This window comes from Providencia sp. PROV210, assembly GCF_028479445.1.
Classification (GTDB): Bacteria; Pseudomonadota; Gammaproteobacteria; order Enterobacterales; family Enterobacteriaceae; genus Providencia; species Providencia rustigianii.
The window spans coordinates 1-57,671 of sequence record NZ_JAMPNQ010000007.1 but is presented as its reverse complement, the minus strand read 5'-3'; the positions used below and the strand labels follow the sequence as shown (position 1 = coordinate 57,671).

The 57,671-nt window shown below is 41.2% G+C and carries 51 protein-coding genes, 4 tRNA genes and 1 other annotated feature; of the genes, 42 read left to right on the top strand and 13 right to left on the bottom strand.

All coding sequences use genetic code 11. The features are described 5' to 3' along the window. Positions 1–55: 55 nt before the first annotated feature. Positions 56–928 (bottom strand): MBL fold metallo-hydrolase, encoded by an 873-nt coding sequence (locus tag PR761_RS07140; protein ID WP_115164031.1) that lies wholly within the window; start codon positions 926–928, stop codon positions 56–58. Positions 929–1,052: 124 nt separating this feature from the next. On the opposite strand from PR761_RS07140, the gene PR761_RS07135 reads away from it, so the two are divergent. After that, positions 1,053–1,967 (top strand): LysR family transcriptional regulator, encoded by a 915-nt coding sequence (locus PR761_RS07135; RefSeq protein ID WP_006815638.1) that lies wholly within the window; start codon positions 1,053–1,055, stop codon positions 1,965–1,967. Here PR761_RS07135 and PR761_RS07130 read toward each other — a convergent pair. Then, the gene (locus PR761_RS07130) at positions 1,947–2,882 is read right to left on the bottom strand and encodes a LysR family transcriptional regulator (RefSeq protein WP_039855555.1); all 936 of its coding nucleotides are present in this window, start codon (positions 2,880–2,882) and stop codon (positions 1,947–1,949) included. The two genes, PR761_RS07135 and PR761_RS07130, sit on opposite strands and share 21 nt — an antisense overlap. A 121-nt stretch (positions 2,883–3,003) precedes the next feature. Here PR761_RS07130 and lysA point away from each other — a divergent pair, with 121 nt between their 5' ends. Beyond that, positions 3,004–4,263, top strand: coding sequence for a diaminopimelate decarboxylase (gene lysA, locus PR761_RS07125; RefSeq protein ID WP_154611261.1), 1,260 nt, complete (start codon positions 3,004–3,006; stop codon positions 4,261–4,263). Positions 4,264–4,326: 63 nt separating this feature from the next. Here lysA and fadE read toward each other — a convergent pair whose 3' ends face one another. Continuing rightward, positions 4,327–6,792, bottom strand: coding sequence for an acyl-CoA dehydrogenase FadE (fadE, locus tag PR761_RS07120; RefSeq protein WP_154611262.1), 2,466 nt, complete (start codon positions 6,790–6,792; stop codon positions 4,327–4,329). A gap of 337 nt (positions 6,793–7,129) precedes the next feature. Here fadE and lpcA point away from each other — a divergent pair, with 337 nt between their 5' ends. Then, on the top strand, positions 7,130–7,708 hold the full coding sequence (gene lpcA, locus PR761_RS07115) for a D-sedoheptulose 7-phosphate isomerase (protein ID WP_006815634.1): 579 nt from the start codon (positions 7,130–7,132) through the stop codon (positions 7,706–7,708). Between the two features lie 27 nt (positions 7,709–7,735). Beyond that, complete coding sequence (locus PR761_RS07110) at positions 7,736–8,503, top strand: class II glutamine amidotransferase (RefSeq protein WP_006815633.1); 768 nt, start codon at positions 7,736–7,738, stop codon at positions 8,501–8,503. Here PR761_RS07110 and PR761_RS07105 read toward each other — a convergent pair. Continuing rightward, complete coding sequence (locus PR761_RS07105; protein ID WP_006815632.1) at positions 8,474–9,211, bottom strand: L,D-transpeptidase family protein; 738 nt, start codon at positions 9,209–9,211, stop codon at positions 8,474–8,476. The two genes, PR761_RS07110 and PR761_RS07105, sit on opposite strands and share 30 nt — an antisense overlap. 414 nt (positions 9,212–9,625) lie before the next feature. Between PR761_RS07105 and PR761_RS07100 the strand changes: the two genes are divergently transcribed. The 8 genes from PR761_RS07100 (at position 9,626) to nqrM (ending at position 16,962) form a co-directional block, all read left to right on the top strand. Continuing rightward, positions 9,626–10,969, top strand: coding sequence for a Na(+)-translocating NADH-quinone reductase subunit A (locus PR761_RS07100; protein ID WP_006815631.1), 1,344 nt, complete (start codon positions 9,626–9,628; stop codon positions 10,967–10,969). Between the two features lie 4 nt (positions 10,970–10,973). Then, positions 10,974–12,212, top strand: a complete 1,239-nt coding sequence (locus tag PR761_RS07095) for an NADH:ubiquinone reductase (Na(+)-transporting) subunit B (RefSeq protein WP_006815630.1) — start codon at positions 10,974–10,976, stop codon at positions 12,210–12,212. Beyond that, on the top strand, positions 12,205–12,999 hold the full coding sequence (locus tag PR761_RS07090; protein ID WP_112836317.1) for a Na(+)-translocating NADH-quinone reductase subunit C: 795 nt from the start codon (positions 12,205–12,207) through the stop codon (positions 12,997–12,999). Before PR761_RS07095 ends, PR761_RS07090 begins: the two co-directional genes overlap by 8 nt. Then, the gene (locus PR761_RS07085) at positions 12,992–13,621 is read left to right on the top strand and encodes an NADH:ubiquinone reductase (Na(+)-transporting) subunit D (protein WP_006657395.1); all 630 of its coding nucleotides are present in this window, start codon (positions 12,992–12,994) and stop codon (positions 13,619–13,621) included. The genes PR761_RS07090 and PR761_RS07085 overlap by 8 nt, the downstream gene beginning before the upstream one ends. 4 nt (positions 13,622–13,625) lie before the next feature. Further along, positions 13,626–14,222 carry an NADH:ubiquinone reductase (Na(+)-transporting) subunit E gene (nqrE, locus tag PR761_RS07080; RefSeq protein WP_006657396.1) on the top strand — a complete coding sequence of 199 codons (597 nt, stop codon included), beginning with the start codon at positions 13,626–13,628 and terminating at the stop codon, positions 14,220–14,222. 15 nt (positions 14,223–14,237) lie between these two features. Next, positions 14,238–15,464 carry an NADH:ubiquinone reductase (Na(+)-transporting) subunit F gene (gene nqrF, locus PR761_RS07075; protein ID WP_006815628.1) on the top strand — a complete coding sequence of 409 codons (1,227 nt, stop codon included), beginning with the start codon at positions 14,238–14,240 and terminating at the stop codon, positions 15,462–15,464. A gap of 222 nt (positions 15,465–15,686) precedes the next feature. After that, positions 15,687–16,718 carry an FAD:protein FMN transferase gene (locus PR761_RS07070; protein WP_006815627.1) on the top strand — a complete coding sequence of 344 codons (1,032 nt, stop codon included), beginning with the start codon at positions 15,687–15,689 and terminating at the stop codon, positions 16,716–16,718. A 16-nt stretch (positions 16,719–16,734) separates the two neighbouring features. After that, positions 16,735–16,962 carry a (Na+)-NQR maturation NqrM gene (gene nqrM, locus PR761_RS07065; protein ID WP_006815626.1) on the top strand — a complete coding sequence of 76 codons (228 nt, stop codon included), beginning with the start codon at positions 16,735–16,737 and terminating at the stop codon, positions 16,960–16,962. 137 nt (positions 16,963–17,099) lie between these two features. On the opposite strand, the gene PR761_RS07060 is transcribed toward nqrM, so the two are convergent. From PR761_RS07060 to PR761_RS07050, 3 genes are all read right to left on the bottom strand, one after another. Further along, complete coding sequence (locus PR761_RS07060; protein WP_006815625.1) at positions 17,100–17,468, bottom strand: hypothetical protein; 369 nt, start codon at positions 17,466–17,468, stop codon at positions 17,100–17,102. Positions 17,469–17,491: 23 nt separating this feature from the next. Then, positions 17,492–17,851: a hypothetical protein gene (locus tag PR761_RS07055; RefSeq protein ID WP_006815624.1), complete on the bottom strand. Its 360-nt coding sequence runs from the start codon at positions 17,849–17,851 to the stop codon at positions 17,492–17,494. Positions 17,852–18,026: 175 nt separating this feature from the next. Beyond that, positions 18,027–18,923, bottom strand: coding sequence for a glycerophosphodiester phosphodiesterase family protein (locus PR761_RS07050; RefSeq protein ID WP_112836325.1), 897 nt, complete (start codon positions 18,921–18,923; stop codon positions 18,027–18,029). Between the two features lie 305 nt (positions 18,924–19,228). On the opposite strand from PR761_RS07050, the gene dinB reads away from it, so the two are divergent. After that, positions 19,229–20,284 carry a DNA polymerase IV gene (gene dinB / locus PR761_RS07045; protein WP_154611264.1) on the top strand — a complete coding sequence of 352 codons (1,056 nt, stop codon included), beginning with the start codon at positions 19,229–19,231 and terminating at the stop codon, positions 20,282–20,284. A gap of 50 nt (positions 20,285–20,334) precedes the next feature. Here dinB and pepD read toward each other — a convergent pair whose 3' ends face one another. Beyond that, positions 20,335–21,795 carry a beta-Ala-His dipeptidase gene (pepD, locus tag PR761_RS07040; protein ID WP_126436448.1) on the bottom strand — a complete coding sequence of 487 codons (1,461 nt, stop codon included), beginning with the start codon at positions 21,793–21,795 and terminating at the stop codon, positions 20,335–20,337. Between the two features lie 309 nt (positions 21,796–22,104). Here pepD and gpt point away from each other — a divergent pair, with 309 nt between their 5' ends. The 18 genes from gpt to luxS all read left to right on the top strand — a co-directional run bounded on the left by gpt (position 22,105) and on the right by luxS (position 39,511). Further along, positions 22,105–22,569, top strand: a complete 465-nt coding sequence (gene gpt / locus PR761_RS07035; RefSeq protein WP_006815620.1) for a xanthine phosphoribosyltransferase — start codon at positions 22,105–22,107, stop codon at positions 22,567–22,569. 161 nt (positions 22,570–22,730) lie between these two features. Then, positions 22,731–23,981, top strand: a complete 1,251-nt coding sequence (gene frsA, locus PR761_RS07030) for an esterase FrsA (protein WP_039855547.1) — start codon at positions 22,731–22,733, stop codon at positions 23,979–23,981. Between the two features lie 71 nt (positions 23,982–24,052). Continuing rightward, positions 24,053–24,454 (top strand): sigma factor-binding protein Crl, encoded by a 402-nt coding sequence (gene crl / locus PR761_RS07025; RefSeq protein ID WP_039855545.1) that lies wholly within the window; start codon positions 24,053–24,055, stop codon positions 24,452–24,454. Positions 24,455–24,569: 115 nt separating this feature from the next. After that, the gene (gene proB / locus PR761_RS07020) at positions 24,570–25,673 is read left to right on the top strand and encodes a glutamate 5-kinase (RefSeq protein WP_039855654.1); all 1,104 of its coding nucleotides are present in this window, start codon (positions 24,570–24,572) and stop codon (positions 25,671–25,673) included. Positions 25,674–25,675: 2 nt separating this feature from the next. Then, entirely contained in the window at positions 25,676–26,929 is a 1,254-nt protein-coding gene (proA, locus tag PR761_RS07015) for a glutamate-5-semialdehyde dehydrogenase (RefSeq protein WP_006815616.1), read from the top strand. 132 nt (positions 26,930–27,061) lie between these two features. After that, positions 27,062–27,559: a shikimate kinase AroL gene (aroL, locus tag PR761_RS07010; protein WP_112837532.1), complete on the top strand. Its 498-nt coding sequence runs from the start codon at positions 27,062–27,064 to the stop codon at positions 27,557–27,559. A 126-nt stretch (positions 27,560–27,685) separates the two neighbouring features. Beyond that, complete coding sequence (gene aas, locus PR761_RS07005) at positions 27,686–29,833, top strand: bifunctional acyl-ACP--phospholipid O-acyltransferase/long-chain-fatty-acid--ACP ligase (RefSeq protein WP_115164038.1); 2,148 nt, start codon at positions 27,686–27,688, stop codon at positions 29,831–29,833. A 1-nt stretch (position 29,834) separates the two neighbouring features. Then, complete coding sequence (gene lplT, locus PR761_RS07000) at positions 29,835–31,037, top strand: lysophospholipid transporter LplT (protein ID WP_112836331.1); 1,203 nt, start codon at positions 29,835–29,837, stop codon at positions 31,035–31,037. 14 nt (positions 31,038–31,051) lie between these two features. After that, a complete protein-coding gene (gene pncC, locus PR761_RS06995; RefSeq protein WP_006815612.1) occupies positions 31,052–31,567 on the top strand; it encodes a nicotinamide-nucleotide amidase in 516 nt (171 codons plus the stop codon). Positions 31,568–31,659: 92 nt separating this feature from the next. After that, positions 31,660–32,727, top strand: coding sequence for a recombinase RecA (gene recA / locus PR761_RS06990; RefSeq protein ID WP_006815611.1), 1,068 nt, complete (start codon positions 31,660–31,662; stop codon positions 32,725–32,727). 325 nt (positions 32,728–33,052) lie between these two features. After that, entirely contained in the window at positions 33,053–35,680 is a 2,628-nt protein-coding gene (gene alaS, locus PR761_RS06985) for an alanine--tRNA ligase (protein ID WP_154611265.1), read from the top strand. 228 nt (positions 35,681–35,908) lie between these two features. After that, entirely contained in the window at positions 35,909–36,094 is a 186-nt protein-coding gene (csrA, locus tag PR761_RS06980) for a carbon storage regulator CsrA (RefSeq protein WP_004264815.1), read from the top strand. 431 nt (positions 36,095–36,525) lie between these two features. Continuing rightward, a tRNA-Ser gene (locus PR761_RS06975) sits at positions 36,526–36,618 on the top strand. A gap of 11 nt (positions 36,619–36,629) precedes the next feature. Then, positions 36,630–36,706: transfer RNA gene (locus PR761_RS06970), tRNA-Arg, on the top strand. A 134-nt stretch (positions 36,707–36,840) separates the two neighbouring features. Next, positions 36,841–36,917: transfer RNA gene (locus PR761_RS06965), tRNA-Arg, on the top strand. Positions 36,918–37,025: 108 nt separating this feature from the next. Continuing rightward, a tRNA-Arg gene (locus PR761_RS06960) sits at positions 37,026–37,102 on the top strand. Between the two features lie 188 nt (positions 37,103–37,290). Further along, positions 37,291–38,850: a glutamate--cysteine ligase gene (gshA, locus tag PR761_RS06955; protein ID WP_154611266.1), complete on the top strand. Its 1,560-nt coding sequence runs from the start codon at positions 37,291–37,293 to the stop codon at positions 38,848–38,850. A 145-nt stretch (positions 38,851–38,995) separates the two neighbouring features. Further along, positions 38,996–39,511: an S-ribosylhomocysteine lyase gene (gene luxS / locus PR761_RS06950; RefSeq protein ID WP_006815607.1), complete on the top strand. Its 516-nt coding sequence runs from the start codon at positions 38,996–38,998 to the stop codon at positions 39,509–39,511. Positions 39,512–39,588: 77 nt separating this feature from the next. Here luxS and PR761_RS06945 read toward each other — a convergent pair whose 3' ends face one another. Both PR761_RS06945 and PR761_RS06940 read right to left on the bottom strand, forming a co-directional pair. Continuing rightward, positions 39,589–40,875 carry a CNNM domain-containing protein gene (locus PR761_RS06945; RefSeq protein WP_039855532.1) on the bottom strand — a complete coding sequence of 429 codons (1,287 nt, stop codon included), beginning with the start codon at positions 40,873–40,875 and terminating at the stop codon, positions 39,589–39,591. A 42-nt stretch (positions 40,876–40,917) separates the two neighbouring features. Continuing rightward, entirely contained in the window at positions 40,918–41,709 is a 792-nt protein-coding gene (locus PR761_RS06940) for a cytochrome C assembly family protein (protein WP_006815605.1), read from the bottom strand. A gap of 283 nt (positions 41,710–41,992) precedes the next feature. Between PR761_RS06940 and ffh the strand changes: the two genes are divergently transcribed. The 8 genes from ffh to PR761_RS06900 all read left to right on the top strand — a co-directional run bounded on the left by ffh (position 41,993) and on the right by PR761_RS06900 (position 50,034). Continuing rightward, entirely contained in the window at positions 41,993–43,354 is a 1,362-nt protein-coding gene (gene ffh, locus PR761_RS06935) for a signal recognition particle protein (RefSeq protein WP_006815603.1), read from the top strand. A 137-nt stretch (positions 43,355–43,491) separates the two neighbouring features. After that, positions 43,492–43,740 carry a 30S ribosomal protein S16 gene (gene rpsP / locus PR761_RS06930; RefSeq protein ID WP_006815602.1) on the top strand — a complete coding sequence of 83 codons (249 nt, stop codon included), beginning with the start codon at positions 43,492–43,494 and terminating at the stop codon, positions 43,738–43,740. Between the two features lie 18 nt (positions 43,741–43,758). Continuing rightward, a complete protein-coding gene (gene rimM / locus PR761_RS06925) occupies positions 43,759–44,307 on the top strand; it encodes a ribosome maturation factor RimM (protein ID WP_006815601.1) in 549 nt (182 codons plus the stop codon). A 36-nt stretch (positions 44,308–44,343) separates the two neighbouring features. Then, positions 44,344–45,108, top strand: coding sequence for a tRNA (guanosine(37)-N1)-methyltransferase TrmD (gene trmD / locus PR761_RS06920; RefSeq protein ID WP_006815600.1), 765 nt, complete (start codon positions 44,344–44,346; stop codon positions 45,106–45,108). A 41-nt stretch (positions 45,109–45,149) separates the two neighbouring features. Continuing rightward, entirely contained in the window at positions 45,150–45,503 is a 354-nt protein-coding gene (gene rplS / locus PR761_RS06915) for a 50S ribosomal protein L19 (RefSeq protein WP_006815599.1), read from the top strand. A gap of 456 nt (positions 45,504–45,959) precedes the next feature. After that, positions 45,960–47,054: a 3-deoxy-7-phosphoheptulonate synthase gene (locus tag PR761_RS06910; RefSeq protein WP_006815598.1), complete on the top strand. Its 1,095-nt coding sequence runs from the start codon at positions 45,960–45,962 to the stop codon at positions 47,052–47,054. 13 nt (positions 47,055–47,067) lie between these two features. Then, entirely contained in the window at positions 47,068–48,189 is a 1,122-nt protein-coding gene (gene tyrA / locus PR761_RS06905; RefSeq protein ID WP_115164040.1) for a bifunctional chorismate mutase/prephenate dehydrogenase, read from the top strand. A 288-nt stretch (positions 48,190–48,477) separates the two neighbouring features. Continuing rightward, positions 48,478–50,034: a methyl-accepting chemotaxis protein gene (locus PR761_RS06900; protein WP_154611267.1), complete on the top strand. Its 1,557-nt coding sequence runs from the start codon at positions 48,478–48,480 to the stop codon at positions 50,032–50,034. 50 nt (positions 50,035–50,084) lie between these two features. Here the strand turns inward: PR761_RS06900 and pheA are convergent, their stop codons facing one another. From pheA to bamD, 3 genes are all read right to left on the bottom strand, one after another. Then, positions 50,085–51,257, bottom strand: a complete 1,173-nt coding sequence (gene pheA, locus PR761_RS06895; RefSeq protein ID WP_006815595.1) for a bifunctional chorismate mutase/prephenate dehydratase — start codon at positions 51,255–51,257, stop codon at positions 50,085–50,087. Positions 51,258–51,282: 25 nt separating this feature from the next. Continuing rightward, positions 51,283–51,402, bottom strand: a sequence feature (Phe leader region). 170 nt (positions 51,403–51,572) lie between these two features. Further along, positions 51,573–51,902, bottom strand: coding sequence for a ribosome-associated translation inhibitor RaiA (gene raiA / locus PR761_RS06890; RefSeq protein WP_039855530.1), 330 nt, complete (start codon positions 51,900–51,902; stop codon positions 51,573–51,575). A gap of 332 nt (positions 51,903–52,234) precedes the next feature. Next, positions 52,235–52,963: an outer membrane protein assembly factor BamD gene (bamD, locus tag PR761_RS06885; protein ID WP_006815593.1), complete on the bottom strand. Its 729-nt coding sequence runs from the start codon at positions 52,961–52,963 to the stop codon at positions 52,235–52,237. 136 nt (positions 52,964–53,099) lie between these two features. On the opposite strand from bamD, the gene rluD reads away from it, so the two are divergent. The 3 genes from rluD to clpB all read left to right on the top strand — a co-directional run bounded on the left by rluD (position 53,100) and on the right by clpB (position 57,509). Beyond that, on the top strand, positions 53,100–54,077 hold the full coding sequence (gene rluD, locus PR761_RS06880) for a 23S rRNA pseudouridine(1911/1915/1917) synthase RluD (protein ID WP_006815592.1): 978 nt from the start codon (positions 53,100–53,102) through the stop codon (positions 54,075–54,077). Then, a complete protein-coding gene (gene yfiH, locus PR761_RS06875) occupies positions 54,077–54,811 on the top strand; it encodes a purine nucleoside phosphorylase YfiH (protein ID WP_006815591.1) in 735 nt (244 codons plus the stop codon). Before rluD ends, yfiH begins: the two co-directional genes overlap by 1 nt. Positions 54,812–54,935: 124 nt before the next feature. Beyond that, positions 54,936–57,509: an ATP-dependent chaperone ClpB gene (clpB, locus tag PR761_RS06870; RefSeq protein WP_006815590.1), complete on the top strand. Its 2,574-nt coding sequence runs from the start codon at positions 54,936–54,938 to the stop codon at positions 57,507–57,509. Positions 57,510–57,671 lie beyond the last annotated feature (162 nt).

The following is a 57,671-nucleotide window of genomic DNA, read 5'->3' as shown; positions in this document are numbered from 1 at the left end:
CGGAAAATCGCTGATAAATCTGTGCGATTTCCGTGACAGCTTAAAAATTAATGGCTTATTGTGGCCACTGCATTTCACCTTTAATGACTTTAGCACTTAATTCTAAACTGGATTTATCATCCAATTTCGGGTGGCTGGTTTCCATTTTTTTGATCAGTTCAGCGGAGTTTTTGCTCTGGCTGTTCGCTTTCTCGAAGTCAGTTAAATACTGTTGGGTAAAGGTCACGGTAGATAAATCCATTTTTGATTTACCTGTAAAGTGCCCCGGAACAACGGTAATTGGCTTCAGCGCTTTAATGCTTTCTAACGTTTGCTGCCAGTTTTGGCGAGATTGTGGAGTTTGGGTATCGGCAATCCAAACATGAATATTGTCAGAAACCACCACACCACCAACAACCGCTTTTAATGAAGGAACCCAAACATAACTTCTATCTGGGGATGCGCCATCCAGCCCTTTTATTTCTAATTTTTCACCGTCGACGGTGAAACTATTGGCTTGGATCACTTCAGGCACGACGACTTTGCTTGGTGCTTCATTTTTCAAAACATCACCCCAGTACGCCAACTTGCCATCTTTAGTGGCATTGATTGCATCGACAGTGTGCTGTGTCGCAACGACTTTGGCATCAGGAAAAGCTTTAGTGAGTGTTTCTAAACCAAAATAGTAATCGGGATCAGAGTGGCTGATATAAATAGTAGTGAGTTTCTTATTCAGCTTTTTAATTTTATCCACTAATTGTTGCGCATCGTTATTTTGGAACTGAGCATCAATGAGCACCACTTCTTTATCGCCACTGATGATTTCAGAGGAAACAGGAAATACGCTGTTATTACCTGGGTTATAAACCTCTAAAGTTAAGTTTGTTGCATGTGCAAACTGGGTGGCAGAGGCAAGTGTGATAGCAGTAAATAAAGTCGATAATTTCATGTTATATCCTAATGTTGTGTAAGGTTGTGTGCCTGATTTGGCTTGGTGTGTATATTAAATTGCAATTGAACTAAGAAAAACGCCATAATCAGGTCATCTTTGTTGCATAAATCGGACAAATAGCATGGATAGACTGAAGGCAGTGCAGGTTTTTATTACTATCGTCGAGCAAGGGAGTTTGAGTGGGGCAGCAGATAAGCTGGATATGTCCCGGGCAATGGTGACTCGTTATTTAGCGGAAATGGAGCAGTGGGCTGGGGTTCGCTTACTCAACCGTACTACGCGGCGGCTGAGCTTAACGTCAGCGGGAGAAAGTGTGTATCAGCAATCTTTGCAATTGAATGCTATTTCGCTAACGCTTCCTGTGCAGCAAAAACACAATACTAAAGATTTGGCAGGATTAGTGCGAATTAGCTGCTCTCAGTCAATTGCGCAAAGTGCGTTATCTCTGGCGATTAGCGAATTCCTTCAACTTTATCCTAACATGATGATCGATATGCAAATCTCCAATAAATCAGTGAATCTGATTGAAGAGCGTATTGATTTGGCGATCCGCATTACGAATCAACTTGAACCTAGTCTGATAGCGAAACCGTTATCTACCTGCCATTCTGTAATTTGTGCGTCTCCCGCTTTTTTGAAAAATAAAACGTTACCCACTCAACCCGAAGATTTGGCGCTATTAGAATGCCTGACATACAGCTTTTTTGGTCGTAGTTTGTGGAGTTTTGAAAAAGAAGGAAAAACCTCGACAGTATTGGTGGATGGCCGGTTAAGTGCGAATGAATCCGTATTCTTGATGGAGGCAGCGTTAAATGGTGCAGGCATTGCCATGCAACCTTATTATTCTGTTGCCAAGTATCTGCAATCAGGGGAATTAATCCAACTATTACCTGATTATACCCCTATGCCATTGGGTATTTATGGAGTGTATACCAGCCGCCAACATATGCCGACACCACTCAGAGCGGTCATCGATTTTCTAGCGAATTGGTTTAATACTTCCTCCCATTGGCACTCATTGATGCAGCAGGGCTAAGGATAAATCCTGCTCAATTTGCGTAAATGATTGCTGCAAATGTTCCGTAAATATTTGGGTAAGTTGCGAAGAAGGTCGATGATTTGGCGTGATTAAACTCACTGTAAAGGGAATGGAGAAACTCAGTGGACGGATCACCAGTTTACCCGATGATTGCTGATGGAAATCCAACGCAGTTAATGGGTTAACAATCGAAACGCCAATGCCCTTTAATGTCATTGCACAAATTGACGAGGCGGAATGAGTTTCCATCACCATTTTTCGCGTCACATGATACTCAGAAAAAGTGGTGTCAATCAATTGGCGATAGCTATCTGTTAATGAAAGACTAATAAAGCGCTCGCCATGAAAATCATGGGGAGTGAGTACGGTTTTCTCTTCAAATGGATGCCCTACAGGTAATACACAGACTTCATTTAATGACCCTAATGTTAATTGTTCAGTACCCGGTGGAGTTTGTAAGTGCTCAGTTAATCCTACATCGTAGCGTTGGGCGGATAGCCATTCTTCAAGTACGGGGGATTCTTGGGGGATTACCGTTAAATTGACATCAGGGTAGCAACTCATAAAGGATTGGCAGACTTGAGGAAGCAAGGATTGTGCAAAAGCGGGTAAGCAAGCAATGGAAATTTGCGCATGTTCAAAACGACGAATGGTTTCTGCCGAGTTTCTGATGCGCTCTAAGCCATAGTAAGAGTGTTCAACTTCTTCATGAAAACGTAGCCCTTGGGCGGTGGGATGCAAGCGACCTTTCACGCGATCGAATAATTTAAATTGCAATAAATATTCAAGGCGAGCTAGCTCTCGGCTAATCGTTGGCTGAGAGGTATTCAGTAAAGCTGCGGCTTCCGTTAAGTTTGGGGTGGTCATTACTGCACGAAAAATTTCAATATGCCGCCAAGAAATTGCCTGCATCTCCATTCCTTTTAAATTCATATCAAATATGAATAGACTTTAGCAAAAAGGATATTTTTTTTCCCGATTTATTTATCGAATAATCGAACGCATTATAATAAAGCTTGCTAACGAGGATTCGATGACAACATTCGCCAGCACGACCAGCCAATATCTTACCCCTGAACACCTACGTGCATTACCTGCTCAATTTGGTACGCCGGTTTGGGTATATGACAGTGAAGTGATTGTTGAGCGTATTAAGCAATTACAATTATTCGATACAGTGCGTTTTGCACAAAAAGCCAGCTCGAATATTCATATTCTTCGTTTGATGCGAACCCAAGGCGTGAAAGTGGATTCGGTCTCGTTAGGGGAGATTGAGCGTGCGTTAGTTGCTGGTTTTCAACCGGGGAGAGCGAAATCAGAGATCGTCTTCACCGCGGATGTATTAGATCCAGCAACATTATATAAAGTCACCGAATTAGATATTCCAGTCAATGCTGGCTCTATCGATATGCTGAAACAAATTGGCGAATATAAAGCGGGGCATCCTGTTTGGCTGCGTATTAATCCGGGATTTGGGCATGGTCATAGCCAAAAAACCAATACGGGCGGTGAAAATAGCAAACATGGTATCTGGCATCATGATCTGCCTGAAGCGCTAGCTATTATTCGTCAATATAATCTGAAGCTCGTGGGTATTCATATGCACATTGGCTCTGGTGTTGACTACCAGCATCTTGCGAATGTGTGTGATGCGATGGTGGAGTTAGTCATTTCCGCTGGCGTGGATATTGACGCTATATCTGCGGGCGGTGGCTTATCGACGCCATACCGTGAGCAGGATGAGCTGATTGATGTCGCGCATTATTACAGCTTATGGAACAGTGCCCGTCAGCGTATTGAGCAACATTTAGGGCATAAAATTGAACTGGAAATTGAACCAGGTCGCTATCTGGTTGCCGAGTCTGGCGTTTTATTAGCACAAGTCCGTGCGGTAAAAAATATGGGCAGCCGTCATTATGTGCTGGTGGACAGTGGATTTAATGATCTGATGCGCCCAGCGATGTATGGCAGCTATCACCATATTTCTGTTTTACCTGCGAATGGGAACAGTGTGGAAAATCAGCCACTGAAAGAGACAATTATAGCGGGACCTCTGTGTGAATCAGGCGATGTATTTACTCAGTTAGAGGGTGGAATGGTAGAAACCCGTTTATTACCTGATGTGAAAGTCGGAGACTTTTTAGTTTTCCATGATACGGGGGCTTATGGTGCATCGATGTCTTCTAACTACAATAGTCGACCATTATTGCCTGAGGTTATGTTCGTTGACGGAAAACCCACATTAATTCGTCGTCGTCAGACCATCCAAGAGTTATTGGCTTTAGAGTTATAATATCATCATAAATTATTCAAGGGAGCCAATGGCTCCCTTGTTATTTTCCACGCTACAAATTAACTAAGCCGCTTTTTTCTTTTTCGGTTGAGATTCATCCTCTGACTCACTGTGTGGCTTTTTTGATGGAATAACCCCCAAGTCATCAAACTCAAACTCATCAACATTAATGGTGCGCAAGCGGCTATCCTCGGCTTTACGTAAAATATCCGCTTCTTCCTGAGTAATTGCATTCTCTTGCAACATTTGGTCAGCTAATTTATCTAAACGGGTAAAGCTAAAATGACGTTCTTTTAGGCGGCAAATACGTTCGAAAATTGGCTCTGCGGCAATAATGTCATACAGAGCTTGGTTAACGAGCCCATGTGGGTTGTGTTCAGTCGGTGTTAGATATTGACCGCGTCCGATTCTGTCTCGCGTTTCCGAAGGCTCCATAATTAATTGTGCCAGTTTATGATCCAGACGATCGGATGGCATTGACATCGCGCGACCTGTCGGGAATAACACAATTCTCAATACGCCAGCAATTAAGCGATTTGGGAAGTTTTTCAGTAAATCATCCATCGCTTTTTCAGATTGATATAGACAATCTTCTACTGCCCATTTCACTAAAGGTAAATCCGCTTTTTGGCGACCTTCATCTTCATAACGTTTCAAGGTTGCCGATGCGAGATACAGGTGGCTTAAAATATCCCCCAGACGAGCAGAGATACGTTCACGGCGTTTTAAACTACCACCCAGAACGCCCATTGAAACATCCGACAATAAAGCTAAGTTAGCACTGTGGCGATTTAACATTTGATAGTAACGGCGAGTTTCATCTTTGGTTGGTGCACTACTACCACGACCATTCGTAAGACCTAGCCAGAAACTACGGCATTTGTTGCTAATAACATGCCCAATATGTCCAAAGACGGCTTTATCGAATTTATTCAGGTTATTGTCTTGAGCGGCGGCCATTTCATCAAGAACATATGGATGGCAACGAATCGCTCCTTGTCCAAAGATGATCATGCTGCGAGTTAAGATGTTGGCACCTTCTACCGTAATTGCGATAGGAGCCCCTTGATAGGATCTGGCCACGAAGTTAGAAGCACCTAAACAGATACCTTTACCGCCAGTAATGTCCATTGCATCAATGATGGAATGTTGGCCACGATGAGTACAGTGGTATTTGACAATAGCCGATAGAACAGCGGGTTTTTCACCGAGCATTATGCCCGAAGTGATTAAGGTTGCTGCGGCATCCATCAGGTAAGCATTACCTGCGATACGTGCTAGAGGCTCTTCAATTCCTTCCATCTTGCCAATCGGCAGCTTGAATTGGCGACGAATATAAGCGTAAGCACCCGTTGCTATAGCCACACTTTTCAGGCTACCTGTCGAGTTAGATGGCAGTGTAATTCCTCGTCCAATAGAGAGGCATTCCACCAGCATTCTCCAACCTTGCCCTGCCATTTGTGGTCCACCGATGATGTAATCGATAGGCACGAAAATATCATTTCCGCGAGTTGGACCATTCATAAACGGCACGTTCAGAGGGAAGTGGCGATGGCCAATTTCAACTCCTGGGGTATTGGTTGGGATCAAGGCGCAGGTAATGCCGAGATTTTTTTCTCCACCCAGCAGCTTATCAGGGTCAGTTAATTTAAATGCCAGACCCAGTACAGTCGCTATTGGGGCAAGGGTAATATAGCGCTTATTCCATGTTAAACGCATGCCTAAGACTTGTTCACCCTGCCATTCTCCCATACAGACGACACCTGCATCTGGGATGGCACCAGCATCAGAACCCGCTTCAGGACTAGTCAGTGCAAAGCAGGGGATTTCTTCACCAGTAGCTAAGCCAGGCAAATAGCGTTTTTTCTGCTCATCAGTACCATAATGTTGCAGTAATTCACCCGGACCTAAGGAGTTTGGAACTCCAACGGTGATGGCTAGGATGCCAGAAACGCCCGCCAGCTTTTGTAATACTTGAGATTGGGCGTAAGCCGAAAACTCCAGCCCACCGTATTCTTTTTTGATGATCATGGCGAAAAAGCGATGATCTCGCAGGTATTGCCAGACTTCAGGGGTTAAATCTGCTAGTTCATGGGTGACTTCGAAATCATTCACCATGCCACAGACCGTTTCTACTGGACCATCGATAAAGGCTTGTTCTTCAGCAGTGAGTTGTGGTTTTGGATAATTGTGGAGTTTGTTCCAATTAGGAGCTCCACGGAACAGATCACCCTCCCACCACGTTGTTCCTGCGTCAATTGCTTCTTTTTCGGTTCTGGACATTGGCGGCATGACTTTTTGAAATAAGGTCATGGCTTTTGCTGAGAAAAGAGATTGGCGAACAGGGGTAAAGACAAATGGGAAAAGCACCAGAGCCACGGGTAATAATACCCAATAACTCCATATGTCGGCTGCGCCCATGACGGCTGTGTAGGCAAGTAATAATATTGTGCTGAGAATTAATGAGCTTTTGTGGTAGCTCAGCACGCCGATTAAGGCGATAAATAAAACGATACTGAGAAGGATCATAGTGAAACTCCTGTCTACTTGTAAGAGGTCTGACCTGTTGGTTTCTTTAATCTATATCCGTTAATAAACAATTATCAAGATGTTTACATCTTAATTACAACTTGGCTCACAAAATAATCAAGTCATACCGTGAATTATTGGGAATACCCGCAGTTTTGTATCGTCACAAATTGCCTAAATGTGTGGTTGATGGAGATTTCACCAAACTTGGCTGATACAACACAATCAGAAGTAGAAACAAAGTGTACCCTGTGCAACAATCGGGAAATCAAAGATTAATTACCTAGAAAGGCGTAATTATCTTCATCAAGTATTCGTTAAATTTAAGGGGAAACTCATGTACCAAGACTTGATCCGTGGTGAGCTGACGGAAGCTGCAGATACGCTATCCAATTTTTTAAGTGATGAAGCTAACCTGCAAGCTATCGAGAAAGCGGCAGTATTGCTGGCAGACTCTTTTAAAGCGGGCGGAAAAGTTCTCTCTTGCGGTAATGGTGGCTCCCATTGCGATGCGATGCATTTTGCAGAAGAGCTAACCGGTCGTTATCGTGAAAACCGTCCAGGTTATCCAGCAATAGCCATTTCTGATGTAAGCCATTTATCTTGCGTGAGTAATGACTTCGGTTATGAGTTTGTTTTTTCTCGTTTCATTGAAGCTGTTGGCCAAAAAGGGGATGTTTTATTAGGCATTTCAACGTCAGGAAATTCTGGCAATATCATCAAAGCAATCAGTGCAGCACGTGAAAAAGGTATGAAAGTCATTACGTTGACAGGTAAAGATGGTGGCAAGATGGCAGGTAGCGCTGATATTGAAATTCGCGTCCCTCATTTTGGTTATGCAGATCGTATTCAAGAGATTCATATCAAAGTGATCCATATCTTGATTCAATTAATTGAAAAAGAGATGGTTAAGTAACTTCTTTTGAGGCATCGGAGGCTTTAAATGTGCGAACTGCTTGGCATGAGTGCCAATGTACCCACAGATATTACTTTTAGTCTGAGTGGATTAATTTCCCGGGGTGGACAAACAGGTCCACATAAAGATGGCTGGGGAATTACGTTCTATGAAGGACTCGGGTGTCGTACATTTAAAGATCCTCAGCCAAGTTTTGTTTCTCCTGTGGCGCGGTTTGTGCAGGAATATCCAATCAAATCAGAATGCATAGTCGCACATATTCGTCAGGCAAATCGAGGCGATGTTTCTTTGGTCAATACGCACCCGTTTACTCGTGAGTTATGGGGGCGCAATTGGACATATGCCCATAATGGCCAGCTGAAAGGTTTTCGGTCATTGAAAACAGGTCATTATCGACCTATCGGTGAGACGGACAGTGAATGGGCGTTTTGTTGGATTTTGCATCAACTAAATCAAAAATATCCTCGAAAGCCGACAAATTGGCAATCAGTATTCCGGTTTATTGCGACTTTAGCTCAACAATTACGTGCAAAAGGCGTGTTTAATATGCTGCTATCCGATGGTGAGTATTTGATGGCATTCAGTTCAACGAAGCTTCACTGGATCACTCGAAAAGCCCCATTTGGTAAAGCAAAATTACTCGATCAAGATATCGAGATTGATTTCCAACAATGCACCACACCGAGTGACGTGGTGTCCGTGATCGCCACAACACCACTCACTGGAAATGAAACTTGGCAAAAAATAGAGCCTGGTGATTTTGTGCTATTTCACCGTGGTCAACGCATATTGTGACTTAGATCCCAATAACTGAGTCGGGCTTTCTGGCATGCTGTTAACATTATATTTACCTAATATCACAGAGACTTCGGCTGGTGTTTTTGTCCGCTCGAAGTAGTCATAAGCTGGCTGGAGTTGCTTCCAAAAAGCATAATGGCTGGAATTTCGGTAACGTAGCATATTCGTTTTAGTCATTCTAAAAGGATAGATGTTAACATCTATAATCGGCTGACCGTTTTGGAGTGCACGTTCGACGGTTTGGTAGATTTCTCCCATGGATTTATCTGTCATGGCATAGCATCCGGTCGATACACAGCTACCATGAATCATCAAATAATTACCGGTATACCCCTGCGCTTTATCAAAATCATTAGGAAAACCTAAGTTAATAGACCGGTAAAACTGGCTATTAGGGTTAAGTTGCTCGGCTGTAATCTGATAAAAACCTTCGGGGCTTTTTAGGTCGCCCTCTATTTTTTTTGGGCCCAGCCCACCAGAAAACTTACAGATTGGATAAGTTTTGACTAATTTAAACTTTCCGTCAGACGCTTTTTGGTAGAGCTCAAGCACACCTTCTTGTTTAAATATTTGAATAAATATCGATGATTTCTGTTCGATATTCGCCCTTTCATTAAGATTAATTAATGTTTCTTTATTTTGGGCGTTAACAGTCGAAGATAAAGCAAACAGTAAGCTAAGACTGAGAATTGTACGTATACGCATAATTAAGCCGAATTTTGAAAAATAAATTGTTTAAAAATAGTACATGTTAGGGATATTTTAGACGAAGGAAATAAAATTTAATATAGAAAGTTAATAATTCTGTCTGAATGTTTGTTGATTACAAAATAATCAACAATCGATAAAGATGAATGCATAGGTAGGTAATTACGAGTTGTTACAACATAATTTTAAATTATATTACGATTTGCTTGAGCTACGTCACTTCTATAACCGGACAGAGGGAGAGGGAACTGATAAAATTATCGACGGCAGAAGAAGATAAAGTGTAGCAATATTGTGAAATTTACTTACTCAAGTGGCGAAAGTAACTTGGGTTATTTTTATTATTGAGTCGCTATCATTCATTGCTGAATCGTTAGCTTAGGGTTTAACTGATAAACTTGTGCAGATCTTATGATTAAAATTAAAAAAGGCCTTAACCTTCCAATCGCAGGTGAGCCAGCCCAAGTGATAGAAGACGGCCCGAAAATTCAACACGTAGCGGTGCTAGGTGAAGAATATGTCGGGATGCGTCCTTCCATGCTGGTTAAAGAAGGTGAGCGTGTAAAAAAAGGACAGATTCTTTTTGAAGATAAAAAGAATCCTGGAGTGGTATTTACTAGCCCTGCCTGTGGCAAAATTGTTGCCATTCATCGTGGTGAGCGTCGTGTTCTTCAGTCTGTTGTCATCGAAATTGATGGCGATGAACAAGAGACTTTTGAATCTTATGCAGCAGACCAGCTTTCAACGTTGACTAAAGAGCAGGTTGAACAAAATCTTTTAAGATCAGGTTTATGGACAGCTTTAAGAACGCGCCCATTTAGTCGTTCTCCAGAGCCTGGTTCATCCCCAGCTGCGATTTTTGTGACTGCAATGGATACGAACCCGCTTTCCGCAGATCCAACAATAATCATTGGTGAAAATTCGCAAGCTTTTAACGACGGTTTGGTGGTTCTGAGTCGTTTAACCGAAGGCAAAGTTCATGTTTGCCATGGTGCTGGTGAAATCCCAAAACAAGCAGCCAACTCACAAATTGTTTATACGCAATTTGCGGGACCACATCCTGCTGGGTTAGCTGGTACTCACATTCATTTTCTTGAGCCAGTTAGTCTCAAAAAAAGAGTGTGGAGCCTAAATTATCAAGACGTGATTGCGATAGGTAAGTTATTTACCACCGGTCATTTATATACTGATCGAGTTATTGCAGTTGCGGGACCTCAAGTCGAAAAACCGCGTCTGTTACGAACCCGTCTAGGCGCAGATATTTATGAATTAACTAAAGGGCAGCTTAAAGCCGGAGAAAACCGTTTAATTTCGGGGTCTGTGCTTTGGGGTGTGACCTGTGATGAGGCTCATCACTATCTTGGTCGTTTTCATAACCAAGTTTCTGTCTTAGCAGAAGGCCGTGATAAAGAATTGTTTGGCTGGATTATGCCGGGGGTGAATAAATTTACCATCACTCGTACAACCATCGGTCATTTTCTGAAAAATAAACGATTTAACTTCACGACAACCATGAATGGTGGCGAACGTTCCATGGTTCCAATTGGTAACTATGAGCGTGTTATGCCACTCGATATCATGATTACGCACTTATTACGTGATCTACTCGCGGGCGATACAGATACTTCTCAAGAGTTGGGCTGTCTGGAACTTGATGAAGAAGATTTAGGTCTGTGTACATATGTGTGCCCAGCTAAGTATGAATATGGTCCAGTGCTGCGTGATGTTCTGACCAAGATTGAGCTAGAAGGGTAATTCCATGGGTCTGAAAAATTTATTTGAAAAATATGAGCACCATTTTGAACCCGGTGGAAAGTTAGTCAAACTCTATCCATTGTATGAAGCTGTTGTGACAGTTTTTTATACTCCGGGCACCGTCACAAAAGGTCGTTCACACGTTCGAGACACAATAGATCTCAAGCGCATGATGATTTTAGTCTGGCTTGCGGTTTTCCCAGCTATGTTCTGGGGAATGTATAATGTCGGAAACCAAGCTATTCCTGCGCTGTACCACTTGTATAGCGGTGCAGAATTGCAGCAAGTACTGGCGAGTGATTGGCACTACAGTCTGGCGCAATTATTAGGGGCTTCATTAACTCCTGATGCGGGCTGGGGCAGTAAAATGTTGCTGGGAGCCGTTTACTTCCTACCGATTTATTTAGTGGTATTCCTTGTCGGTGGATTCTGGGAAGTATTGTTCGCGATGATCCGTGGTCATGAGATCAACGAAGGTTTCTTTATCTCCTCTATCTTATTTGCCCTGATTGTCCCGCCAACCATTCCATTGTGGCAGGCAGCACTCGGTATCACCTTTGGTGTGGTTGTGGCAAAAGAGATTTTTGGTGGTACAGGGCGTAACTTCCTTAACCCTGCATTAGCGGGTCGTGCTTTCTTATTCTTTGCTTACCCAGCGCAGATTTCGGGTGACTTAGTTTGGACTGCGGCTGATGGTTTCTCTGGTGCAACTCCGTTATCCCAATGGGGTGCTGGTGGTCAAAGTGCACTGGTGAATACCATTACCGGTGAACCGATCACTTGGATGCAAGCTTTCCTAGGAAACATGCCGGGCTCAATTGGTGAAGTTTCCACACTGATGATTTTCATTGGTGGTGCATTCATCATCTTTTTCCGTATTGCCTCATGGCGTATTGTTGCCGGTGTGATGTTGGGCATGATTGCCATGTCTTACCTGTTCAACTTTATTGGTTCAGATACTAACCCACTATTTGCAATGCAATGGTGGTGGCACATGGTATTAGGTGGCTTTGCTTTCGGTATGATCTTTATGGCGACAGACCCAGTTTCAGCTTCCTTTACTGATAAAGGTAAGTGGGCATACGGGATTCTGATCGGTGTAATGTGCGTACTTGTTAGGGTTGTAAACCCTGCATATCCAGAAGGAATGATGCTAGCAATCCTATTCGCCAACCTGTTTGCTCCTCTGTTTGACTATATGGTCGTTCAAGCAAATATTAAACGGAGAAAAGCCCGTGGCTAATGATAAACCAGTAAATAAAGATGGCATTGGCAGAACCTTTATTGTTGTTTTTATTCTCTGCTTAGTGTGTTCCATCATCGTTGCCGGTGCTGCCGTCGGTCTCAAACCGAAGCAGCAAGAGCAAATTATGTTAGATGCTCAGCGTAATATTTTAAGTGTTGCGGGTTTACTCGAGCCTAAAATGAGCGCTGAAGCAATTCAGAAAACCTACAGTGAGCGTATCGAACCAAAACTGTTGAATTTCAAAACTAACGAATTATCCGATAGCATTGGTCGCTACGACTTAAACAGTGAATTACGCAGTGATGAAACCAGTATTGCTCTGTCTCCAGCAGAAGATATTGCCAAAATACGTCGCCGCGTAAATAGTGCTGAAATCTATCTGGTAAAAGATGAACAGGGAAAAGTTTCCCAAATTATCTTACCTGTTTATGGTTCCGGTTTATGGTCAGTGATGTACGCTTTTATCGCCGTTGATATTGATGGTGTGACCTCTCGTGGTATTACTTACTATTCACATGGTGAAACTCCAGGTCTAGGTGGCGAAGTCGATAATCCACAATGGAAAGCTCAGTGGCCAGGTAAAAAACTGTTTAATGAGCAGGGTGTTCCTGCAATTAAAATCGTGCGTAGCGGTGCTACCGATAGCCCTTATGGTATCGATGGCCTTTCAGGTGCAACACTGACATCAAACGGGATTCAACATATGTTTGATTTCTGGTTAGGTGATAACGGTTTTGGTCCGTTCCTGAAAAAAGTTCGTGAAGGAGCGCTGAATAATGGCTGATTCTAAAGAAGTAAAACGCGTCCTACTTGGACCATTGTTCGATAATAACCCAATTGCATTGCAGGTTTTGGGGGTATGCTCGGCATTAGCCGTCACCACCAAACTTGAAACGGCACTGGTTATGACTATCGCTGTAACCTTAGTCACAGCGTTCTCTAACTTTTTTATCTCATTAATTAGAAATTACATCCCAAGCAGTGTTCGTATTATTGTTCAAATGGCAATTATTGCATCGTTAGTAATTGTTGTTGACCAAATCTTACGTGCCTATGCCTATGAAATTTCAAAACAGCTTTCGGTATTCGTTGGCTTAATTATTACCAACTGTATCGTTATGGGACGTGCTGAAGCATATGCGATGAAAGCACCTCCAATTGAAAGTTTTATGGATGGTATCGGTAATGGTCTTGGGTATGGTGTGATCCTAGTACTGGTTGGCTTCCTTCGTGAGCTGTTCGGTTCTGGTAAACTGTTTGGTATCACGGTATTTGAATCACTGCAAAATGGTGGTTGGTACATGCCAAATGGCTTATTCCTGTTAGCGCCAAGTGCATTCTTTATCATTGGTATGCTGATTTGGGGTTTACGTACTCTGAAACCAGCTCAGATAGAGAAGGATTAAGAGTATGGAACATTATATTAGTTTATTTGTTAAAGCCATTTTCATTGAAAACATGGCATTAGCCTTCTTCTTAGGAATGTGTACATTCCTTGCAGTATCGAAGAATGTAAAAACTGCGTTTGGACTGGGTATTGCCGTTACTGTTGTTTTAGGTATTTCTGTTCCTGCCAATAACCTCGTATACAACCTAGTGTTGCGTGATGGGGCTTTGGTTGAAGGTGTGGATTTATCATTCCTAAACTTCATTACCTTTATCGGTGTGATTGCTGCATTAGTTCAAATTCTGGAAATGATTTTGGATCGTTACTTCCCATCACTGTATAACGCACTAGGGATCTTCTTACCGTTGATCACCGTTAACTGCGCAATCTTTGGTGGTGTATCTTTCATGGCTCAGCGCGACTATAACTTTACGGAATCCATCGTTTATGGTTTTGGTTCCGGTATAGGTTGGATGTTGGCTATCGTCTTAATGGCGGCTATCCGTGAAAAAATGAAGTATTCAGACATTCCAGCGGGTCTAAAAGGGTTAGGTATCACCTTTGTTACGACCGGTTTGATGGCATTGGGCTTTATGTCCTTCTCCGGTGTGCAGCTATAAAGGCGAGAAGAATTCATGGATATTATTATTCTAGGCGTAGTTATGTTCACCCTGATTGTCTTGGCTTTGACAGGTCTGATCCTGTTTGCAAAGTCCAAGTTGGTCAATACAGGGAACATTAAAGTTGAAGTCAACGGCGATCCTGATAAGAGCTTTGATGCTCCAGCAGGCGATAAGCTGTTAGGTATGTTAGCAAACCAAGGTATCTTTGTTTCTTCTGCCTGTGGTGGCGGTGGTTCATGTGGTCAGTGCCGTGTGAAAATCAAAGAGGGCGGTGGTGACATCCTGCCAACTGAGCTTTCTCACATCAATAAACGTGAAGCGAAAGAAGGTTGCCGTCTGGCGTGCCAGGTTAACGTAAAACAAGACCTTAAGATTGAATTACCTGAAGAAATTTTCGGCGTGAAAAAATGGGAATGCGAAGTTATCTCCAATGATAACAAAGCGACGTTCATTAAAGAGCTGAAGTTAAAAATTCCTGAGGGAGAAGTGGTTCCATTCCGTGCGGGTGGTTTTATTCAGATTGAATGTCCTCCTCATGTGGTGAAGTACTCAGACTTTGATGTACCTGAGGAATACCGTGAAGATTGGGATAAATTCAACCTGTTTCGCTATGTTTCTGATGTTAAAGAAGAAACAGTTCGTGCTTACTCGATGGCTAACTACCCTGATGAGCACGGTATTATCATGCTCAACGTGCGTATTGCAACGCCACCTCCGCGCAATCCTGATGTACCACCGGGAATTATGTCATCTTACATTTGGTCATTAAAGCCGGGTGATAAAGTGACAATTTCGGGTCCATTCGGTGAATTCTTCGCGAAAGATACGGATGCAGAAATGATCTTCATCGGTGGTGGTGCGGGTATGGCTCCAATGCGTTCTCACATTTTCGACCAGCTACGCCGTTTGAATTCTAAACGTAAGATTAGTTTCTGGTACGGTGCGCGTTCAAAACGTGAAATGTTCTATGTGGAAGATTTCGATCAGTTAGCTGCAGAGCATGATAACTTTACATGGAATGTTGCCCTTTCTGATGCTTTACCGGAAGATAATTGGGATGGATACACAGGGTTTATTCACAATGTCCTGTATGAAAACTATCTCAAAGATCACCCAGCACCAGAAGACTGTGAGTTCTACATGTGTGGGCCTCCAGTGATGAATGCCGCGGTCATCAAGATGCTGAAAGATCTGGGTGTTGAAGACGAAAATATTTTACTGGATGATTTCGGTGGTTAATAAATAGGCCGAAACTATTCACCAAGCGCCCAGGTTACTGGGCGCTAATTGACTGTAAAGAGGAAAAAAACGGTTTTTTCCTCTTTTTGGTTGTAAACTTAAATAACCAAACTGGTATTTCTATTTTTAAACGTGAGTATTCTCTAGGTTTGTGACATGTTGAGTTTTTTGGAAGTCTCAGCACCTCTCTAGTGGCGCTTACAATTAACGCTGAGAAAATTTATGCTAAACAGAAAAGTAATTGCCCCTGTGCTGTTATTCGCAGCCACTCTCTTTCTTGCAGCCTGTGGTGGACCTGAGCAACAAAATCTTCAGGGACAAACCATGGGTACCTATTATTCTGTTAAATATGTAACTGACTCTTCAGAGCCGACACCTGAAGTGATTCAAACTGAAATTGATAAACGTTTGGAAGAAGTTAATGACCAAATGTCTACTTATCGTCCGGGCTCGGAATTAAGTCGCTTTAATCAATCTACTGAAGTGAATGTTCCTTTCCCGGTCTCTGCGGCAACAGCAAAAGTTGTTAGCAAAGCGATTGAAATTAACAAATTAACGGATGGTTCATTAGATGTGACTGTTGGGCCTCTGGTTAATCTTTGGGGATTTGGTCCTGAAGGTCGAGTGACTAAAGCTCCGACAGACGAAGATTTGGCTAAACGTCGTGCATGGATAGGTATTGATAAGCTTGCAGTACAAGATAACAACCTGATTAAAACTATCCCTGAGCTTTATGTCGATCTCTCTTCCATCGCAAAAGGCTATGGTGTTGATGTCGTTGCTGAGTACTTGGAATCTCTTAATATTAATAATTATATGGTTGATATTGGTGGTGAGGTCCGAACTAAAGGTAAGAATGGTAAGGATGCTCCATGGCGTATCGCGATTGAAAAACCGGCAACGGATGGTGTGAGCCAAACTGCTCAAGAAATTATCGAACCGGGTGATTTATCTATCGCGACTTCGGGTGATTATCGTAATTATTTTGAGCAAGATGGTGTGCATTTTTCTCATACTATCGACCCTAAAACAGGTAAACCTATTTCTCATAAGCTAGTTTCTATTACTGTACTGGCTGACGATTGCATGACGGCTGATGGTTTATCGACAGGTTTGAATGTACTGGGTCCTGAAGCTGGTCTAGCACTAGCAGAAAAAATGAATGTTCCTGTTTTTATGATAGTGAAGACAGATAAAGGTTTCGAAGAGCGTTACACTAAGGCATTCGAACCATTTTTACAGAAGAAGCAGTAAATAGGAGAATAAAGGAATGCTGAATGTTTTTCTGGCAACCTTTGCCTTATTTTTGTTGGCATTTTTGGGTATGTCTCTTGGATACATTATTAAGCGTAAAAGTATTCAAGGAAGCTGCGGTGGTTTAAGCAGTATTGGTGTTGAAAAGGTTTGTGACTGCCCTGAGCCTTGTGATGCCCGTAAAAAACGTATGGCACGTGAAGAAGCCCGTAAAAAAATGTTAGAGAAAAATCGAATTATTTGATTTTTAAACTGACTATTTTATCTTCAGCCTTAGTCATGATGGATATCATCTGACTAAGGTTTTTTGTTATAAAAGAAAGTGCATTTTTGTGTGAAAAAGCTCGGTGACTAAAACAACATTTTTACTACTTAGATTCATCAGACTACAAATAATTCAGTTGAGCAGGAGCTTGATGCCGGGAATGCTGCATATAAACGTTTAGATTCACCATTAATACCCAATATGACTTGATGATTATCTTCAGGCTTTATTTGGCAGGTAAAGTTAACGGAAGATCTCCAGTGCTTACCAGACTGGGTAACAAATTCAACTATCCAGTGATGGGGATCTTCAACGCGATAAAAAAAGGATAATGCATCAGGGGTAGTAGACAGATTTTTTACATTATATAGGTACATACCTTGAACAGGAGAATGCAAATCTGAAATATCATGAATGATTCTAACCTTATTTAAGTCTTCTCCCCAAAAATTTTCAAATGTTATATGGCAACGTTCGATTGTCATTTTATTTCCTCTCGTTGCTATGGTTAAATTAATTGCATTTTTTTAGAGCATGAAATAGAGACAGGGTAATTAACAAATAAGCTCTTCACGTTACCATTAAAACTAATTTTGACTTTACCATTATCTCGTTCATTAATTTTACATGATAAAAAATCGCCACTATCCCAAGTTTCTCCACTCTTCGTTATGATTTTCCCTTTCCAATTGCTCATTTCTGTGACAGAAAATTGAAATTCAAATATATCAGTAAGTATTTGTTTATCTTTTAAATTATAAGAAATAAATGCACTTTCATACTCATTTGCATTATTTTGAAAAATAATTTCTACTTTTTTTATATCTTCATTCCACATGTTCTCAATTGATAAGATACCTTTTGACATAGCCAAATTTTTTCCTCTGTGAATATTTGGATTTTAAATATCATGGCATTTTAAATTGATAGTGTAATTAATATTGAATGTTATTGATTAATGAAAAGAGAGGGGCTAATAGAAATAAATTAAGCTACTTAAAATGGACATCATATGGTGCCAAATAAGTAGCTTAAAAATAAGATTACTTTTTAAAGGCTTTAGGGGAATCAACCATCACCGCATCAGCGCCAATATCTTTAGCAAGCTGGTAGTCACTTTCATTATTTACGCCAAAGACAATAATATAAGCGTTACCATTTTTTCTAAAGCAATCAATCGCTTCTTTATCCCACGATAAAGTCGCAGGAGAGCGGGCTTCACCTAACGTATATTTCTCGACAACTTCGACTTTGCGATGTAGTTCAAAGCCATACCAACGAGTTGCTGATTTATCATTTTCTACCGAGCATTGGTGGCTCATTACGCTATTGGCTAACATAGTGCGAGTTTCATCGCGACTTTCAAAGAGCTGAGTTTGGGATGAAAGCGGTTTCAGTGCTTTCAAAAATGAATCATTAGTGGAATAGAAACGTACCTGATTAAAAGCTTTAGTCTTGTTTAACAACGCTAGAATTGCTTGAGCTTGAGTTTCTGGGTTCGCATCGGGGGACTTTAAATCAATATAAAAAGTCGTGTCAGGATATTGGGATAATACGTTTTCTAATGTAGTAATCGTGGTTTGGCGAGCAGGTAATTTCGCGTTATTCTTTTGATTAAACTTATAGGCCGCATTAATTTGGCTCAGCTGTTTAGCGGTGTAATTTGAAACCATACCGTTCTTATCTGTTAGTGCATCTAAATCACTTGGGCGATAAAGCACCAGCTGATTATCTTGGCTTAATTGAACCGTTAACCAAATCGCATCGGCATTATTTTTCTTTGCTAACTCGATAGCATAGAGGGTGTTTTCTGGCGCATCTGCTGTTCCTGCACGATGGGCAACAATGTGTGGTGTTAAGGCAAAGGCTGATTGGCTAGCCAAAAGTAGTAATCCGATAACAGTAGATTTTTTGAATATTGATGTTGATATCATTGGCATGTGTATTATCCATAAAAATAGTGAATTCAAGAAACTAGAGAGAAATTAAATGAATACCTGTTTTAATGTTTTTAGTAGACTTTGTAAGTAGCGAGCCGGCAAATTAGGAGTAACTTTGAGTATTTAGGCTCATTAGCAGTGTCTCAGAAATTTATTTCAATCAGATGAATAAGTTGTGAGTGGAAGTTGTGTTATTACATTTATAATTATTGTCATCTTCAAAATGGTATTTTCAGAACTCATTGCATGGCTAATAAAATAACTGTATATTTAAACAGTTATTTTTGGTGGGTAGGGCATCTATCATGCGTAAAATTATTCATATTGATATGGACTGCTTTTTTGCTGCGATAGAAATGCGTGATAATCCTGAGCTGCGCCATGTTCCCCTTGCTGTAGGTGGGAGTGCAGATCGTCGAGGTGTGATTAGTACAGCAAACTATGAAGCGCGTCGTTATGGGGTGCATAGTGCTATGTCTACGGGAATGGCTCTAAAGCTTTGTCCTCATCTTAAAGTAGTGCCCGGTAGAATGGCGGTTTATAAAGAAACCTCGATTCATATTCGTCAAATATTTTCCCGTTATACAGATTTAATCGAACCGCTATCTTTGGATGAAGCCTATTTAGATGTGACGGATTGTTTACAGCTTCATGGCTCGGCCACATTAATTGCCGAGGCAATCCGTCAACAAATATTTGATGAGCTACAACTCACTGCATCAGCAGGAATAGCGCCAATTAAGTTTCTAGCTAAAATTGCATCGGATTTGAATAAGCCCAATGGACAATATGTTATTACTCCTCAAGAGCTACCTTCATTTGTTGCTTCTCTTCCCTTAAAGAAAATCCCAGGGGTGGGGAAAGTCACAGCTCAAAAACTCGCGGATATGGGGCTATTAACCTGCGCAGATGTGCAAAAGTATGACATGTTGTCGTTGATTAAAAGTATGGGGAAATTTGGTCAGGCTCTATGGGAGCGCAGCCATGGCGTTGATGATCGCCCTATTAATCCAGAAAGGATTCGTAAATCTGTGGGGGTTGAGCGTACATTAGCAAAAGATATTCATCATTGGGAAGAGTGTTTGCCACTATTAGATACCTTGTACGATGAGCTCTATTTTCGCTTAGAAAAAATTAAGCCAGACCTGCGAATTGCTCGGCAAGGCGTAAAGTTGAAATTTGAAGATTTTCAACAAACGACCCAGGAACATGTGTATCCCATCATTAATAAACAAGATCTCATTCAGTTAGCAAAACAGGCTTGGGACAATAGGCGATTAGGGCGAGGTGTCAGGCTGGTTGGCTTACATGTATCGCTTCAGAATCCTCAGTTAGAGAGACAGCTGTCTTTGATATTGTGAACAAAAAATGGGGTCATATGCCGATGACCCCAAATTTCGTTGAATACGGGTTAGTTTTTAACGGGGATCGCTTTGAGGATCGCGGTTAACAACGTCCAGTATTGACCTACGCTTTCGATATGTACACGTTCGTCTGGTGAGTGAGCACCGCGGATAGTTGGTCCAATAGAAACCATGTCCATTAGTGGGTAAGGTTTTTTGAACAAACCACACTCAAGACCCGCATGGATAACCATGATATTGGGTGTTTTACCGAACAATTTTTGGTAAGTATCACTCACAATATGCATGACTGGCGAGTCAGCATCTGGCTGCCATCCAGGGTATCCACCTTCTGCGCGGAACTGAGCTTTTGCTAACTTACTTAAAGAGGTCAGCATGTTCACAACGTAGTTTTTACCTGTATCGATCAGGGAACGAACTAAGAAGATCACTTCAGCTTTATCTTCCGTCATTTTCACGACGCCTTCATTCAGCGAAGTTTCTACAACCCCTTTGACAACATCACTCATACGGATTACGCCGCTTGGTGCTGAGTTTAGGAAGAAAACCAAACGTTGTTGGCAATCATCAGTTAGTGCTTTTAACGCACTGGAAGTTTCTTCTAAAACTAAAACTAAGTTAGGTTCTACAGCAGCCAATTCATTTTTCAGAATACCTTCGTAGCGAGTTCTTAATGCCGTTAATTCAGCAACTTTATCCGCTGGTACTGCAATGGTAGCATGACCTTCACGAGGGATAGCATTACGCAGAGTACCGCCAGTGAATTCCAACAGTTTTAAGTTTAATTCTTCAGCATGACCAGCTAAGAAACGAGCTAATAGCTTGTTAGCGTTTCCTAAACCTAAGTGAATATCTCCACCAGAGTGACCACCTTTGAGTCCTTTTAACGTCATGGTGAACGTTTTATAACCTTGAGGTAAAGCTTCACGGGTTAAATCAAATGTTGCAGTGAAGTCTACGCCACCCGCACAACCCATGTAGATCTCGCCTTCTTCTTCTGAGTCAGTATTGATTAGAATATCAGCTTGTAGCCAGTTAGGTTGTAAGCCAAAAGCACCGTCCATTCCGGTTTCTTCTGTCATGGTTAGTAAGACTTCCAGTGGACCATGTTCAACGCTTTCATCAGCTAATACGGCAATCGCTGATGCCATACCGATACCATTATCCGCACCTAAAGTTGTACCTTCCGCAGTCACCCACTCGCCGTTGATATAAGGACGGATAGGATCTTTAGTAAAGTCGTGTTCAGTGTCGTTATTTTTCTGTGGCACCATATCTAAGTGAGCTTGCAATACAACTGGCTTGCGGTTTTCATAGCCTGGAGTTGCTGGCTTACGAATTAGAATATTTCCAACTTGGTCACGCTCAACGTGAAGACCTTTACCTTGTGACCACTCAATAATATGAGCAGCTAAGGCTTCTTCGTGTTTAGAAGGGTGAGGGATGGAACAGATTTTAGCGAAAATATCCCACAGCGGTTGTGGTTTTAGTGTAGCGAGTTGTGACACTGTTTTCTCCTTAGATCTTTTTCCCCGCCATATTTCAAGCTGTAGAGTTTACGAACACCCAAACAATCAACTGGCGAAGTTCACGGTTGAATTTTGTATTGTACTTAAGTGTGAAAACTCAAGTTTTAAGCGGTTTTATGTATTGAATCAGCATACCACTTTCTATCGAATAATGGAGAGTGCTAATAAGAATAATTCATTCTGAGGGATGGTTTTGCTGGTTTTTCCTGCGTCGAATCACTATAATCTCGCGCAACCTTTTTTCCGCAAGACACATTTCTGTTTTACTCAAGTCGGGACCCGAATTTTATGAGCGAAAAATATGTCGTAACGTGGGATATGTTGCAAATACATGCCCGTAAACTCGCACAACGTTTATTACCAGCAAAACAATGGACTGGCATCATCGCAGTAAGCCGTGGTGGTTTAGTCCCAGGCGCATTATTGGCGCGTGAGCTGGGTATTCGTCATGTTGACACCGTTTGTATCTCTAGCTACGACCATAATAATCAGCGCGAAATGCAAGTGATTAAGCGTGCAGAAGGTGATGGTGAAGGCTTTATCGTTATCGATGATTTAGTTGATACTGGCGGTACGGCACAAGCGATTCGAGATATGTATCCGAAAGCTCATTTTGTCACCATCTTTGCTAAACCAGCAGGTCGTCCATTAGTTGATGACTATGTGGTTGATATTCCACAAAACACATGGATTGAACAGCCTTGGGATATGGGGGTTGTTTTCATTGAGCCTCTGTGTGAACAAGATAAATAATCTGGTTGTGTTGTTCAAAGATTAGTGAGTGTTTATTTATGATAAACAACACATTAATACCTAAATGATTTGAACAAAACACGATATGATATAGGGGAGTGCAAATGCACTCCCCTTTGTTTTTTATGTGGCAGATTGATTGGTAAGATTAGGGAAGCAAAATGACTCAACAAAATTTATCCGAAAAACTGTTTAAACCTAGAGTTAGACAAGTCGAAACCTCGACATTAGTTTCCTATTCCTCCCATACACTGTCGCAATTCAAAGACCATAGTGTATTAAGTGGCTCCCAGCACACCCATTGGTATCGCATGATTAACCGTCTTCTATGGATTTGGCGTGGAATTGATGCCATTGAAATTGAAGAGGTTCTCAGCCGGATAGCGGTGGCTGATGCAAAACGTAGCAGTGATGAGTGGTTAGATACCATCATTGGTAATCGCCGAGGTAATTGGTGTTTTGAATGGTCAACGCAAGCAATGCATTGGCAGCAAAAAGCATTGAAATATGAAAAAGGTGATAAAGCGAGTGAAGCTTGGTTACACGCTGCTAATTTATATAGTATTGCCGCCTATCCATTTATTAAAGGGGATGAGCTAGCAGACCAAGCCATATTACTCGCTTGCAAAGCATACGATAGCGCTGCGAAATTCTCTGACTATCAGCTCAAGAAAATTGCATTCAAGGTTGATGGGGGAAAAGAAGTTTGTGGTTTCCTACATATTCCATCTGGAGTGCAAGGGCCATACCCTACCGTCATGGTTTGTGGGATGCTTGATAGCTTACAGATTGACTATAGCCGCTATTTTCGTGACTATTTAGAACCTCTGGGTATCGCAATGTTAACATTGGATATGCCATCTATTGGTTATTCTATTAAGTACAATCTATCCCAAGAAACCAGTACTCTGCATGAGCAGATCGTTCGCCAGCTCGACACTATCCCATGGATTGACCATACACGGTTTGGGATAACGGGAATTCGGTTTGGAGCGAATATTGCTATCAGGTTGGCATATATGTGCCCTGATAAAATTAAAGCAGTGGCAACCATTGGCCCTATTGTTCATAGTTTATTACACGAAGAAAAATACCAAAAAAATATCCCTCGTATGGTTTTGGATGTTTTTGCGAGTCGATTAGGCATTTTTCAAGTTGATGGGCAATCATTACGCCATGAGCTAAGTTGCTATTCGTTAAAAACTCAAGGTCTATTAGGGCGTCGTAATCGAGTACCTATGATGTCCGTTTGTTTCAAAGATGATCCTTATAGCCCGAAAGCTGATTCTGATTTAATTATTCGATCATCTATGGATAGTCATTTATTAGTATTGCCTAATAGCCCTGTTTTCGAGGCTTTCGAGCGTTCTATGTCTGAAACGACAAAATGGTTAGAAAGTAAAATATTATAATTCTATTGAATAACTTGCTTATTTTTTAACATTTGTTAAAAAGGGATCTTCCCAAGAAGGAGATCCTTAATATGGCTTTACCGACTGATTACTCGAATGGAAAATATTTAAAGAAATTTGCTGCAATAGGTCCTTATTTACGAGAGAAACAATCTCTTAAAGATTGCTATTTTTTCGATAGTCTCGTGGTTTGTGTGAATGCGAATATCGCACCAGAGAAACGTGAGTTTTGGGGGTGGTGGTTAGAGTTGGTATCTACCCATGAAGGATTTGAATTCGCCTATCATCTTGGGATGTATGATAATCAGGGAAATTGGCAGGCAAAAACGCTAAAGAATTCAGAGACAACGAAAGCCGTAGAAAAAAATCTCGTTTCGTTTCATAAAAGTCTTTCTCAAAGATTATCAGAGCTTGAATTAACCTTATACCCATCCCCTTTAATGACAGAATTAAAACTGGAATTAAGCGCATAAAATTGTTTTAAGCCAACTTTTGTTTAATTTTGCGTTATGCCTGTTGGCATAACGCGCTTCTCCTGATAAAACTGATAGCTACGTTGTATTTATTAATCCTAATGGCAGAAAAATGATGAAAAATAGCCAAACGCTAGTGGTTAAACTTGGCACTAGTGTATTAACAGGGGGCTCACGTCGTTTAAATCAAGCTCATATTGTTGAGCTGGTAAGACAGTGTGCGCAGCAGTATGAAAAAGGTCACCGTATTATTATTGTCACCTCTGGCGCCATTGCTGCTGGTCGTGAACATCTTAATTACCCCGAATTGCCGGCTACCATTGCATCTAAGCAGTTGCTAGCGGCGGTCGGTCAAAGTCGTTTGATCCAACTATGGGAACGGCTATTTTCCATTTATGGAATTCATATCGGCCAAATGTTATTAACTCGCGCTGATTTAGAAGACCGTGAACGTTTTTTGAATGCTAGAGACACACTTCAAGCTTTGTTAGATAACGGGATTATTCCTGTTATTAACGAAAATGATGCGGTTGCAACAGCAGAAATCAAAGTTGGAGATAATGACAACTTATCTGCTTTAGCCGCTATCCTTGGGGATGCAGATAAATTGTTATTACTGACAGATATCGAAGGCCTGTATGATGCAGATCCTCGCAGTAATCCGGATGCGAAACTCATTCCAGAAGTACATGGTATCAATGATGATTTACGCCGGATGGCTGGGGATAGCGTCACTGGATTAGGAACGGGGGGGATGGCAACTAAACTACAAGCTGCAGATGTGGCGGGTAGAGCCGGGATTGATGTCATTATTGCTGCGGGCAATAAACCCGATGTGATCAACTCAGTGATCGAAAATATTCCTGTAGGCACACGTTTTTATGGGCAGAAAAACCCAATGGAAAATCGTAAGCGTTGGATTTTTGGTGCACCAGCTGCAGGAGATATCTATATTGATGATGGGGCGCAACTGGCTATCGTAGAAAAAGGTAGTTCGTTATTGCCAAAAGGCATAAAAAAAATCGAGGGTGATTTTTCTCGTGGTGCAGTAATCCGTATTCGCAATATGGCAGGTAAAGATCTAGCCCACGGAGTGAGTCACTATAATAGTGATGCATTAAGGATGATTGCTGGTCATCACTCTCAAGAAATTAGTAAAATCCTTGGCTATGAACACGGTTCTGTCGCGGTTCATCGCGACGATATGATAGTGAGTTAATTATGTTAGAGAAAATGGGTAAAGCGGCGCGTACTGCGTCATGGCAACTGGCTCAACTAAATACAAAACAAAAAAATACAGCACTTGAGCAAATTGCGGATCTGTTAGAACAAGAAAGTGCGGTGATCCTAGCGGCTAACCAACAAGATATGGCTCAAGCTAAACAAAGTGGCATGAGTGAGGCTTTACAAGACCGTTTACTGCTAACTGAAGCTCGTCTAAAAAACATTGCTGATGATGTCAGAAAAGTGTGCCAATTAGCCGATCCGGTTGGTCAGGTATTGGATGGTAGCGAGCTTGACAGTGGCTTGAGTTTACAACGTCGTCGTGTACCTCTTGGGGTTATTGGCGTGATTTATGAGGCACGTCCTAATGTCACTGTCGATGTGGCATCCCTATGCTTAAAAACGGGAAATGCCGTGATCCTCAGAGGCGGTAAAGAAACACATAATACCAATCTTGCCGTGGTAAATGTTATTCAGCAAGCATTAAAAAACAGTGGGTTACCTGCTGATGCAGTTCAGGCAATCAATAATCCAGATCGTGAGTTAGTCACACAGTTGCTCAAACTGGATCGTTATGTTGATATGCTTATTCCGCGTGGGGGCGCTGGTTTACATAAACTGTGCCGTGAACAATCGACTATTCCTGTAATCACAGGAGGAATCGGTGTTTGTCATACCTTTGTGGATGAATCTATTGATTTTGATAAAGCACTCAGTGTGATTACCAATGCAAAAGTTCAGCGCCCAAGCGCATGTAACTCGCTTGAAACGCTTTTAGTGCATGAAAACATTGCTGCAGATTTCTTACCTCGCTTGAGTGAAAAAATGGCACAACAGAAAGTGACGTTACATGCGAGCGAGAAAGCCATGCCATTTCTTGAAAAAGGTGCAGCAAAAGTTGTGCCTGTAAAAGCTGAAGAATTGGTTGATGAATGGCTGTCACTGGATCTGAATGTAGAAATTGTTTCAGGTATCGATGAAGCAATTGATCATATTCGCCAATATGGTACTGCGCATTCAGATGCAATTTTGACAGAGTCTATTTCTCTAGCAGACGATTTTGTTAAACGTGTGGATTCAGCGGCAGTGTATGTCAATGCGAGCACTCGCTTTACTGATGGTGGTCAATTTGGATTGGGCGCGGAAGTAGCCGTAAGTACTCAAAAATTACATTCTCGCGGGCCTATGGGTCTGGATGCACTGACTACCTATAAATGGATTGGTTATGGCGATTTTTTAAGTCGACCTTAATTGAGACATGATAATTGTAAGCCACACAGTGTTGTGGCTTTATTTTTTATATTGTTTGCCATTTTGGCTTACCTTCAAGAAGCATGAGTGCAGCTAATTTATAATAGTAATCATGATAATGGGATGATATCGATGTTTTACATTATTGGTCCAAGAGGCTCGGGAAAAACAACAATTGGTAAAAGACTCGCAGAAAAAACGGGATACCAATTTATTGATACAGACAAATGTATTGTTGAACAAGCGGGAATGAGTATTGCTGAAATTGTTGAACAGCACGGATGGGATTATTTTCGCCATCTTGAAAGCGATGTTTTGAAATCAATTCAATCTCAAGATGCGATTGTTTCTACAGGTGGCGGAATTATTTTGGCTCCTGAAAACCAGCAAGTGATGCGTGATAATGGTGTCGTTATTTATTTGCATTCGACGCCAGAGATTCTCGCTAGGCGACTCGCAGCTGAACCGCAAGCTGAGCAGCGACCAAGCTTAACGGGGAAATCATTGCTTGAAGAAATTGCAGAAGTCATGGAGCAGAGGGATCCCATTTATCTGTCAACAGCCCATCACGTTATTGATGCCAATCAGTCTATTGATGCTATTATTAGCCAGATCGCAAATTTGACATAATTATTGGCTATATCGAGCGCTTTAGGAATAAACCGCTTAATGCTACGGAATGACCGCGACATAATTATTGCAGTATCTAATTGTTAGTTAATAAATAAAACAATCACCATAATAAAGAGAATCATTATGTTGGCAAAAATAATTAAAAAAGTACTTCGATTTTTATTTCGCGTCGAAGTTATTGGCGATGCGAAAGAATTCAATCAAGACAAATGCATAATTACGCCTAACCATGTTTCTTTCCTTGATGGTGTATTAATTGCACTATTTTTGCCGGTGAAGCCCGTCTTTGCTATGTACAGCACGGTGGCAACACCAAAGATGATCAAGCGGCTCAAGCCGTATGCGGATGTTGTGGCTCTCGATCCTAAAAACCCTTTAGGTTTAAGGCACCTTGTCAGAGAAGTTGATAAAGGGCGCCCGATCGTCATTTTCCCTGAAGGGAGAATATCTGTTCATGGCTCATTAATGAAAATTTATGAAGGGGCTGCCTTTATTGCGGCTAAGTCTGGCGCAAAAGTTGTCCCTATCCGAATCGATGGTCCAGAACGTAGCCACTTAGGTCGCCTGAAAGGTATCATACCATTAAAGTGGTTTCCCAAAATCACACTGCATATTCTACCTGCTGAATCTATTCCTATGCCAGAAGCGCCTCGTGCGGTAGAGCGCCGTGCTTTAGCGGGTGAGCATCTGTATCAAATCATGAAATCAGCGCGTATGGCATCTCGCCAACCAATGACATTGGTGGAAGCGTTCCTTGACAGTATCGAACGTTACGGTCGTCGTTCCCCTTGCATTGAAGATATCTCATTTAAAGAAGATACCTACCAAGGGCTACTAAAAAAATCCCTAGGCGTCGGGCGGATTATCGAGCGTTATACTCATGAAAATGAGCGAATTGGCATTTTATTACCGAACACAACAGTAACCGCTGCGGCTATTTTCGGTGCGTTAATGCGAGGCCGTGTTCCTGCAATGCTGAACTATACAGCGGGTAGCCATGGAATTAGCAATGCACTTAAAGCATCAACAGCAAAAGTAGTCTTTACCTCCAGACAATTTCTCGAAAAAGGTAAATTAACCCATATTCCTGAACAAGTTCCTGAAGCAACGTGGATTTATCTTGAGGATTTAAAAGATACCGTTACTTTCCAAGATAAATTATGGATTGTGAAACACTTATTCTCCCCGCGTAAGGCGATTGTTCCTCGTAATATCGATGATGAGGCTATTGTATTATTTACTTCTGGCTCTGAAGGAACGCCTAAAGGTGTGGTGCATAGTCATGGCAGCTTAATGGCAAACGTCGAGCAAATTAAAACTATTGCTGATTTTACTCCGCGCGACCGCTTTATGTCCTCATTGCCCCTATTTCATGCATTTGGTCTAACGGTAGGGCTGTTTATTCCTCTATTTTCGGGGAGTCGTGTATTCCTATATCCAAGCCCTCTGCATTATCGAATTATTCCTGAATTGGTTTATGACCGAAATTGTACCGTGTTATTTGGAACATCAACATTCTTAGGTAATTATGCGCGATTTGCGCATCCATATGATTTTGCTCGAGTTCGTTATGTAGTTGCTGGAGCGGAAAAGCTATCAGATAAAACCAAGAAGATTTGGTATGAAAAATTTGGTATTCGAATTCTTGAAGGTTATGGCGTTACTGAATGTGCGCCAATTGTGTCTATCAATGTACCAATGGCTGCAAAAGAGGGTTCTGTAGGGCAAATTTTACCGTGTATGGAAGCGCGTCTGATTTCGCTTCCGGGGATTGAGCACGGAGGGAAATTACAGCTGAAAGGCCCGAATATTATGAAAGGGTATTTGCGTGTAGAAGCCCCTGGTATCCTTGAGGTACCTAAAGCAGAAAATGCTCAAGGAGAAATCGAAGACGGTTGGTATGACACTGGGGATATCGTCGAACTTGATAATAAAAACTTCTGTACGATTAAAGGGCGCGTGAAACGTTTTGCTAAATTAGCGGGTGAAATGGTTTCTCTGGAAAGTATTGAACAAATGGTGACTGAAGTTTCCCCGCAAAGTGACCATGGCGTGGTCACCAAACCAGACAGTAGCAAAGGTGAAGCGCTGGTGCTATTCACTACGGATAAAGAACTGGATCGTAGTGCGCTTTCTGCGGCAGCAAAAGCAAAAGGTTTAACGGAACTGGCTGTTCCTCGAGATATTCGTTGGGTGAAAGAATTGCCCGTGCTAGGAAGCGGTAAAACAGACTTTGTTACTCTGAAACAAATGGCATTGAAAGGGGATTAGTATGCAGGATAGCGCACCGAATACGCCATTAATGAGTACTGGAATGAAAGCTGTCTTGGCATCCCAATTCCTGTCTGCATTTGCTGATAATGCTTTACTTTTTGCAATATTAGCCCAGCTAAAAGCGGAGTTTTATCCAGAATGGAGCCACCCAATTCTGCAAATGGTATTTGTATTTACCTATATTATTTTGGCTCCTTTTGTGGGGCAAATTGCTGATCGATTCTCCAAAGGTCGCGTAATGCTATTTTCCAATATATTTAAATTTATTGGCGCACTCGGGATCTGCTTAGGGCTTAATCCATTCTTATGTTATGGGTTAGTCGGCATTGGTGCTGCATCTTATTCACCTGCAAAATACGGAATTTTAGGTGAGCTTACGGGGGGAGAAAACCTTGTTAAAGCGAACGGATTAATGGAGGCCTCGACGATTGCTGCGATTTTAGTAGGATCCGTAGTTGGGGGGATGCTGTCGGATATCAACTTATTATTAGCACTTGGTACTTGTACTGTGTTGTATGCGTTGGCGGTTGGCGTAAACTTCTTTATTCCGCATCTTGTGGCGGCAAGGCCTGCAAAAGGTTGGAATTTTAAATTATTACTTAGTGATTTTTTCACCGCTTGCCGAGTTTTATGGGCAAATCAAGAAAGCCGATTTTCTTTAGTGGGAACGAGTATGTTTTGGGGCGCGGGGGTTACTTTGCGCTTTTTATTAGTGGCATGGGTACCCGTAGCGCTCGGTTTACAAGATAATACAACGCCAACCATTTTGAATGCGATGGTGGCTGTAGGGATTGTTGTTGGTGCTGGTTTAGCCGCCAAATTTATCACTTTAAAAACGGTATATCGTTGTATTCCTGCGGGTATTGTTATTGGGGTGATGGTGGTATTACTCTCATTACAAACTAATATTATTCCATCCTATTTTATCCTGATGGTGTTAGGGATTTTTGGGGGCTTATTTGTTGTGCCACTGAATGCTCTTTTACAGGAAAAAGGTAAAGAAACCGTTGGCGCAGGGAACGCGATAGCTGTGCAAAACCTTGGCGAAAATAGTGCAATGTTATTAATGCTAGGGTTATATTCACTCGCTATTAAGGTCGGATTCTCTGTAGTAGGCGTAGGCATTGGTTTTGGTGTGGTATTCGCAATAGGTATTGCGGGATTATGGATTTGGGATCGCGCTCGTAAGAAAACAGCATAATAGTGAATAACCAAATGATAGATGAGAAACAGCTCGAAATATTAAGTATTCAGCTAGGCGAATATTTACTAAAACAAGGTAAAACAGTGACAGCGGCGGAATCCTGCACAGGTGGTTGGATTGCGAAAGTTCTGACTGATATTTCTGGTAGCTCAGCTTATTTTTACCGTGGTTTTGTGACTTACAGTAATGAAGCTAAACATCAAATGATTGGTGTTAAAGAATCTTCATTAAACACGTTTGGTGCTGTGAGTCAGCAAGTCGTTCAGGAAATGGCATTAGGGGCCCTCAGTGAGGCTAATGCAGATTTTTCTATGTCAGTCAGTGGCATTGCAGGTCCTGGCGGCGGAAGTGATGAAAAACCTGTGGGTACAGTATGGTTTGGTTTTGCCTTAAAACGGGCTGATAATTCTGTTGATGTGGTCACAAGCCACCAAATATTTGGCGGTGATAGAAATCAAGTTCGTTTACAATCAACGGGTTATGCACTTCAAATGCTTTTGCAGCTAATAACTGAAAAATTTTCTTGATACTGTATGATTATACAGTATACTTGATTTCAACAAATCGAATTCAATCGTTTTATTCGCAATGGTCAAGACCATTGCCTGAAGGAGTCAACATGGCTATTGATGAAAACAAACAAAAAGCGCTTGCAGCGGCACTCGGTCAAATTGAAAAGCAGTTTGGTAAAGGCTCCATTATGCGTCTTGGTGAAGACCGTACTATGGACGTTGAAACTATCTCAACGGGATCTTTATCTCTTGACGTCGCTTTGGGTGCTGGTGGCTTGCCATTAGGACGTATTGTTGAAATCTACGGTCCTGAATCCTCAGGTAAAACTACACTGACTTTACAAGTGATCGCTTCTGCACAACGCAGCGGTAAAACATGTGCGTTTATTGATGCAGAACATGCCCTTGATCCTGTTTATGCTAAAAAGCTTGGTGTAGATATTGATAACCTGCTGTGTTCTCAGCCAGATACGGGTGAACAAGCATTAGAAATCTGTGACGCACTGACTCGCTCTGGTGCTGTTGATGTTATCATTGTTGACTCAGTTGCAGCTTTAACACCTAAAGCTGAAATTGAAGGTGAAATCGGTGATTCTCATATGGGTCTAGCGGCTCGTATGATGAGCCAAGCAATGCGTAAGCTTGCTGGTAACCTGAAAAACTCAAATACCTTACTGATCTTTATCAACCAAATTCGTATGAAAATTGGTGTGATGTTTGGTAACCCAGAGACCACCACTGGTGGTAACGCACTGAAGTTTTACGCTTCTGTTCGCTTAGATATTCGTCGTATTGGTGCAGTTAAAAACGGTGAAGAAATTGTTGGTAGCGAAACTCGCGTTAAAGTCGTGAAAAACAAAGTTGCTGCGCCATTTAAACAAGCTGAATTCCAAATTCTTTATGGTGAAGGTATCAATACCTTTGGTGAGTTAATCGATCTTGGTGTTAAACATAAGCTTATTGAGAAAGCCGGTGCTTGGTATAGCTACAATGGCGACAAGATTGGTCAAGGTAAAGCTAATTCAACGACCTATTTGAAAGAGCATCCAGATGTTGCCAAAGAAATTGATACAAAACTGCGTGAAATGTTATTGAGCCATACTGGTGAACTTAGCAATACAACAACAGACTTTGTCAGTGATTCTGATGTAGAGGAAACACCTGAAGAGTTTTAATCTTTAGTTAGTTTCTTGAAAATAAAGAAAAATATAAACGTCATTCTGTATAGGATGGCGTTTTTTTATTTTTAGCTATCATAATAATAGTTTCTTGAACAGTTTTTTTGTGGAAAAATACCCTAGAGAGAAGTATAAACATACTTTCAGAAAATATTCAGACGCTTTACAATGAAAGCCACGAATGGATGTATCTATATTTTACTTCTACACAAAGAGACTTTATCTTATCAGTCACTTTTTAATCGGAGAGTTGATTAGAGGTGATGTTACATTCCATCTCAACAATTCGTAATTCTGTTTCCAGCTTGATATCGGGATAAATATGAGTAAAAGCACCGCTGAGATCCGTCAAGCGTTTCTCGACTTTTTCCATACGAAAGGTCATCAGGTGGTAGCCAGCAGTTCGCTAGTACCAAACAATGACCCAACACTATTGTTCACTAACGCAGGGATGAACCAGTTCAAAGATGTATTTCTTGGTCTGGATAAAAGAGCATATTCCCGAGCGACAACCGCACAACGTTGTGTGCGTGCAGGTGGTAAACATAACGACTTAGAAAATGTGGGTTATACAGCTCGTCACCACACATTCTTTGAAATGTTAGGAAACTTTAGCTTCGGTGATTATTTTAAACACGATGCTATTCGATTTGCTTGGGAATTATTAACTAGCGAACAATGGTTTAACCTACCAAAAGAAAGACTGTGGGTAACTGTATACGCCACTGATGATGAAGCTTATGACATTTGGAACAAAGAGATCGGCGTTCCAGCAGAGCGTATCATCCGTATTGGTGACAACAAAGGGGCTCCTTACGCATCTGATAACTTCTGGCAGATGGGGGATACTGGTCCTTGTGGTCCGTGCACCGAAATTTTTTATGATCATGGGGATCATATCTGGGGGGGACCTCCAGGAACACCAGAAGAAGATGGCGACCGCTATATTGAAATCTGGAACCTTGTTTTCATGCAATTCAACCGTCAATCCGACGGGACTATGGAACCGTTACCAAAACCATCTGTAGATACAGGAATGGGTCTGGAGCGTATTTCTGCGGTTCTACAACATGTCAATTCTAACTATGACATCGACATTTTCCGTGAACTGATTGCAGCAGCAGCAGAAGCAACTGGCGCGACCGACTTATCTAACAAGTCTCTACGTGTTATCGCTGACCATATTCGCTCATGTGCTTTTTTAATTAGTGATGGTGTAATTCCATCAAATGAAGGCCGTGGTTATGTATTACGCCGCATTATCCGTCGTGCTGTACGGCACGGTTATATGCTGGGTGCTAAAGATACATTCTTCTACAAATTAGTTCCTACTTTAATCAAAGTGATGGGTACCGCGGCAGATGAGTTGCAGCGCCAGCAAGCGATGGTTGAGAAAGTTCTAAAAACTGAAGAAGAGCAATTTGCGCGTACTTTAGAGCGCGGCTTACAATTATTAGATGACGAGCTGGCATCACTGAAAGGTGACACTCTAGAAGGCGAAACTGCTTTCCGCTTATATGATACCTACGGATTCCCACTGGATTTAACTGCTGACGTTTGTCGTGAGCGTAATATCAAAGTGGATGAAGAAGGCTTTGAGCGTGCAATGGAAGACCAACGTCGCCGTGCGAGAGAATCCAGTGGTTTTAGCGCTGACTATAATGCCCTGATCAAAGTTGATAAGCGTAGCGAGTTCTCTGGTTATCAACATGATGAACAGCAAGCGACTATCACTGCACTGTATAAAGATGGCCAACCTGTTGACGCACTAAACGCGGGTGAAGAAGGGCTAGTTATCCTTGATAAAACTGCATTCTATGCAGAGTCAGGCGGTCAAGTTGGTGATACAGGTGTGCTAACGAATGAAAGTGGCAACTTTGTCGTTTTGGATACTCAAAAGTATGGTCAAGCAATTGGTCATGTTGGAAAAGTGGAATCAGGTTCTTTGGTTGTTAACCACCGTATCTCAGCGAGAGTTAATAGCGAAAGACGTAATGCTATTCGTCTGAATCACTCAGCCACTCACTTATTACATGCGGCGCTACGCCAAATACTTGGTGAGCATGTTTCTCAGAAAGGCTCATTGGTTAATGACAAATATCTACGTTTTGACTTCTCTCATTTTGAAGCCCTGACACAGCAGCAGCTACGCCAAGTCGAAGATATTGTGAACGCACAAATTCGCCAAAACTCAGAAATTGAAACTGAATTGATGGATTTAGAGGGCGCGAAAGCGAAAGGTGCTATGGCATTATTCGGTGAAAAATATGAAGAGCGCGTACGTGTTCTGAGTATGGGGGATTTCTCCATCGAATTATGTGGTGGTACTCACGCTAGCCGTACTGGAGATATCGGTTTATTCAGTATTCTCAGTGAGTCAGGCACTGCTGCCGGTGTTCGCCGAATTGAAGCGACAACAGGCGCAACAGCTATTGAGCATCTTCATGCTCAATCTGAGCAACTTTCTGCAATTGCCCATTTATTAAAGGGTGATGCGAATAGCCTTGTTGAGAAAGTAAAAGCAGCATTGGATAAATTGCGTAATCTTGAAAAAGAGATTCTGCAATTGAAAGATCAGCAAGCTTCTCAAGAGAGTGCATCATTGGGTAGCAAAGCAAAAGATGTCAAAGGTATCAAGCTATTAGTTAGCCAATTAAATGATACAGATCCTAAATTATTGAGAACAATGGTTGATGATTTAAAAAATCAGCTGAAGTCTGCGATTATCGTGCTTTCAACCACGAGTGGTGATAAAGTCAGTATAATTGTTGGTGTGACTAATGATTTGACTGCTAAAATTAAAGCAGGTGATTTAGTATCTTATGTTGCTCAGCAAGTTGGCGGTAAAGGCGGCGGGCGACCTGATATGGCAATGGCTGGCGGTAGTGATGTAAAAGCATTACCTACAGCGATGGCAAGTGTTGAACAATGGGTTGATTCGAAACTGTAAGCGCTTATTGAGGTTGCCTTGCTTGATGTGAGGCAACTTTAATCTGTTGCAACATTGTTAATATGTTGCCGGTAGTGTTATATTTTGCTTGTAAATAACTAGAATTATTGCCTTGATGGCATCAATGCTTTAGGTGAATATCATTGCTTTACGTTTTCACGGTGTGTGATGGACAATAGCGGGGGATACCTAGAGACCCGACTCTTTTAATATTTCAAGGAGCAAAGAATGCTTATTCTGACTCGTCGAGTTGGTGAAACACTCATGATAGGCGATGAGGTAACAGTGACTGTATTGGGAGTAAAAGGCAACCAAGTTCGTATTGGTGTTAATGCCCCAAAAGAGGTTTCTGTTCACCGTGAAGAAATTTATCAACGGATCCAGGCCGAAAAGACTCAACCAGACAATCAATAATAATGAATAAGCGTCCAGTGAGTGATCACACAGCAATAATGGGCGCTTGTCTTCTATTCCCCTTTAAAAACCTCGAAAATTTCTTATTCCTATCTGTTTAATTAAGAATAATGGTACTAAAGGTACATTCCTTTTCTCATTTGTTATTTTTATTCTGTATTATTTTTCTACAGTTAACCAATATGTTATGGTTTTGAAGTCAATATTACCCATTTTTTTGATGTAACTTTGGTTGATAAAATTCTTTAGGAAAGCACAGAAATATGGCTTTTTCGGTGTTAAACTAATCATCTTGCTTGTGAAATGTGCAAACGAACGCCAGAATGCAAAAAGTTTGGAAAAATTGTTTGACTTCTAAGGCTAGGAAAGTAATATGTGCGCCACACAGAGACGAGATGTTTGAAAAAACAAATCATGTGTAACTAAAATATGGTGAGGTGGCCGAGAGGCTGAAGGCGCTCCCCTGCTAAGGGAGTATGCGGTCAAAAGCTGCATCGAGGGTTCGAATCCCTCCCTCACCGCCATTTTAGGCTCTGCATCCGTAGCTCAGCTGGATAGAGTACTCGGCTACGAACCGAGCGGTCGGAGGTTCGAATCCTCCCGGATGCACCATTTTAAGCCCTATGAGTTAGACTGATGGGGTGATGTTTTAGCTTAGCAGGCTAAGACGAAGCAGTAGTTTTAGATTGATGTTGAAGTAGATTTTGATAAGTAGTATTGAGAGAGAAGTACGATTGCACGAAAATGCATCCGTAGCTCAGCTGGATAGAGTACTCGGCTACGAACCGAGCGGTCGGAGGTTCGAATCCTCCCGGATGCACCATCTCTTAAACTTTTCTGTAAAGTATCAATAATCCCTTTTAATAATATTCAAACTGATAAATTACTGATTGCTGTAAATGCAATTGTCGATTGATAATCGAAGAATTTTGCATCCGTAGCTCAGCTGGATAGAGTACTCGGCTACGAACCGAGCGGTCGGAGGTTCGAATCCTCCCGGATGCACCATCATTAAGAAACTCCTCAATTTGAGGAGTTTTTTTTTACCTAAAATTAGTCTTCTCTATTCAATTCTAAGTAGAATCATTCATTTCATAACTCTCTAAACCACACATCTAGACAGCGACAATTTCTGTGATTTAAGCTAAAGTAACCTCCTTAATAAAATAAATCTAAATCACAGGCGGGAGGTCAATTTGATCCCGGACGTATCAAAAGCGCTCTCTTGGTTAGAGGCGCACCCGGAAATTCTCAATGGTATTCAACGTGGTATTGAGCGTGAAACATTGCGTGTCACACCTCAAGGCGCAATTGCTGAGACTTTACATTCAGATGAGTTAGGTAAGGCACTGACGCATAAATGGATCACCACCGATTTTGCTGAGTCTTTACTCGAATTTATTACACCTGTAGATAAAAGTATCAGCCATAATTTGGCTTTTCTCAGGGACTTGCACCGATATACCGCTCGTCATTTACATGATGAAAGAATGTGGCCGTTGAGTATGCCTTGCTTTATTGAGGGTGAAGATAAAATCACTCTGGCGCAGTACGGCACTTCTAATGTTGGCCAATTTAAAACTTTGTACCGCGAGGGTTTAAAAAACCGCTACGGTGCTTTAATGCAAACCATCGCAGGGGTGCATTATAACTTTTCATTCCCGATTGAATTTTGGCAAGCTTGGGCTGGAGTGGAAGATGAACAAAGTGGTAAAGAAAAGATTTCTGAAGGCTACTTACGTCTGATCCGAAATTATTACCGTTTTGGCTGGGTGATCCCATATCTATTTGGAGCTTCCCCTGCAATCTGTGGTTCATTCCTGAAAGATAGGGAAACGTCACTCGATTTTAATAAAACTGAGTGTGGTACTTACTATTTACCTTACGCTACATCTTTAAGAATGAGTGACTTGGGATATACCAATAAATCACAGAGTGATTTAAATATTACGTTTAATCACCTGGATGAATATGTTGAAAACCTCAAGAAAGCTATCCATAAACCTTCAGCTGAGTTTGAAAAGCTAGGTGTTAAAAAAGATGGCAAATACATTCAGTTAAACACTAATGTGCTGCAAATCGAAAATGAACTGTATGCACCAATTCGTCCTAAACGTGTCCCGAAAGGTAATGAATCACCTTCTGATGCGTTGCTGCGTGGTGGTATTGAGTATATTGAGGTTCGCTCTCTTGATATCAATCCATTTAGTCCTATTGGTGTTAATGAAACCCAAGCTCGTTTTGTGGACTTATTCTTAATCTGGTGTGTATTGGCAGATGCGCCTGAGATGAATAGTCAAGAGTTAGATTGTTGCCGTAAAAACTGGAATCGCGTGATCTTGAAAGGACGTAAGCCCGGACAAGTGATCGGTTTTGGTTGTGGTAGTGAGCAAAAGCCTCTTGTTGAAGTTGGGCAAACATTATTTAACGATCTGATCCGTGTTGCTGAAGTACTTGATACTTGTTGTGATGCCAAATACAAAGAAGTTTGTCATCAATTTGTGGCTATGTTTGAAGATCCGACCTTAACTTACTCTGCTCTTGTCATGGATGAGATGTTAGAGAAAGGTATTGGAGGTTATGGTCTTGAACTGGCTGAAAAATATTATCAGCAATTGATCAATGAGCCTTATGAAGTGATCACTGAAGAGCAATTTGAGCAAGCTCGTTTGGCTTCAATAGAGAAACAGAAATTGATGGAACAGGATAAAAGCGAGAGCTTTGAAGAGTATTTACGGATTCACGCAGGACGCTAAAAGAAGTGGCCACATTAAGTGGCCAAATAAAAAATCTCTTAGAGAATTAGGGATGATAACAATTTGCGCGTCTTTCATATATTCAGACTCTGCGTTTTTAGATTAGTTTCATTTTCTTCATAAATATTTTTTAGGAGGTCATGAAATGCCATTATTAGACAGTTTTACTGTAGATCACACGCGTATGGCAGCTCCTGCTGTTCGTATAGCAAAAACAATGAAAACACCAAGTGGTGATACAATCACTGTTTTTGATTTACGCTTCACAGTTCCAAATAAAGAAGCAATGACAGAAAAAGGCACGCATACCCTTGAGCACCTCTTTGCTGGATTTATGCGAGATCATCTGAATGGAGATGGTGTAGAAATCATTGATATTTCCCCTATGGGGTGTCGAACCGGTTTTTATATGAGTTTGATTGGTCAGCCAGATGAGGCACGTGTGGCAACAGCATGGAAGGCTTCGATGGAGGATGTGTTAAATGTCCAAGATCAAAATAAGATCCCTGAGCTCAATGTTTATCAGTGTGGAACTTATATGATGCACTCTTTAGAAGAAGCGCAGCAAATTGCTAGTCAGGTTCTTGCTAAAGAGATCGGTATCAACAAAAATGATGAGCTGGCTCTACCTGAAGAAAAATTAGCTCAATTACATATTTAGTGGGTTATGCCTTAATTTAAAAAGCCTTAAAATCATGCATACAGGCTGATTTTAAGGCTTTTTTGTTTTATAACTGACTAGAATTCAGGTTCTTGAGAATCAAAAGCTAAAGGGATAATTTTTACCTGTTTAATGGTATTGTCGTTCATCACTAAAACTTCGATGAGATAGCTCCCTATGGCTATTTGTTCTTTTGGTTGAGGGATATCCCCTAAAACCTCTAAAACCATCCCATTGACCGTTCTAGGACCATCTACAGGTAAGTTCCAATCGAAGGCTTTATTCAAATCTCGAATATTTGTTGTTCCATCAACCAATACGCTACCATCACTTTGTGGAATAACTTCTTCTGCTAGGGAAGGTGACATTGATGTGGTGAAATCGCCAACAATTTCTTCCAAAATATCTTCTACTGTGATTAAGCCTTGGATTTCGCCATATTCATCAACGATTATCCCCAATTTTTCTTTTTTATGTTGGAAGTTCACGAGTTGAATATTTAGGGGGGTGCTATCAGGAATGAAGTAGATATTATCGGCAGCTTTTATCAGATTTTGTTTGTTAAACTCCCGTTTTTCCATCATCAAACGATAGGCTTCACGCACTCGTAAAATACCAATAGAATCATCCAAAGAATCTCGATACAGGACTATTCGACCATGAGGTGAGTGGGTTAGTTGCCTCACAATCGACTTCCAATCATCATTAACATCGATGCCGACAATTTCATTGCGTGGCAACATAATGTCGCCAACCGTGACTTTGTCTAAATCGAGGATAGAAATCAACATATCCTGATTACGTCGGCTAAGTTTATTTTTAGATTCATTGACGATGGTGCGTAGCTCTTCTTTATTCACTGCATCGCTGCGTATAGCGGAAGGGCGGATCCCGCAGCAACGTAAAAACGAAGCTGAAATCGCATTGAATCCCAAAACAATAGGCATCATGATTTTTTGTAATGGATTTAATATTAGACTGCTCGGAAACGCAATTCGCTCAGGATAAAGTGCTGCAAGCGTTTTAGGCATGACTTCTGCGAATAATAGAATTACAAACGTTAGGATTCCCGTTGCTATTGCTACACCGGTATTGCCGTATAAGCGCATACCAATGATAGTCGCAAGGGCTGAGGCAATAATATTAATTAAGTTATTACCAATAAGTACTAAACTTAACAGTTTATCTGGATGCCTCAGTAATTTCTCAACACGCATAGCGGAACGATTACCTTGCTTCGCTAAATGTTTTAATCGATAACGGTTCAATGTCATCATACTGGTTTCTGATGCTGAAAAATAAGCAGACAAAAAGATTAAAACAATCAATATGATGATTAGAGTACCGGTGGATACATCATCCAAAACAAGGTTCCTTATAACAGGAGTTCAACGTTAACTTTCTGACTAAGAGACGGTCAGTTGTTGGACTAAACGATTACCGAAAAAAGCTAACGTGAGGATCAATGAGCCCCCTACGTGGAAAAATAATACGCGTTTTCCACGCCATCCACCATGGAAGTGTCCCCATAGCAAAATAACGTAAACAAACCAAGCCACAACCGACAATATCGATTTATGGATATTTTCTTTATCAAAAATATTATCGATATAAATAAAACCAGTACATAAAGTCAGCGTGAGTAAAATAACCCCCACCTGAGTAACGTGAAACATTTTGCGCTCAATGACCATCATTGGTGGCATATCAGGGCTAAACTTCAGAATTTTATTCTTTAGCTGATAATCGATAATCGCCACTTGAAACGCATATAATGCCGCAATTAAGAGTGTTGCATAGCTTAAAAGTGCTAAACCAATATGAACAAATAACGGAGTACTGGCTTCCAAGTGAGTTATAAATTCACCTGGCATTGTCGTTGATAAAATGAGGTTAATAATCGCGAAGCTATAGACAATGGGCGTTAAATACCATGCTCGCCCTAAATACCCCACAACGGTCATGATTAAACACATCAATAAACTGACGGAAGAGCCGAGATTCAATAAAGTTAAGTTTTGCCCGCTCACTTCACTGAAAATTTGTAATTTCAGTGTAATTGCGTGAGTAATCATCGCGATGATGGCTAATAAAATAGCTAATCTGCGATAGATTGCTTGCTTACGCACTTGACTGGGAACGATCAGCAGCAGACTGACCATGTATGTACAAACTGCTATGACTGCAAATACGGGCATAGTATAGTGTCGTTATTCATTTTTAGTGGATAGATACTTTATAGTATAACTCGTGCGCGTGTAGGCTCCAACCATTGGTATGGCGAATCCCTTGATATTCTTTATCGATAGCTCATTAGAGTTAGGTAAACAAGGCAGCGAAAAAGCATCAGATATGATACACTCCTCAGCCAATATCAGCGTTGGATTGTGTCGTGGCTATTTTTATTTGCCCTTGAAATACATAGCGCGAGTAACCAAATAAGGCTACATATAGGCCCATAACAGAATTGAGCTAAGACATATGTTTGATAATTTAACTGACAGACTATCGCGCACTTTGCGCAATATCAGCGGACGTGGACGTCTGACTGATGACAATATTAAAGATACATTACGCGAAGTTCGCATGGCGTTACTGGAAGCTGACGTTGCATTGCCAGTTGTCCGTGAGTTTATTCAAAAAGTCAAAGAAAGCGCTGTTGGTCAAGATGTTAATAAAAGCCTAACACCGGGACAAGAGTTCATAAAGATTGTTCAAAATGAACTGACCCGTGCCATGGGTGAAGAAAACCATCAACTGAATTTATCTGCTCAGCCACCAGCCGTGGTATTGATGGCTGGCTTGCAAGGCGCAGGTAAAACAACCAGCGTTGCTAAGCTGGGTAAACTGTTAAAAGAAAAGCAAAAGAAAAAAGTGCTTGTGGTCTCTGCCGACGTATACCGTCCTGCGGCGATTAAACAGTTAGAAACATTAGCCGAAGCGGTTAGCATTGATTTCTTCCCTTCTGATGCACAAGAAAAACCTGCATCTATTGTCCAGAAAGCGCTAAAACACGCTCAACTTCAATTTTATGATGTTCTACTGGTGGATACTGCCGGGCGATTGCACGTTGATGAAGTGATGATGGAAGAAATCCAAGAAATTCATCGCATTATTAACCCAGTAGAAACGCTGTTTGTCGTCGATGCAATGACGGGGCAAGATGCTGCAAATACAGCTAAAGCCTTTAACGAAGCCTTGCCATTAACGGGTATCGTATTAACGAAAGTTGATGGTGATGCACGTGGTGGTGCTGCGTTATCGATTCGCGCCATTACAGGTAAACCAATTAAATTCCTCGGGGTCGGTGAAAAAACGGATGCCCTTGAACCATTCCACCCTGAGCGTGTTGCATCACGTATCTTGGGAATGGGGGATGTATTATCCCTGATTGAGGAACTTGAGCACAAAGTTGATCGCGATGAAGCAGAAAAGCTAGCTAAGAAACTCAAAACAGGCGATACGTTCGACCTAAATGACTTCTTAAACCAGTTAAAGCAGATGCGTAATATGGGCGGAATGACCAGCATGTTAAGTAAAATGCCAGGCATGTCCCAGATACCAGATGCAGTTAAATCCCAGATGGATGATAAAATAACTATCCGTATGGAAGCCATGATCCAATCAATGACGCGTAAAGAACGTGAAAAGCCAGAAATTATTAAAGGCTCACGCAAACGCCGTATTGCTGCGGGTTCTGGGACTACAGTTCAAGAAGTTAATAAACTCTTGAAACAGTTTGATGATATGCAACGCATGATGAAAAAGATGAAAAAAGGCGGCTTAGCCAAAATGATGCGCGGCATGAAAGGTATGATGCCTCCGGGATTTCCGGGGCGTTAAGCAGTAAAGCTTGAAACTAAAATGCACTTTTGATTGATTTTTGCGTCAAAGTGAGTAAACTTTTCGGGCTTTTTATATAACAACCGGACTCTATCCCTCGATGGAGTCTGGTTGTTTTGTTAACTAATGAGGATGTTATGGTAACAATTCGTTTATCTCGTGGCGGCGCTAAAAAACGTCCGTTCTATCAAATCGTTGTAACCGATAGCCGCAATGCGCGTGACGGTCGTTTCATCGAGCGTATCGGCTTCTTTAACCCGATCGCTACTGGTCAAGCAGAAGAACTGCGTTTAGACCTAGACCGTATCGAACATTGGGTTGGCTTAGGTGCAACTGTTTCTGACCGTGTTGCACAACTGGTCAAACAAGCTAAGAAAGTAGCTTAATCTGTCACGGTGGTAACAATGAGCACGCAAACTAAACTTCAGCCCCCAGCAAACCCAATTGTTTTGGGCAAATTAGGAGCTGCATACGGTATTCGTGGTTGGCTCAAAGTTTTTTCGTCCACCGAACATGCTGAAAGTATTTTTGATTATCAGCCTTGGTTTATCCAACGTTCTGGTCAATGGCAACATATTGAAATAGAAGATTGGAAACATCACAACAAAGATATCATCGTCAAGCTGAAAGGGGTCGAAGACCGTGATGCAGCGACATTATTGACCAACTTTGAAATTGCGGTTGATTCAACCCAACTTCCTGAGTTGGAGAATAACGAATACTATTGGAAAGACCTTATGGGTTGCCACGTAGTAACGTTAGATGGTTATGACCTTGGTACCGTTGTTGACATGATGGAAACCGGATCGAATGACGTTCTGGTGATTAAGGCAAATCTGAAAGATGCATTTGGCATCAAGGAGCGGCTGGTTCCGTTTCTTGATGGGCAGGTTATCAAGAAAGTCGATCTCTCCGCCCAAGTTATTGAAGTGGAGTGGGATCCTGGTTTTTAAATCTCCGATTAACGGTTTTTATGAGTGGGATAAATCATGTGGATTGGTGTAATTAGCCTGTTTCCCGAAATGTTCCGCGCAATAACCGAGTACGGGGTAACTGGTCGGGCAGTGAAAAATGGCTTGCTGACTGTTGAGTGTTGGAATCCTAGAGATTTTACGCACGATAGACATAAAACAGTCGATGACCGCCCATATGGTGGTGGTCCAGGCATGCTGATGATGGTGCAACCGTTAAAGGATGCGATTCGTACAGCAAGAACTGAGGCCGGTGATGGTGCAAAGGTCATTTATCTGTCACCACAAGGTCGCAAACTCGGTCAAGATGGGGTTTGTGAGCTGGCAACAAATGAGAAGCTAATTCTTGTTTGTGGCCGCTATGAAGGTATTGATGAACGGATCATTCAAACCGAAGTTGATGAAGAATGGTCAATCGGTGATTACGTTCTCAGTGGTGGGGAGCTCCCCGCAATGGTGTTGATAGACTCAGTCTCTCGGTTTATTCCTGGAGTTCTGGGGCATCAAGCTTCAGCTCAAGAAGATTCTTTTGCAGATGGCTTGCTGGACTGTCCTCACTATACTCGACCTGAAGTGCTAGATGGCATGCAAGTTCCTGAGATTTTACTTTCAGGCAATCATGCCAAGATTGATAGCTGGCGCATGAAACAATCACTTGGTCGTACCTGGCTTAGAAGACCTGAGCTTCTAGAAAGCCTAGCTCTGACTGACGAGCAGAGGATGTTGCTAGCTGAATTCCAACGGGAATATCAGGCTGAGCAATCAATGAATCCAGACAATTAATTGTCTACATATATCAGTTTACCTAGGGTAAGAGAGTTATTATGAGCAACATTATTAAACAACTTGAACAAGAGCAGATGAAGCAGGACGTACCTTCATTCCGTCCAGGCGACAGCGTGGAAGTTAAGGTATGGGTCGTTGAAGGCTCTAAGAAACGTCTGCAGGCATTTGAGGGCGTGGTTATTGCTATTCGTAACCGCGGTCTGCACTCTGCATTCACTGTTCGTAAAATTTCTAACGGCGAAGGTGTTGAGCGTGTATTCCAAACTCATTCACCAGTCGTAGATAGCATTACTGTTAAACGTCGTGGTGCTGTTCGCCAAGCTAAACTGTACTACCTGCGTGAGCGTTCTGGTAAGGCTGCTCGTATTAAAGAGCGTCTGAACGTTAAGTAATACGCTTTCGCTACATCCGAAAGTTGAGGCCCGCTTATAGCGGGCCTTTTTTATATTCGTCATATATTCGTCATATTTCGCGCTGTGGCGGTGTTGGCTTCATTCAGCCACACAGGTCACATACTTATGTATGCTCCCTGCGCTGTCTTCATTTTGCCACCTAGCCACAACTCGAACTATTTAGAATATATCACCCAATAAAATTATTTTTGTAAACATATGTTTACTAATTTATTCATTATATTCTCTTGAATATAAAATTTACCTCAGACTATTGTTTTAATTACTTTAAATTCAATTAGATATCATTATGTAATTTTTTATGTACATCAAATTGAGTTATTTTACAGTTTTGGATTGAAATCTTTACGATGCATGATATGTTATCTCTCACGCACCAAACACAAGATCGATAAATAACATCACTAATAAATAATAAGCTAAATAGGTAATCAAATGATCATGCAAAAAGATGTACTCAATAATGTGAATATTCAAGACGAGCAGGTTTTAATTACTCCTGAAAGTCTGAAGCAAAAATATCCATTGAGTCACAGCAATCTGCATGCCATTGCGACATCGCGTAAAGTAATTGCTGATATTATTCATCAGCGTGACCCGCGCTTACTCGTGGTATGTGGTCCTTGTTCAATCCATGATGTTGATGCCGCCATTGAGTATGGCGAGCGTTTGCAGAAACTAGCCGCTGAGTTAAGTGATAGCTTATATATTGTGATGCGTGTGTACTTTGAAAAACCACGTACAACGGTTGGTTGGAAAGGTTTAATCAGTGATCCATTTATGGATGGTAGTTTTGAAATGGAAAAAGGGCTACATATTGCTCGTGATCTATTAACTAACTTAGTCAATATGGGATTACCGTTAGCGACAGAAGCTCTCGATCCTAATAACCCACAATACCTAGGTGACTTATTCAGCTGGTCAGCCATTGGAGCGAGAACTACAGAATCTCAAACTCACCGTGAAATGGCCTCTGGTTTGTCCATGCCAGTTGGTTTTAAAAATGGTACAGATGGTAGCCTATCGACAGCAATAAATGCATTAAAAGCCGCTGCGATGCCACATAGATTTATGGGCATTAACCAATCTGGGCAAGTGTGCTTACTTCATACTAATGGTAATAAAAATGGTCATGTTATTTTACGTGGCGGAAAAACACCTAACTATGATGCTGAAAATATTGCGGCGTGTGAAGCTGAAATGAGAAAGGCAGGGCTTGAACCATCATTAATGGTGGATTGTAGCCATGGTAACTCAAACAAAGATTACCGTCGTCAGCCACTTGTTGTTGATTCAATTCTTGAACAAATTATTAATGGTAATGAATCAATTACAGGTATTATGCTTGAAAGCCATATTAATGAAGGAAGCCAAACATCTGAACAGCCAAGAGAAAACATGCAATACGGTGTTTCAGTTACAGATGCCTGCATTAACTGGGAAACAACAGAGTCCGTGCTGCGCAAATTGCATCAAGCATTATCACCAATGCTTGAACAGCGTGGGCAAAAATTAAGTAAAGTGAGCTGAGCAAGGTATTGGTATGTCTGTTGAATTATCCCATTTAAGGGAGCAAATTGATGAAGTTGATAAGTCATTATTAGATCTATTAGCTAAGCGGCTTCAACTAGTTGCGGAAGTGGGTGAAGTTAAAAGCCAACATGGATTACCTATCTATGTACCAGAGCGTGAGTCCAGCATGTTAGCCGCACGTAGAGCTGAAGCTGAACGTATGGGGATCCCTGCTGACCTAATCGAGGATATCCTCCGAAGGATTATGCGGGAATCTTATACGCGTGAAAATGATAAAGGGTTTAAAACACTAAATCTGGAAGCTGGCCCTATTATTATTGTGGGTGGAGAAGGGAAAATGGGGCGATTATTTAACCGCCTTCTGACGCTCTCTGGCTATCAAGTTAAGGTATTAGCTGAGCAAGATTGGCCTCATGCATCATCTATTGTTTCTGGTGCAAGTGTCGTGATCATCAGTGTTCCTATTCATTTAACGGTGGATGTGATTAACCAGCTACCAAAATTAGATCCAAAAACGATTTTAGTCGATATCGCATCAGTTAAACAGAAACCACTGGAAGCTATGCTTCAGGTACATAAAGGTCCCGTTCTTGGTTTACATCCGATGTTTGGTCCCGATATTGGTAGCGTGGCTAAACAGGTATTTGCATACTGTGATGGTCGAGATGCTGATGCTTACCAATGGTTCCTTGAACAGTTGCAAGTATGGGGCGCTCGATTAAAACAGATCAAGCCTAAAGAACATGATCGCAATATGAGCTTCATACAAGCGTTACGCCATTTTACAACGTTTACTTACGGGAAAAATTTGGCAGATGAGCAAGTTGATTTACAACAATTGTTGGATCTTTCTTCTCCGATTTACCGTTTAGAACTAGCAATGGTAGGGCGGTTATTTGCTCAAGACCCCCAACTATATGCGGATATCATTATGTCCTCGGACGAAAATGTAGAGTTGATCCGCCGCTATTATCGACTTCTAGGTCAATCGATTGAAATGTTGGAACGTAATGATAAAACCGAATTTATCCGACAGTTTACGCAAGTAAGCCAATGGTTCGGCGAAGATGCATATCATTTTATGAAAGAAAGCCAATCTTTATTACAAAGAGCCAATGACAATCGTAAATAACGTTTTTTCCCCTACTTCCTGCTTGGCGGTAGGGGAAATTACTCAAGAATTTTTCAAAAAAGCATCATAAATATCAATATTTATTTAAAATAAGTAATTGTACTTATAATCTTAGTTTGTCCCAAATGAGGCTATTTCTCATTTAACTTGCACCATAATCTCTCGTGCAATCACAAATCAATCAGTTTTAAATATTCATATTTGTAAATTGAGCGATTTATGTGGTAAAGATCCCTTATATTCTACCGATAACTCTAATCATTAAATGATGAATAGAGTGGTAAGTATATGTCTTTTCGAAATCTCAAAATTAGTGTGAAGTTAACTGTCGCATTTGGAGTTTTTATCGCTCTGATTGTTTTAAGCTCCCTATTTTCATTAGTGAATATGAATCGCGCTAATGAAAGTATGCAGACTATTATTTTCAAAAGTTATCCCATCACGGCAAATGCTAACTCGGTCATGGATAATTTTTATTCTTATATTGGTATTCAAGAGCTCATTTTATTAGATGACAGAGGTAGTGAGAAGCGCAAGGAAGAGTTGGTTAAAATCAGCCAAAATATTTCGGACTTACTGGATGAATTAGATCGAAGTATTACCGATAGTCGCTCTCGGGAAACCTTAGAAAATATTCATGAGGTGAGAGTTAAATTTCATGATTCGCAAAAACGAATGATGGAATTTATGAATCAAAACAATCGTCAAGCAGCGATAGAAGAAATGATGACCAAAACATCAGCAATCCAACGTGAGTATCGTGAACAGGTTCAAAATCTGATTGCAACTCAAAATATGCAGATGCAAGAATCGGGATACAAAGTTGAAGATGACTATAAACTGAATAGAACATTACTCGCTTTTCTTTCGATCATCAGTATTGTGGCGGGCTGTGTGATGGGCTGGTACATCACGATGACTATTACTCGCCCATTAGAACAGGCTGTTGATTTTGCAAAAGCGATTGCTAGTGGTGATTTAACACAGGATATCAAAGCACAATCTAAAGATGAAACCGGCATATTGCTAGATTCTCTCGGTAATATGAAAGAACATTTACTAGAGATCGTGCAAGAAGTACAAAATGGCTCTGAAAGCATCTCTGCAGCCGCTGGCCAAATAGTGGCAGGCAACCAAAATCTTGCTGCACGTACAGAAGAGCAGGCTGCTTCAGTGGAGGAAACGGCAAGCTCAATGGAGCAAATTACGTCCACAGTAAAAAACACCACTGAACATACCCATGAAGCAACTATGCTTGCGGATGATGCGGCTGTTATTGTTAAAAATAACGGTCAAATGATGAATCAGCTAACGGATAAAATGCGAACAATTAATGCATCTTCGCAGCAAATGACGGATATTATCAATCTTATTGATACGATTGCTTTTCAAACTAATATTCTTGCATTGAATGCCTCCGTAGAAGCGGCTAGAGCAGGGGAGCATGGACGAGGATTTGCAGTAGTAGCAGGAGAAGTTCGATTATTAGCACAAAAAAGTGCGGCATCAGCGAGCGATATTCGTGGCTTGATTGAAAATTCATCCTCCCAAACTCAAGAAGGAATGGAATTAGTTGAGCAAGCAAGTCAGCAAATCCATGGCATGATAGAGAGTGTTGATGAGATGAACGCGTTATTGCGTGAAATTGGTCAAGCCAGCCATGAACAGAGTGATGGTATTTCTCAAATCAATAGTGCAGTAGGGCAATTGGATTTAACGACTCAGCAAAATGCGAGTTTGGTTGAAGAATCGGTTGTTGCAGCAGGTTCATTGAATGAGCAAGCATTCCATCTACAGGAATTAGTTAATTACTTTAAACTCTCTTCTTCTCCTCTTAAGTCATAGTAGATTAATAACTAACACAGGCAGATTGCCTGTGTTAGTTATCTGAAATTTTATGGTGCTATTTTTTCTGGCTCAACGGGAACCACGTTTTCTGATGGGTAACAGCCAAGGATTTTTATTGACCGAGTAATTTCTGCTAGCTCTTTTAACGCTTGTTGCAGATTATCCGAACGTAAGTTGGCATGAACATCCACATAAAACATTTCTTCCCAAGGCTTACCATTGATTGGGCGCGATTCTAATTTACTCATCACAATCTTATTATTTTTTAAGATAATTAAGGCATCGACTAAAGCCCCTGCTTGTTGACCGGTAGTCATTAATAATGTTGTTTTTGCTGGGACTTGCTCAGTTACGTCGATAGCTTTTGGTGCCACAACAATAAAACGAGTCATATTAATTTGCTGATTAGCAAGATTGTGTTCAAGTACCTCTAAGCCATATAGCAATCCACCAGCTTCGCTACCTAAAGCTGCAACATTCGGTGAGTTATGCTCTGCAACTTTTTGCATTGCAGTTGACGTACTATCGCAATATTCAATTTTCCAATGAGGAAATTGAGATAAATATTGGCTGCACTGCTGGAAAGGTTGGGGGTGGCTATAAACAATTTCTATTTTACTCAGATCGCTATTTTTAGTGGTAAGTAAGCAGTGATTAATTGGAAGACGGATCTCACCAACGATTGATAAAGACGTATTTTGCAATAAATCGTAAACATCGTTAATTGCCCCGGAGCTAGTATTTTCAATGGGTAAAATACCGTAATCAGCTTGACCGCTTTCTACTAATGAAAAAATATCTTGGAATTTATGGCAGCTACATTCAACGAGTTGGTCAAAATGGCGAGCAGAATACTGACGAGCAGCGACATGAGAGTAAGAACCTTTGGGACCCAAAAAGGCAAAGCGTGCTGTATCACTAGGCGTAAGATTTAAATGTTTCTGTAAAATAGTCTGCTGAGTGAGGACGGAATCCTCGATAATCATTTGGAATAATCGAGTGATATAGAAACCATCAAGGCCTAGTGGCTTGCCTTTATTGATCAAAGCATCGAGTAGCTGACGTTCACGTTCTTTATCGCGAATAGGTCGATTATCATCAATTTTGGTTTCTGCAACTTCAATGGCATAACCTCGACGTTTTGCGAGAAGTCCAAGGAGTTCGCTGTCTAACTGGCTAATTTTCTCACGCACTTTCAGTAAATTAGTACTATTTTTCATTCTGCGCCCCTATCAACATCAGTGAATAAAAAAAGCCCCCAAAAGAGGGGGCTTTAAAATTTTGTCTTCTTTTTTTTCTCGAACGACAAAAGCCCCTTAATAAGAGTGGCTAAAGAAGAAAAAGAAAACAAAATTTAAATTCATTACAAAATACCTTTAAATAGAAGTCACTCAAATAGACATGATAGTGAAGGGGATGTCAACAAAAAATAGCAATCAACGTAAAAACGCGCCCATGATGAGCGCGTTTGGAAAGTTTCAAGATAAGTGGATTGATAATATAAAAATACAACGTAACTACTTAAACGTAACTGATTATAACGTAACTAGATTCGCTTCTTTTACACTATTACATGCCCTTCTTGATTCTCCTTTATGTTGCACTTTATTTAACTGTCTTTCGAGCTTATTGATTAGTTCATTTATTGCAACGTACATATCTTCATGCTTAGCAGTTGCTACCAATTTTCCGGTAGCGGTTTTTATGTTGGCATCAACCATAAAACCTTGGGGCTCTTTTGATAACACCACATGAGTGTTAATTAGGGAAACTTGCCATTTATCGAGTTTTGTTAGACGGTTCTCAATGTGTTCACGAATTGCTGGGGTAATGTCCATTTGTTTGCTAGTAATATTAACTATCATATAGTTACCTCTCATTGTTTCCGTCTTTAATGACTTCAGAATACCGAGTTATAACAATAAAAAAATGACATAGATCACATTTAAATCATGGGGTAGGGATCACTCATCCGAAGTGTGATTTTGACTAAGAAAGGGGGCTAAAAGGATTGCCAAAATAGATAAATTGAGGGAAACTGACAGAGTTGACTATAGATACGGTGAATAGTCGGTGCTTCTTTTGGGTTAAAAATTAGGGTATTAATTATAAATGAAAAATAGTCACATTTTTCATGAGGATAGTACCCAAAAATGAAAACAGCAGCCTAGGCTGCTGTTTGTGATCTTAACGGAGCCTATTGGTTAGCCGCAAGAATGCTTGCTACTTTATTTGCTTCGTTATCTAAGCCCATTTCTTTATAAGCAATTTCCATGTAAGTCAGTGCCTTACGAGTTGCTTCAGTATCTGGGTAATCTCTTAGCATCTGTTGAACACGATTAACAACCGCGACATAAGCCCCACGTTTGTTGTAATATTCAACCACAGAGAGATCGAATTTAGCTAAACGATCTTTTAAATAGACTAAGCGTTTACTCGCATCATTTGAATATTGGCTATTTGGATAATAACGGACTAATTGGCTAAGGTCTTTGAATGCAACTAATGCATGTTGAGGATCTCGGTCAGATCGGTCTATACCAAAGAAACCTTGTAACATACTGTCATCTAGCGCCATTGCTGTTAGGCCGCGCATATACAGTACATAGTCAATATTTGGATGGGTTGGATTTAAACGCATGAAACGGTCAATGGTTGCTATCGCCATTGGTAGCTCAGCTGATTTATAATAAGCATAAATCAGGTCTAATTGTACCTGCTGGGCATATGGACCAAACGGGTAGCGGTTATCAAGCGCTTCAAACTGTTTAATAGCCGCGCTATAGTTACCGTCCTGTAATTTTTGCTGACCCGTACTATAAATTTCAGCTGGGGAGCTATCGGGGCTGACTTCGTTATTGCTGGAGCATCCGGCAAGAGCCAGGCTCAACGTGGCAGCTGCCACCAGATATTTCATACGTATCATCACGTGTAGGTTATCCTCTGACTGTATCAAGGGAGCCTATCCGAAGGCTCCCGGCAAAATTCGAGTTACAATAGCACACATTTTAAATGAAACGGCAGCGCCGTCAAAATACAAACACTAAAAAGTAGATTAATTTATGGCTCAACAAGTACAACTTAGTGCAACCATCGCTGAATCACAGCTTGGTCAACGTTTAGATCAGGCTTTGGCCGAATTGTTCCCTGATTATTCACGTTCTCGAATAAAAGAATGGATTTTAGACGATAGAGTGCAGGTTAATGGCAAAGTTATCAATAAGGCAAAAGAAAAAGTTTTAGGTGGCGAACAAATTTCAATCGATGCTCTTATTGAAGAAGATACTCGTTGGGAGCCTCAAGATATACCTCTTGATGTTGTTTATGAAGACGAAGATATCCTAGTTATCAATAAACCACGAGGTTTAGTTGTTCATCCCGGAGCAGGTAACCCAGATGGAACCATCTTGAATGCGTTGTTATACCGTTATCCTGAGATTGCGGATGTGCCGAGAGCAGGGATTGTTCATCGCTTAGATAAAGACACAACTGGCCTGATGGTTGTAGCAAAAACAGTTCCAGCACAAACGCATTTAGTTGACGCTTTGCAGCGTAGAGAAATAACTCGAGAATATGAGGCTGTTGCGGTAGGTCGTATGACCGCAGGGGGAATGGTTGAAGAACCCATTTCACGTCACCCAACGAAAAGAACTCATATGGCGGTTCACCCAATGGGGAAACCCGCAGTAACTCATTACCGGATTATGGAGCATTTCCGTGCACATACCCGTTTACGCCTGCGCTTAGAAACAGGAAGAACGCACCAAATTCGTGTGCATATGGCACATATTAATCACCCACTAATTGGTGACCAGTTATATGGCGGTAGACCTCGTCCATTGAAAGGTGCCACGGAAGAGTTCTTTGAGGTAATGCGCAAGTTTGATAGACAAGCTTTACATGCAACGATGCTGCGCTTATATCATCCAATTTCGGGGATCCAAATGGAATGGCATGCACCATTACCTGATGATATGGTGGAGCTAATCAACGCATTAAAAGCGGATGCTGAATTACATAAAGACAACATGGACTGGTAATGAATACATTGATTTTCCCTGAATGGCCACAGCCAAAAAATATTTCAACATGCAGTACTACTCGCTTAGGTGGTGTCAGTCAGCCACCTTTTGATAGCTTAAATTTAGGCGATCATGTTGAGGATTTACCTGAAGCTGTCAGTGAAAATCGGCGTCGTCTCGAAGTGCTTGCTCAATTACCACAACAACCTGTGTGGCTTGAGCAAGTACACGGAACTCATGTTTTACATCTGAATGGTGAATATATTGAAAATCGCCAAGCGGATGCGGTGTATACCGATAAGGTTGGGCAAGTCTGTGCAATTATGACGGCTGACTGCCTACCCGTATTATTTTGTAGCCGTGATGGTAAAGAGGTAGCAGCTGCGCATGCGGGTTGGCGAGGACTGTGTGATGGCGTACTCGAAAATACAGTGGCACAGTTTAAATCTCCACCCCATGAAATCATGGTATGGCTTGGGCCTGCAATTGGTCCTGAAAAATTTGAGGTTGGGGCTGAGGTTAAATTGGCATTTATTAATCAGTCGGCCGAATTAGTTGAGGCATTTGTTCCTCATCAAGATAAATACCTTGCAAATCTCTATTTATTAGCCCGTAAAAAGCTCGAAGCCGTGGGAATCTCCTCTATTTATGGTGGTACTTTCTGCACCGCTAGTGAAGAAAATAGATTTTTTTCCTACCGACGTGAGGGTAAAACAGGGCGAATGGCATCACTTATATGGATAAATACTTAGATATTAGATTAATGTTTCAAATTAAAAGATATTGCAAAAATAATCCATTCTAAAACTTGAATCCCCAAAAACAGACCGCATCTTATCTTCAGTAGCAAGTTTAACTTATTCTATTGGAGGTGTTATGCGTCTGGACCGTTTAACTAATAAATTCCAGCAAGCTCTCGCTGACGCCCAGTCATTAGCCCTTGGGCGCGAAAATCAGTTTATTGAACCAATTCATTTATTAAGTGCTTTATTTAATCAAGAAAATGGCACCGTTCGTCCATTGCTGACGACGCTTGGTGTTAATGCCATTGAATTTAAACAAAAAATTGAAGATGTATTATCTCGGTTGCCACAAGTACAAGGTGTTGCTGGGGATGTTCAACCATCAAGTGATTTAATGCGTCATTTGAACCTATGTGACCAGCTGGCTCAGAAAAATGGAGATGAATTTATCTCCTCAGAATTATTTTTGCTCGCTGCTTTAGAAGCCAATACAACCCTTGCCGATATGTTGAAAGCGGCGGGTGTGAATAAAGATAATTTGAAAAAGGCGATAGAACAGATGCGTGGTGGAGAAAAAGTGAATGATCAAAGCGCTGAAGACCAGCGCCAAGCCTTGAAAAAATATACTGTCGATTTAACTGAACGAGCAGAGCAAGGCAAATTAGACCCAGTGATTGGTCGTGATGAAGAAATTCGTCGTACCATCCAAGTATTACAGCGTCGTACCAAAAACAACCCAGTGTTAATTGGTGAACCAGGTGTTGGTAAGACTGCAATTGTTGAAGGATTAGCTCAGCGTATTGTTAATGGTGAAGTGCCAGAAGGCTTAAAAAACAAACGTGTTTTATCACTGGATATGGGCGCTCTGATTGCAGGGGCAAAATATCGTGGTGAATTTGAAGAACGTTTGAAAGGTGTTTTGAATGACCTAGCTAAGCAAGAAGGTAATGTCATTCTGTTTATCGACGAATTGCATACGATGGTTGGCGCAGGTAAAGCCGATGGTGCGATGGATGCCGGTAACATGTTAAAACCAGCACTGGCACGTGGTGAATTACATTGTGTGGGTGCGACAACATTAGATGAGTACCGTCAATATATTGAGAAAGATCCGGCGTTAGAGCGTCGTTTCCAAAAAGTATACGTGGCGGAACCCTCTGTTGAAGATACCATTGCAATTTTACGTGGTTTAAAAGAGCGTTATGAATTGCATCACCATGTGCAAATTACAGACCCTGCAATTGTAGCGGCGGCGACGTTATCCCATCGTTACATTACAGACCGTATGTTGCCAGATAAAGCTATCGACTTAATCGATGAGGCTGGTGCAAGCTTACGTATGCAAATGGATTCTAAGCCAGAATCTTTAGATAGACTAGAAAGACGTATTATCCAATTAAAGTTGGAGCAACAAGCTCTGAAAAAAGAGTCCGATGATGCGAGTAAAAAACGTCTTGAAATGTTAGAAGAAGAGCTGGCGGAAAAAGAGCGTGAATACTCCGCATTGGATGAAGAATGGAAAGCCGAAAAAGCATCATTAACAGGTACACAGCACATTAAAGCTGAATTAGAAAATACGCGTATTGAAATGGAAAAAGCACGTCGTATGGGTGATTTAGCTAAAATGTCTGAACTGCAATATGGCCGTATTCCTGAGTTGGAAAAACAGCTAGAAGCTGCGACTAAGGCCGAAGGTAAAAGCATGAAGCTTTTACGTAACAAAGTGACTGATGTTGAAATCGCGGAAATTTTAGCTCGCTGGACAGGAATCCCAGTCTCTAGAATGCTGGAAAGCGAAAGAGAAAAATTATTGCGTATGGAGCAGCAATTACATCAACGTGTAATTGGGCAGGACGAAGCTGTTGTTGCTGTATCGAATGCTATTCGTCGTAGTCGTGCCGGTTTATCTGATCCAAACCGTCCAATTGGCTCCTTTATGTTCTTAGGTCCAACTGGGGTAGGTAAAACAGAGCTGTGTAAAGCGTTAGCAAACTTCATGTTTGATAGCGACGATGCGATGGTTCGTATCGATATGTCCGAATTTATGGAAAAACATGCAGTCTCTCGTTTAGTGGGTGCACCTCCAGGATATGTTGGATACGAAGAGGGTGGCTATTTGACTGAAGCGGTAAGACGTCGTCCATACTCAGTTATTTTATTGGACGAAGTTGAGAAAGCACATCCAGATGTATTTAACATTTTATTGCAAGTGCTGGATGATGGACGTTTAACTGATGGTCAAGGTAGAACGGTAGACTTCCGTAATACGGTTATCATCATGACATCAAACTTAGGTTCTGATCTCATCCAAGAACGATTTGGCATGATTGATTATTCAGAAATGAAAAATATGGTGATGGAAGTGGTATCCCATAACTTCAGACCTGAGTTTATTAACCGTATAGATGAAGTTGTTGTGTTCCACCCATTAGGTAAAGAGCAAATTGCGAATATTGCAAATATTCAATTGGCTCGTTTGTATAAACGTTTAGAAGAGCACGGTTATGAAGTGACAGCAACGGCTGCAGCATTAGAAAAAATTGGTGAAGCAGGCTTTGACCCAATCTTTGGTGCCCGTCCGTTGAAACGTGCAATTCAGCAAGAGATTGAAAACCCACTGGCACAAGAAATTCTGTCAGGTAAATTGATTCCGGGTAAACCAATTACTCTGGATGTTGAAAATGATGAAATTGTGGCAAAACAGTAATTAGGTCATAGATATTATGTTCATCAATTCAAATTAAATCGAAAGGCGGCTGATAAAGCCGCCTTTTTTATCATTAAAACAGCCGAAAAAGGCCTATTTTGATGGATAATTGCTCTTAAAGTATAAACGGTGAGCAATTGAATATTATTTTTCAAAAAACAC

What these genes read in the sequence shown, in the direction of transcription:
- PR761_RS07140 (WP_115164031.1), bottom strand. Translation starts at nt 928, where the DNA reads ATGAAATTATCGACTTTATTTACTGCTATCACACTTGCCTCTGCCACC.
- PR761_RS07135 (WP_006815638.1), top strand. Translation starts at nt 1,053, where the DNA reads ATGGATAGACTGAAGGCAGTGCAGGTTTTTATTACTATCGTCGAGCAA.
- PR761_RS07130 (WP_039855555.1), bottom strand. Translation starts at nt 2,882, where the DNA reads ATGCAGGCAATTTCTTGGCGGCATATTGAAATTTTTCGTGCAGTAATG.
- lysA (WP_154611261.1), top strand. Translation starts at nt 3,004, where the DNA reads ATGACAACATTCGCCAGCACGACCAGCCAATATCTTACCCCTGAACAC.
- fadE (WP_154611262.1), bottom strand. Translation starts at nt 6,792, where the DNA reads ATGATCCTTCTCAGTATCGTTTTATTTATCGCCTTAATCGGCGTGCTG.
- lpcA (WP_006815634.1), top strand. Translation starts at nt 7,130, where the DNA reads ATGTACCAAGACTTGATCCGTGGTGAGCTGACGGAAGCTGCAGATACG.
- PR761_RS07110 (WP_006815633.1), top strand. Translation starts at nt 7,736, where the DNA reads ATGTGCGAACTGCTTGGCATGAGTGCCAATGTACCCACAGATATTACT.
- PR761_RS07105 (WP_006815632.1), bottom strand. Translation starts at nt 9,211, where the DNA reads ATGCGTATACGTACAATTCTCAGTCTTAGCTTACTGTTTGCTTTATCT.
- PR761_RS07100 (WP_006815631.1), top strand. Translation starts at nt 9,626, where the DNA reads ATGATTAAAATTAAAAAAGGCCTTAACCTTCCAATCGCAGGTGAGCCA.
- PR761_RS07095 (WP_006815630.1), top strand. Translation starts at nt 10,974, where the DNA reads ATGGGTCTGAAAAATTTATTTGAAAAATATGAGCACCATTTTGAACCC.
- PR761_RS07085 (WP_006657395.1), top strand. Translation starts at nt 12,992, where the DNA reads ATGGCTGATTCTAAAGAAGTAAAACGCGTCCTACTTGGACCATTGTTC.
- nqrE (WP_006657396.1), top strand. Translation starts at nt 13,626, where the DNA reads ATGGAACATTATATTAGTTTATTTGTTAAAGCCATTTTCATTGAAAAC.
- nqrF (WP_006815628.1), top strand. Translation starts at nt 14,238, where the DNA reads ATGGATATTATTATTCTAGGCGTAGTTATGTTCACCCTGATTGTCTTG.
- PR761_RS07070 (WP_006815627.1), top strand. Translation starts at nt 15,687, where the DNA reads ATGCTAAACAGAAAAGTAATTGCCCCTGTGCTGTTATTCGCAGCCACT.
- nqrM (WP_006815626.1), top strand. Translation starts at nt 16,735, where the DNA reads ATGCTGAATGTTTTTCTGGCAACCTTTGCCTTATTTTTGTTGGCATTT.
- PR761_RS07060 (WP_006815625.1), bottom strand. Translation starts at nt 17,468, where the DNA reads ATGACAATCGAACGTTGCCATATAACATTTGAAAATTTTTGGGGAGAA.
- PR761_RS07055 (WP_006815624.1), bottom strand. Translation starts at nt 17,851, where the DNA reads ATGTCAAAAGGTATCTTATCAATTGAGAACATGTGGAATGAAGATATA.
- PR761_RS07050 (WP_112836325.1), bottom strand. Translation starts at nt 18,923, where the DNA reads ATGCCAATGATATCAACATCAATATTCAAAAAATCTACTGTTATCGGA.
- dinB (WP_154611264.1), top strand. Translation starts at nt 19,229, where the DNA reads ATGCGTAAAATTATTCATATTGATATGGACTGCTTTTTTGCTGCGATA.
- gpt (WP_006815620.1), top strand. Translation starts at nt 22,105, where the DNA reads ATGAGCGAAAAATATGTCGTAACGTGGGATATGTTGCAAATACATGCC.
- frsA (WP_039855547.1), top strand. Translation starts at nt 22,731, where the DNA reads ATGACTCAACAAAATTTATCCGAAAAACTGTTTAAACCTAGAGTTAGA.
- crl (WP_039855545.1), top strand. Translation starts at nt 24,053, where the DNA reads ATGGCTTTACCGACTGATTACTCGAATGGAAAATATTTAAAGAAATTT.
- proB (WP_039855654.1), top strand. Translation starts at nt 24,570, where the DNA reads ATGAAAAATAGCCAAACGCTAGTGGTTAAACTTGGCACTAGTGTATTA.
- proA (WP_006815616.1), top strand. Translation starts at nt 25,676, where the DNA reads ATGTTAGAGAAAATGGGTAAAGCGGCGCGTACTGCGTCATGGCAACTG.
- aroL (WP_112837532.1), top strand. Translation starts at nt 27,062, where the DNA reads ATGTTTTACATTATTGGTCCAAGAGGCTCGGGAAAAACAACAATTGGT.
- aas (WP_115164038.1), top strand. Translation starts at nt 27,686, where the DNA reads ATGTTGGCAAAAATAATTAAAAAAGTACTTCGATTTTTATTTCGCGTC.
- lplT (WP_112836331.1), top strand. Translation starts at nt 29,835, where the DNA reads ATGCAGGATAGCGCACCGAATACGCCATTAATGAGTACTGGAATGAAA.
- pncC (WP_006815612.1), top strand. Translation starts at nt 31,052, where the DNA reads ATGATAGATGAGAAACAGCTCGAAATATTAAGTATTCAGCTAGGCGAA.
- recA (WP_006815611.1), top strand. Translation starts at nt 31,660, where the DNA reads ATGGCTATTGATGAAAACAAACAAAAAGCGCTTGCAGCGGCACTCGGT.
- alaS (WP_154611265.1), top strand. Translation starts at nt 33,053, where the DNA reads ATGAGTAAAAGCACCGCTGAGATCCGTCAAGCGTTTCTCGACTTTTTC.
- csrA (WP_004264815.1), top strand. Translation starts at nt 35,909, where the DNA reads ATGCTTATTCTGACTCGTCGAGTTGGTGAAACACTCATGATAGGCGAT.
- luxS (WP_006815607.1), top strand. Translation starts at nt 38,996, where the DNA reads ATGCCATTATTAGACAGTTTTACTGTAGATCACACGCGTATGGCAGCT.
- PR761_RS06940 (WP_006815605.1), bottom strand. Translation starts at nt 41,709, where the DNA reads ATGCCCGTATTTGCAGTCATAGCAGTTTGTACATACATGGTCAGTCTG.
- ffh (WP_006815603.1), top strand. Translation starts at nt 41,993, where the DNA reads ATGTTTGATAATTTAACTGACAGACTATCGCGCACTTTGCGCAATATC.
- rpsP (WP_006815602.1), top strand. Translation starts at nt 43,492, where the DNA reads ATGGTAACAATTCGTTTATCTCGTGGCGGCGCTAAAAAACGTCCGTTC.
- rimM (WP_006815601.1), top strand. Translation starts at nt 43,759, where the DNA reads ATGAGCACGCAAACTAAACTTCAGCCCCCAGCAAACCCAATTGTTTTG.
- trmD (WP_006815600.1), top strand. Translation starts at nt 44,344, where the DNA reads ATGTGGATTGGTGTAATTAGCCTGTTTCCCGAAATGTTCCGCGCAATA.
- rplS (WP_006815599.1), top strand. Translation starts at nt 45,150, where the DNA reads ATGAGCAACATTATTAAACAACTTGAACAAGAGCAGATGAAGCAGGAC.
- PR761_RS06910 (WP_006815598.1), top strand. Translation starts at nt 45,960, where the DNA reads ATGATCATGCAAAAAGATGTACTCAATAATGTGAATATTCAAGACGAG.
- tyrA (WP_115164040.1), top strand. Translation starts at nt 47,068, where the DNA reads ATGTCTGTTGAATTATCCCATTTAAGGGAGCAAATTGATGAAGTTGAT.
- PR761_RS06900 (WP_154611267.1), top strand. Translation starts at nt 48,478, where the DNA reads ATGTCTTTTCGAAATCTCAAAATTAGTGTGAAGTTAACTGTCGCATTT.
- pheA (WP_006815595.1), bottom strand. Translation starts at nt 51,257, where the DNA reads ATGAAAAATAGTACTAATTTACTGAAAGTGCGTGAGAAAATTAGCCAG.
- raiA (WP_039855530.1), bottom strand. Translation starts at nt 51,902, where the DNA reads ATGATAGTTAATATTACTAGCAAACAAATGGACATTACCCCAGCAATT.
- bamD (WP_006815593.1), bottom strand. Translation starts at nt 52,963, where the DNA reads ATGATACGTATGAAATATCTGGTGGCAGCTGCCACGTTGAGCCTGGCT.
- rluD (WP_006815592.1), top strand. Translation starts at nt 53,100, where the DNA reads ATGGCTCAACAAGTACAACTTAGTGCAACCATCGCTGAATCACAGCTT.
- yfiH (WP_006815591.1), top strand. Translation starts at nt 54,077, where the DNA reads ATGAATACATTGATTTTCCCTGAATGGCCACAGCCAAAAAATATTTCA.
- clpB (WP_006815590.1), top strand. Translation starts at nt 54,936, where the DNA reads ATGCGTCTGGACCGTTTAACTAATAAATTCCAGCAAGCTCTCGCTGAC.